Here is a 56,213-nt window from a genome sequence, read left to right as displayed (position 1 = left end):
TTCAGACCGTGCGTTTTCAGGCGTTCGCCATAGCGCAGCACGTCCACAACCTGGCTGGCACCGGCTTTTTGCGTACAGCCGAGGGATTTCTCCTCGAGCGTGGTAATGCCGCCCGCTTTGTTGCCCGGTGATGGGTTTTCGTAAATCGGCTGATTGTGCGCGATGAAATACTGTTTGAAGTCGTTCACCATGGTGACAGTTTTTTCAAACGTCGCTTCGTCGCGGCAGTGGCTCATCAGAATGCGTTCCGCGCCGAACATTTCCGGCACTTCGGTCAGCACGGTGGTACCACCGTTGGTGATCATGTAATCCGAGAAGCGGCCCAGCATCGGGTTGGCGGTGATGCCCGACAGACCGTCGGAACCGCCGCACTCCAGACCGAACTTCAGCTCGCTCAGTTTGCCCGGCTCGCGCGTGTCGTGACGCATCACCTCATACAGCTGATGCAGCTGTTCGAGACCCGCCTCCACTTCGTCGTCCTGATGCTGGCACACCATAAAGTGCACGCGCTCAGGGTCGAAATCCCCCAGCGTTTCACGGAAAGCGTCGACCTGGTTGTTTTCACATCCAAGGCCAATCACCAGCACCGCACCCGCATTCGGGTGGCGCACCATGTTTTGCAGCATGGTGCGGGTGTTAATGTGGTCGTCGCCCAGCTGCGAGCAGCCGTAAGTGTGGCTGAACAGGAACACGCCGTCGGTGCCTTCAGCATTGTTGGTCTCTTTCAGAAAACGGTTCTGAATTTGACGCGCAATCCCATTTACGCAGCCGACGGTTGGCAGGATCCACAGTTCGTTGCGGATCCCGACTTCTCCGCTGGCGCGGCGGTAGATCTGAACATCGCGATCCTCCCCCTGCCCTTCTTCAGCCTGAAAATCAGGTTGATAGCTGTACTCGTCCAGATCGCTGAGATTGGTGCGGGTATTGTGGGAATGAATATGTTCACCCGGCGCAATATCCGCCAGCGCATGACCGATCGGCAGACCATACTTCACCACATTCTCGCCTTTCGCGATGGGGAACACGGCAAATTTATGCCCGCGAACAATCGCCTGACGCAGGGTGATGGTCTGGTTTTCCACGGTGACTTCCGCGCCTTCGGTCAGATCCGCCAGCGCTACGGCAACGTTATCCAGCGAATGGATCTTGATGTATTGCATATCAACCTCAAACGGCCTTAGTTCAGTTCAATGGCGAAGTAGTCGCGCGCATTGTTAAAGCAGATGTTTTTCACCATTTCGCCCAGCAGCTGGATATCGGCTGGCGCTTCACCCGCAGCCACCCAGCGGCCAATCATCTGGCACAGAATGCGGCGGAAATATTCATGGCGGGTATAAGAGAGGAAACTACGGCTGTCGGTCAGCATCCCCACGAAACGGCTCAACAGGCCCAGCTGCGCCAGCTGCGTCATCTGACGCTCCATGCCATCTTTCTGATCGTTGAACCACCAGCCGGAACCAAACTGCATCTTGCCTGGCATCCCTTCGCCCTGGAAGTTACCGATCATGGTGCCCAGCACTTCATTGTCGCGTGGGTTCAGGCAGTAAAGAATGGTTTTTGGCAGCAGGTTTTGTTCGTTCTGTTTGCTCAGCAGTTTTGACAGCTCTTCCGCCATCGGGCGGTCGTTGATGGAGTCAAAGCCCACGTCTGCACCCAGCAGTTTGAACTGGCGCTGGTTGTTGTTGCGCAGTGCACCGATGTGGTACTGCTGCACCCAGCCGCGACGCGCGTATTCCGCGCCGAGGAAGACCAGCACGGCCGTTTTGAACTGAGCCACTTCGTGTTCGTTCAGAGACTCACCCGCCAGACGACGCGCCAGGATACTGTCCAGCTCGGATTCATTCGCTTCCGCAAACAGCACTACGTCGAGCGCATGGTCAGAAACTTTACAGCCGTGAGCCGCAAAGTGGTCCAGACGTTTGGTGAGCGCCGTTTGCAAATCGGTGAAACGACGGATATCGGTGTCAGAGACTTCGGCAAGCTTCGCCATGTAGTCACCAAAGGTCGCCTGTTCAATGTTGAACGCTTTATCCGGGCGCCAGCTTGGCAGCACTTTGACATCAAAAGAGGTGTCTTTAGCGACAACCGCGTGGTGTTCCAGCGTATCAATCGGATCGTCAGTGGTGCCGACCATTTTCACGTTCATCTGCTTCATGATGCCGCGCGCGGAGAATTTATCCTGCGCCAGCAGCTCATTGCACTGGTTCCAAATTTCGTCTGCTGTAGAAGGCGAAAGCAGTTTGCCGGTGATACCGAACGGACGACGCAATTCCAGATGGGTCCAGTGGTAGAGAGGGTTGCCGATAGTGTGCGGCACGGTCGCAGCCCAGGCATCAAACTTCTCGCGGTCAGACGCGTCGCCGGTACACAGGCGCTCGGCCACGCCGTTGGTGCGCATCGCGCGCCATTTGTAGTGGTCACCCTTCAGCCAGATGTCATACAGGTTTTTGAAACGGTAATTTTCGGCAACCTGCTGCGGCGGTAAATGGCAGTGGTAGTCGAAAATCGGCTGATCTTTTGCGTAGTCGTGGTACAGACGGCGGGCAAATTCGGTATCTAACAGGAAATCTTCGGTCATAAACGGCGTCATTATCGTCTTCCTCTATAACGAGAGCGTCAGAAAGCTATTGCTTATGTTCAGATGCTGCAAAGTTATCACACCAATTTCCAGAGACCGATGTTTTTTTCGTGAGTTAGATCAATAAACGTCGACAAATAAATTACCCCTAAAGGAGCAAACCCCGTCGTAACCCGCGCCAATCCTGGCTTTGCGTAGGGTGAATAATGACCCTACAAAGATTCACACTTTTGTGATGTCACTCACCTTTTAAAGTTGTATGACAAGTTATCTTTTTGCCGTCGCAACATATAAGCCGACGGAATGCATTACCGGTGTGAAATCATCGGAATTAGCGGTACGGATACCGACTTATGCACGATTACAACTGGCAAGGTTCGGGCCGTTCCGGGAGTCACTCCCGGCTACGCCCTCCCGTTACAAGACAGCTCCCGGCAACGGTCGAGATGTACCGTGCCCCGGCGCGGCAATACTATAACGATGAGGTTTTACATGCGTAAAATTAAAGGGTTACGTTGGTACATGATTGCACTGGTGACGCTCGGCACCGTGCTGGGTTACCTGACGCGTAACACCATAGCGGCGGCTGCGCCAACGCTAATGGAAGAGCTGCACATCTCCACTCAGCAGTATTCCTACATTATCGCGGCCTACTCCGCGGCTTATACCATCATGCAGCCAGTTGCGGGCTACCTTCTTGATATCCTCGGTACCAAAGTGGGCTACGCCTTCTTCGCCGTAACCTGGGCTATCTTCTGCGGCGCGACAGCGCTGGCGGGCAGCTGGGGTGGACTGGCACTGGCACGTGGTGCGGTCGGTGCGGCAGAAGCGGCAATGATCCCTGCGGGTCTGAAAGCCAGCTCTGAGTGGTTCCCGGCAAAAGAGCGTTCTATCGCTGTAGGCTACTTCAACGTCGGTTCTTCTATCGGTGCGATGATTGCTCCACCGCTGGTCGTGTGGGCGATTGTGATGCACAGCTGGCAGTTAGCGTTCATTATCTCCGGTGTGCTGAGCTTTGCCTGGGCGATGGCGTGGCTGATCTTCTACAAACACCCGCGCGATCAGAAGAAACTGTCTGACGAAGAACGCGACTACATCATTGGTGGTCAGGAATCCCATCACCAGACCAACAACGGTAAAAAAATGTCCGTCTGGCAGATTCTGGGTACCCGTCAGTTCTGGGGTATTGCACTGCCGCGCTTCCTGGCAGAACCGGCCTGGGGCACATTTAACGCCTGGATCCCGCTGTTCATGTTTAAAGTCTACGGCTTTAACCTGAAAGAAATCGCGATGTTCGCCTGGATGCCAATGCTGTTTGCTGACCTCGGCTGTATCGTCGGCGGCTACCTGCCACCGCTGTTCCAGCGTTGGTTTGGCGTGAACCTGATCGTGTCCCGTAAAATGGTGGTGACCATGGGCGCACTGCTGATGATTGGCCCAGGGATGATCGGCTTGTTCACCAGCCCATACGTGGCAATCGGCCTGCTGTGTATCGGTGGTTTTGCGCACCAGTCTCTGTCTGGCGCACTGATTACCCTCTCTTCTGACGTCTTTGGACGCAACGAAGTGGCGACCGCCAACGGCCTGACCGGGATGGCCGCCTGGACTGCGAGCACCCTGTTTGCTCTGGTGGTCGGTGCACTGGCTGACACCATCGGCTTCAGCCCGCTGTTCGCCGTGCTGGCTATCTTCGACCTGATGGGTGCAGTGGTGATCTGGACGGTGCTGAAGAACCAGTCTGCCGAGGAACTACTCAATAGCTCGGTGGGTGGGCCCGCCGAACAAAGTTAGGGTTTGATCTGAGATCAACTAAAGCCGCCTCCGGGCGGCTTTTTCATGGGGAAATCTGGAGACTGGCTCGCAAAAGTGGTATAACAAATCATCCGCCGTACCCTGCCTGGAGCGCATATGGAAATCACCGAATCACGTCGTTTGTATCAGCAACTTGCTGCCGAGCTGAAAGATCGCATCGAGCAAGGTGTCTATCTCGTCGGTGATAAACTGCCAGCCGAACGCTTTATTGCTGATGAAAAGAGCGTCAGCCGCACCGTGGTGCGTGAAGCGATCATCATGCTCGAGGTAGAAGGTTACGTTGAGGTGCGCAAAGGCTCCGGCATTCATGTGATTTCCAATCTGCCAAAACACTCCCCGGTGCCGGATGAAAGTCTGGAGTTCGCCAGCTACGGTCCGTTTGAACTGCTCCAGGCCCGTCAGTTGATCGAAAGCAACATTGCGGAATTTGCCGCGACCCAGGTGACCAAGCAGGACATCATGAAACTGATGGAAATCCAGGATCAGGCGCGCAAAGAAAAATGTTTCCGCGACTCAGAATGGGACCTGCAGTTCCACGTTCAGGTGGCGCTGGCGACGCAAAATACCGCCCTCGCTGCAATCGTCGAAAAAATGTGGACTCAGCGCGTTCACAACCCGTACTGGAAGAAATTACACGATCACATTGATTCCCGTACTGTCGACAACTGGTGCGACGATCACGATCAGATTCTTAAAGCGCTGATTCGTAAAGACCCGCATGCGGCGAAACTGGCGATGTGGCAGCATCTGGAAAACACCAAGCTGATGCTGTTCAACGAAACCAGCGACGACTTTGAATTTAATGCCGACCGCTATCTTTTTGCCGATAATCCGGTGGTTCATCTCGATACCGCAACCAGTCAGGCAAAATAGTTCCCCTTATCGCTGGCAGGCGCACCGCTGCGCCTTCCGGCTCGCTGTGAGTCAGTAAACATATATAGTGTCAGCCTGTGTAAATACCCTCGCGTCACTTCCTCTCCATAGGCCAAAATCATTTCCCCGGCCGATCGCAAAATCTGTGACGTATTACGTTGGGCTTTGTTACAATTGGATGCAAATTGCATTTTTTAGTTAGTGCTTGCTTACCTAGCCATTAAACAGGGATCAGTTCTGGCCACCACAATGTGTCCGCGAGCGACCATAATGAAATCATAAACGATGTCGCTGAGCTGTTTACCCCGAATAACAGGCGAGACGTTAACCGATTTCCAGGAACACTGAATGGAACTTTTGACCCAATTACTGAACGCCTTATGGGCTCAGGATTTCGAAACCCTGGCCAATCCGTCCATGATAGGCATGCTCTATTTCGTCTTGTTTATGATTCTGTTCCTTGAGAACGGACTGCTTCCTGCCGCCTTTCTGCCGGGTGACAGCCTTCTGGTGCTGGTCGGCGTGTTATGCGCCAAAGGGGCCATGGCATTTCCCCAAACGGTGTTACTGCTCACTATCGCTGCCAGCCTTGGCTGCTGGCTGAGCTACATTCAGGGACGCTGGCTTGGTAATACGCGGATCGTTCAGAACTGGCTATCCCATCTGCCGGCCCACTATCACCAGCGTGCGCACCATCTGTTCCATAAGCATGGCCTTTCCGCGCTGCTGATTGCGCGTTTCATCGCTTTCGTCCGTACCCTGTTGCCGACCATCGCGGGGCTTTCTGGCCTGAGCAGCACCCGTTTCCAGTTCTTCAACTGGATGAGCGGCCTGCTGTGGGTGCTTATTCTGACGACCCTCGGCTACCTGCTGGGCAAAACGCCGGTGTTCCTGAAATATGAAGATCAGCTGATGTCCTGCCTGATGCTGCTGCCGGTGGTGCTACTGGTCTTTGGTCTGCTCGGTTCGGTATACGTGCTGCTGAAGAAAAAATACGGGGCCAGGGATTAATATGGTCATCTCGCCGCATTCCCTGCGCCGGTTGTCCTACGCCCTGATCGCGCTGATGATCCTCAGCGCGATGGTGCTCATCTGGACGGCGGTTCAGCATCAGGAATCGACGCTGGCCATTCGCCCGATGAACCAGGGTGCCAGCGTGCCGGACGGTTTTTCAGTCTGGCACCACCTGGATGCCAACGGGATTCGTTTTAAAAGCATTACGCCGCAAGACGACGTTTTGCTGATTAAGTTTGACTCCAGCGCTCAAAGCGCCGCCGCGAAAGAGGTGCTCGACCGCTCCCTGCCGCGGGGTTATATCGTTGCCCTGCAGGACGATGAGAGTCAGACTGCATTGTGGTTAACGCGCCTGCGAGACACCTCGCACCGGTTTGGATAATTACCAGGATTCTGAATCTTTTCACTCACTTTGGTGATAACCCCGTTTACTTACTATGCTTAAGTACGCGGAGCACCCCTCAGATGTTCTCCGCATGACACTGGAAACGCGGCATACTCTTCGGACTGCCGTAACACAATGGAAGGTTTCTACAATGAAATACCGCATCACTCTGGCTTTGGCCCTTTTGTCTTTGAGCACCGCGTCCTTTGCGAACACTCTCTGTCAGGAGAAAGAAAAGGACATCCAGCGCGAAATCAGTTATGCCGAAAAGCATAACAACCAGCACCGTATCGACGGTCTGAAAAAAGCGCTGAGCGAAGTGAAAGCCAACTGCTCGGATAGCAAGCTGCGTGCCGATCACCAAAAGAAAATCGCTGAACAGAAGGACGAGATTGCTGAACGCCGTCAAGACCTGAAAGAAGCGAAAGAGAAAGGGGATGCGGAGAAGATTGCTAAGCGTGAAGATAAGCTGAAAGAGGCCGAGGAAGAACTGAAAGCCCTGGAAGCTCGCGATTATTGAGTTAACGGAAATCTCAACAGGAGAAAATCATGTCTAAAGATACTACTTCAGAACATCTGCGCGCTGAGTTGAAATCCCTGGCGGATACCCTGGAAGAGGTACTGAACTCTTCAACGGACAAATCCAAAGAAGAGCTGAGCAAGCTGCGCTCTAAAGCGGAAAGCGCGCTGAAAGAGAGCCGTCATCGCCTGGGTGAAACCGGTGATGCGCTGGCTAAACAGACCCGTGAAGCCGCTGCGAAGGCTGACGAGTATGTGCGCGATAACCCATGGACCGGCGTAGGCATCGGCGCCGCAGTGGGCGTGGTTCTGGGCGTTCTGCTGACGCGTCGTTAATCATGGACGATCCACGTCACGCACAAGGGCCGGCTAAAAACGTCCTCGGCATCGGCCAGCGTATTTTGACGACGCTGGTGGGGATTGCCGAAACGCGAGTTCGACTGGCAGTGGTGGAGCTGGAAGAGGAGAAAGCGAATCTCTTCCAGATGCTGCTGATGCTGGGGCTCACCATGCTCTTCGCCGCATTTGGGCTGATGAGCCTGATGGTGTTAATCATCTGGGCGATTGATCCGCAGTATCGCCTCAACGCGATGATCGCCACAACGGTTGTGCTGTTGGTGGCCGCACTGATTGGCGGGATCTGGACGATGCATAAAGCGCGCAGTTCTACGCTGCTGCGTCATACCCGTCAGGAGCTGGCCAACGATCGCGCACTGCTGGAGGATGACAAGCCGTGAGTAGCACAACAGAGCGTCGCAAGCGCAAAGCGTATCTGCTAAGCCAGATCCAGCAGCAACGGCTGGATCTAACTGCCTGTCGTCGCGACTGGCTGGAAGTGACCCGTTCGTACGATCATGGCTGGAACACGTTGCTGAGCTTGCGCTCCTGGGTGCTGGTAGGCAGTAGCGTGATGGCCGTCTGGTCCGTTCGTCACCCCAGCATGCTGGTCCGCTGGGCCAGACGTGGCTTTGGCGCCTGGAGTGCATGGCGTCTGGTCAAATCAACGCTACGTCAGCAGCAGTTACGTTCCTGACACCACTGCTCTTTATGCCGGGTGGCGATTCCGTCTTACCCGGCTTATATTTCCCCCCTTCCCTTCATTCGCAACTCTCACTCAATATCTTTGAAGAAGATTGACAGTTTTCCTTGCTAACAATTGTCATTCGTCACGTTTATTATCCTCTCCATCGACAGCAAACACGCGGTATCTACCCGGATTTGCACACAAAAAATCGTCAGCCGCGTAAGTGGTTTTCTGGAGAGTAAAATGAAAAAATTAGAAGATGTTGGTTTACTGGTTGCACGCATTCTGATGCCAATTCTGTTTATCACCGCGGGCTGGGGCAAAATCACCGGTTATGCGGGTACGCAACAGTACATGGAAGCCATGGGCGTCCCAGGGTTCCTGCTGCCACTGACCATTCTGCTTGAGTTTGGCGGCGGTCTGGCGGTTCTGTTCGGTTTCCTGACGCGTACCACGGCGCTGTTCACCGCAGGCTTCACCCTGCTGACCGCGTTCATCTTCCACAGCAACTTTGCGGAAGGCATGAACTCCCTGATGTTCATGAAAAACCTGACCATCGCAGGCGGTTTCCTGCTGCTGGCTATCACCGGTCCTGGCGCATTCAGCATCGACCGTGTTCTGAATAAGAAGTGGTAAGCACGCTATACTGAATAAAAAAGCGAGGAGATATCTCCTCGCTTTTGCTATTTGAAGACGGAATAACGACGGAGGAATCAATGGGACAATTAGTCGACGGCGTCTGGCAGGATATCTGGTATGACACCAAATCCACTGGAGGACGCTTCAAGCGCTCTGTTTCGGCCTTCCGTAACTGGCTCACCGCCGATGGCGCCCCCGGCCCTAGCGGTGAAGGCGGCTTTGCGGCGGAGAAAGATCGCTATCATCTGTATGTTTCCCTCGCCTGTCCGTGGGCGCACAGAACGCTTATCGTGCGCAAACTCAAAGGACTGGACGCGTTAATTCCGGTTTCCGTGGTGAATCCACTGATGCTGGAAAACGGCTGGACCTTCGACAGTAATTTCCCGGCGGCCACCGGCGACGACCTTTACCACCACGATTTCCTCTACCAGCTCTATCTACGCGCAGACCCGCACTACACCGGACGCGTCACCGTCCCTGTTCTGTGGGATAAGAAAAACCAGACTATCGTCAGCAATGAATCCGCCGAGATCATTCGCATGTTCAATACGGCGTTTGATGCGCACGGTGCGCGAGCGGGTGATTATTATCCGCCAGAACTGCACGATAAGATCGATGAACTGAACAGCTGGATCTACGATAACGTCAATAACGGCGTCTATAAGGCCGGTTTCGCGACCAGCCAGGAGGCCTACGACGAAGCGGTCAGCAAGGTGTTTGAATCCCTGGCGCGTCTGGAACAAATTCTCGGTCAGCACCGCTATCTGACGGGCGACCGCCTGACAGAAGCCGACATTCGCCTGTGGACCACGCTGGTGCGTTTTGATCCGGTGTACGTCACCCACTTTAAATGCGACAAACACCGCATCAGCGACTACCTGAATCTGTATGGTTTCCTGCGAGACATTTACCAGATGGAGGGCATCGCGGAAACCGTCGATTTTAACCACATCCGCACCCACTACTATCGCAGCCACAAAACGATTAACCCGACGGGGATTATCTCCATCGGGCCGTGGCAGGATCTGGACGAACCGCACGGTCGCGATACACGTTTTCGCTAAATTTTAAGGGCATCCATGGATGCCCTTTTTTATTTCACTATCTGCGACTATCCTTACCTCGATCGCTTAAAAAACAAGAGATTGTCTGATTATCGAGGCATACAAATGGACTGGTATCTAAAAGTACTGAGAAATTACGTTGGGTTTAGTGGTCGCGCTCGTCGCAAAGAGTACTGGATGTTCGTTCTGGTGAACTTCATTCTCACCCTGGTGCTGGGTATCGTTGATAAAATTCTGGGGTGGGACCGTGCAGGTGGCGAAGGCATTCTCACCACAATCTACGCACTCCTGGTCTTTTTGCCGTCGCTGGCGGTACTGTTCCGCAGGCTCCACGACACGGATCGTTCGGCGTGGTGGCTGCTGCTGATTTTGATCCCGATCGTGGGCTGGCTGATCATTCTGGCCTTTAACTGCCAGGCCGGTACGCCGGGCGAAAACCGCTTTGGGCCAGATCCAAAATTACAGCCGTGAGCATTGCCCGGTGACGCATCGCGATCCGGGCCTGCACATTACACTACTTATTATGCGCGAACAGTTTTGGGATTTCGCGTAAGCACCAGGACTTGGCCTCGCCCATGCTGTCACGGCGCCATGCCATGATGATATCCACCTCGTTGGTGTATTCCGGGCTGACCACGCGCAGGCGCCCTTCGGCGATATCTTTTTCCACAAACGGATAAGGCATTGTCGCCACCCCGAGGCCCGCTAACAGCGCCTGGCGCTTGTCTTCCAGAGAGGTCACCGTCAGACGCGGCTGTTTATCCAACAGCTGCACCGTGAGCACAGGGCGCTCACGTGCGGTATCCGCCACCGCCACGCCGCGATATTTCACGCGCGTCACTTCGGAAAGTGGCTCCGGCTCCTGATGAATCGGGTGATCCGGTGCAGCCACATACACGTTCATCACGCTGTAGAGCTTGCGGGAGTTGATTTCAGACGAGGAGCGAAAGTGCATATCGGGGGCGATCACAATGTCCGCCCTGCCCGTCTCCAGCCGCTCCCACGCGCCCGCCAGCACTTCGGTAATGACAGAGAGCTGCGTATTGGCTTTGGCGGCCAGGCGCTCGACCAGCGGGAACAGGGCCGATGTCGGCACCAGCGCCTCGGTGACCAGCGTCAGGTGCGTTTCCCAGCCGCGTGCCAGCGCTTCGGCGTCGGTGGTCAGTTTGTCGGCCGCTTCCAGCAGAACGCGTCCGCGCTCCAGCAGCATACGCCCGACATTCGTGAATTTTGTTCGGTGACCGGAACGGTCGAAAAGCACCACATCCAGCTCTTCTTCCAGCTTTTGCATGGTGTAACTCAGGGCCGACGGAACCCGCCCCAGCTCGTCTGCCGCAGCGGCAAAGCTGCCACGCCGGTCTATCGCGTCCATGACGCGTAGCGCCTCAAGCGTCAATGCTCTCTCTTTTGCCATCTCGTTCTCATTCAGGAAATTTGAACATACCGGGCAGAATATCTGGCTAACAATGAAGCGTCCATACCTTTACCATTGTTTTAGTGTAAAGAGAGGTCAGTTTTATGATTACGACAAGAACAGCAAAACAGTGCGGACAAGCCGATTTTGGTTGGCTGCAGGCCCGCTACACCTTTTCCTTTGGACACTACTTTGACCCAAAACTGCTCGGTTACGCCTCACTGCGCGTGCTGAATCAGGAAGTTCTCGCACCGGGCGCTTCCTTCCAGCCACGCACGTACCCGAAAGTGGATATCCTGAATCTGATACTGGAAGGTGAAGCAGAATATCGCGATAGCGAGGGCAACCATGTCCAGGCGAAGGCGGGCGAAGCGTTGCTGATATCAACGCAGCCAGGCATTAGCTATAGCGAACATAATCTCAGCAAAGACAAGACGCTGACGCGGATGCAGCTGTGGCTGGACGCCTGCCCGGAGCGGGAAAATCCACTGGTGCAAAAGCTCAACCTGAGCGGCGACAAGCAGCAGCTGATTGCGTCCCCGGATGGCAGCCAGGGCAGTCTGCAACTGCGCCAGCAGGTGTGGCTGCACCATATCGAGCTGAAAAAAGGTGAACAGGCGAGCTTCCAGCTCCACGGGCCGCGTGCCTACCTGCAATCCATCCACGGCACGGTGCATGCCCTGACGCATACGGAAGAGAAAGAAGCACTTACCTGCGGCGATGGCGCGTTTATCCGCGATGAAACGAACATCACGCTGGTCGCCGACACTACCCTGCGCGCGCTGTTGATTGATTTGCCGGTGTGATATTGGTTATTATTTTTGCGTTGTCTCTTGATAAGCCTTTTAGCTCAAGAGACTTCGCAAGATGATAACGCCCCACTAATCTCCCTCTTATTACCTCGACATTTCCCTGCGGGAAATTTCACGCGTCATAATATTTACTTTTGATTCCATGACTTTGACGACATTATTGAGTGAATTAAAAAGGCTACACTCCTCATCCGTATAATTAATTGTCGCAATACATTTTGTTAAATAATGATAAGGACATCATTGATTGAGCAACATAATCTATTTAACGCTGACGGGTGAGCGTCAGGGGGAAATATCCGCAGGCTGTGGAACAGAAAAGTCTATTGGTAATCGCTTTCAGTATCGCCATGAAAACGAAATTCTGGTTTATCAGCTCTCCTCCAGCAGCGTCAGCACCCCTGGCGGCGTGCATCATCAGGGCCTGCGCTTCACCAAACCCACCGACAAAAGCTCACCACTCCTGACTACTGCCATTAATGAGAATGAAAAGCTGCGGCTCAGTTTTGTAAACCGCCCAGATGATAACTGGCAGCGCACAACCTACAACATGGACGGCAATAAACGATGAGATATGGAAAACTATTCTCCCTTGCGCTGATGCTGACGACAACAGGCTGCCATTCTGGTGCCCCTCAACGCCAGAAGACACTGGCGAAATGCCGTTTGGCATGTTGGGCTTCGCTTTTTTTACACCAAAAGCGTTGCCTGCTGATGTCACTTACGTTGGTTTCATTGATGACAAAAAGGTTATCTATTCATTCAAAACACTTGATAGCGTGGAGGATGATTATTCCAGCGTAGGGCAGTGGGATAAGCGTTATATGCGTTTTGCGCAGTTTAATAAAGCCCGCCATCCGCCCGTGACGATGTTGTTTTGCTGGGATTCAGTCATCGATAAAAAAACGTATGAAACGCGGATTACATTCCCTGAGTCTATGAGAAAAAAAATGTACATCTCAACGGGAATAGACATGTTTGGAGAAAAAGCGTGGTACAGCACGATTCTTTTTGGTCTTGCCCCAGAAGGTAAAGTTAGAGTCTGGCTGCAAAATACCGCCGGCGGCGATAACTTGCCCATAGAACCAACAAAGATCTCTACCCTGTCGGGTGTTAAACTAGACGGCTGTAAAGGGGTCACTCAGCACCCCAATGGTTATCTCTATTTTGGAGAAACGCCTGAATTCATTAAAGACAAAACCTATCCCTACGGTGAATGGTAAATTAGCGCCCTCTTTTAATCAGTCCAAAAGAATAAATCATCAGCAAACATCTCATAAACGCCCGCGATTAACGCGGGCATCGAATTATTCGCTCAGCGCGTTCGCCATATCCGTTTTGATCTGCTTACGCTGTTCCGGTGTAAGCACCTGGCTGACGTCGAAGTAGTATTTCACGCGGTAATAACGCGCCTGCTCTTCCACCTTGCTGAAGGCCGCGAGCTGGTTTTTCACCACGCTTTCATCCCATTTTCCGGCCTGGAACATATCCACCAGCGCGCCATCTTTTACGCCGGTCATCGGGATTTTGCTGACGTTGTCTTCCAGTTTCTGATGCAGATCTTCAATTTTCTTCACCTGATCGTTGCTGAGCTTCAGATGCTGAACAAGGGGATCTTGTGACGGGGACGGTGCGGCTTCAACGTTTGCCGCCTGCGCTGCAAAACTACCACCCGCCAGTGAAAGCGCGAGCAGAGCGATACGGGTCATTTTCATCATCTTACTGTCCTTAAATTGGGAGAGGGAAAAGCAGGTGCATTGTTTTTCAAGACCGGATGAAGATGTGTGATCAATTATATAAACAAATTTGTATGTGCAGCGGGCAAAAAAAAGCCCCCTTCAGCGAAGGGGCGTGTTCACGGGTGTTGGCTTAAATGGCCTGGGTAAAGGTTCGTGAAATAACGTCCTGCTGCTGCTCGCGCGTCAGAGCATTAAAGCGCACCGCATAGCCTGAAACGCGGATCGTCAGGTTCGGATAATTCTCCGGATGTTCAATGGCATCCATCAGCATTTCCCGGTTCATAACGTTGACGTTCAGATGCTGCCCGCCTTCGATGGCCGCCTCGTGGTGGAAATACCCGTCCAGCAGGCCGACAAGGTTGGTTTTACGTACCCCTTCGTCTTTGCCCAGCGCCTGCGGCACAATCGAGAAGGTGTAAGAGATCCCGTCCTTGGCGTAGGTGAACGGCAATTTCGCAACAGACGTTAACGACGCTACCGCCCCTTTGCGATCGCGTCCGTGCATCGGGTTCGCGCCCGGCGCAAACGGTGTGCCGCCGCGACGTCCGTCCGGGGTGTTACCCGTTTTCTGGCCATACACCACGTTTGAGGTAATGGTCAGAATCGACTGAGTCGGCACGGCGTTACGATAGGTTGGCAGCGCCTGAATTTTCTTCATAAAGCGCTCAACCAAATCGCAGGCGATGCTGTCCACACGATCGTCGTTATTACCGTACTGCGGATACTCCCCTTCAATCACGAAGTCGACGGCCAGGCCCGTATGGTCGCGCACCGGTTTCACCGTGGCGTACTTGATCGCCGCCAGGGAATCCGCTGCCACCGACAGGCCCGCAATCCCGCAGGCCATCGTACGATGCACGTCGCGGTCGTGCAGGGCCATCAGCGAAGCTTCATAGCTGTATTTGTCGTGCATAAAGTGAATAAGGTTCAGGGCGCTGATGTACTGCACCGCCAGCCAGTCCATAAAGTGGTCAAGGCTCGCCATCACGGTGTCGTAATCCAGCACGTCATCCAGCAGCGGCTCGGTTTTAGGTCCGACCTGGATTTTCAGCTTCTCATCCACCCCGCCGTTGATTGCGTACAGCAGCGTTTTGGCGAGGTTGGCGCGCGCACCGAAGAACTGCATCTGCTTGCCAATCACCATCGGGCTGACGCAACAGGCAATGGCGTAGTCATCGCTGTCGAAATCGGCGCGCATCAGATCGTCGTTCTCGTACTGCAACGAGGAGGTGGCGATCGACATCTGCGCGGCATATTTTTTGAAGGCAATCGGCAGCTGTTCTGACCACAGAATTGTCAGGTTTGGCTCCGGAGCAGGCCCCATGGTGTTCAGCGTGTGCAGATAGCGGAACGAGGATTTACTGACCAGCGTACGCCCATCCAGCCCCATCCCGCCGATCACCTCCGTGGCCCAGATCGGATCGCCCGAGAAGAGGGTGTCGAATTCCGGGGTACGCAGGAAGCGCACCATGCGGATCTTCATGATGAAATGGTCGATCAGCTCCTGAGCCTGTTGCTCATTCAGGCGCCCGGCCTTCATGTCACGTTCGATATAGATATCAAGGAAGGTCGCAGTGCGGCCCAAGGACATCGCCCCGCCGTTCTGCGATTTCACCGCCGCCAGATAGGCAAAGTAGAGCCACTGCACCGCTTCCTGAGCGTTCATGGCTGGACGTGAGATATCACACCCGTATTTCGCCGCCATCTCCTGGATTTGCAGCAGCGCGCGGCGGTGCTCAGACAACTCCTCGCGCAGGCGAATGGTCGCCTCCAGCTCTTCACCGCGCTCCATTTTCGGCTGCAGATCGGCAAACTGCAGTTCACGTTCGCGCACCAGATAGCTGATGCCGTACAGCGCCACGCGGCGATAGTCGCCAATAATGCGTCCGCGCCCGTATCCATCCGGCAGACCGGTAAGCACGCCGGATTTACGGCAACGCATCATCTCCGGCGAGTAGACGTCAAACACGCCCTGGTTATGGGTTTTACGCAGATGGGTGAACAGATACTCGAACTGCGGGTCCATCTCGCGTCCGTAGGCATCAAACGAGCTGCGGATCATGTTGATCCCGCCATACGGATGCAGGGCGCGTTTCAGCGGACGATCCGTTTGCAGGCCGACGATCGTTTCCAGCTCTTTCTCAATATAGCCCGGCCCGTGAGCGGTAATGGTGGTCGCGACGTTGGTGTCGAAATCAACGGGGGCGTGAGTAGCGTTCTCCTGACGAATCCCCTCCATTACCTTCTGCCACAGCGCCGTGGTGGCTGGCGTGGCAGGCGCTAAAAAGTGCTCATCGCCCTCGTACGGGGTGTAGTTTTGCTGGATGAAATCCCGCACATTAATGCTTTCCTGCCAGTCATTTCCGCAAAAGCCGGCCCACGCGTCGCTGTAGGGAGCGACACGAATATCGATATTTACCTTCATGAGTTTCTCTCTGTGTCAGGCGATTTCCGCAGCCAGACGGACCTTTCCAAGACGGAGGGCATCCAGTGCGATCATTTTTTCTTCGTTGGTTGGGATCACGGCGCACGGCACGCGGGAGGTGTCAGCGGAGATGATGCGTTCACCCTCGCTACCAGGCAGGGCATTTTTCTGCTCATCCAGCTCGATACCGAAAACCTTCAGGCGATCGGCCACCAGCTGGCGTATCAGTCTGGAGTTTTCACCAATTCCTCCCGTAAAGACCACGCCGTCCAGACGGTGCAGGGAGGCGGCGTGACCGGCGATATGGCGAGCGATGCGATGAACAAAAGTCTCAATCGCGAGGCGGGCGCGCTCGTGACCCTCGTGCCAGGCTTTTTCCAGCGTGCGTAAATCAGACGAGAGGCCGGAAAGCCCCAGCAATCCTGACTCTTTATTCACCACGCGCTCAAGATCCTCCAGCGTTTGCCCGGTTTGCTGTGCAATCCATGCCATCGCGCCAAAATCGACGTCGCCGCAGCGCGTCCCCATCACCAGCCCTTCCAGCGGCGTCATGCCCATGGAAGTGTCTACGCTGTGCCCGTTGCGGACCGCGCAAATGGACGCCCCGTTGCCCAGGTGTGCAATCACTAGCCCGCTATCGGCTTCGGCAATATTCAGCAGCGAATACGCCTGTTGCGAAACATAGCGATGCGATGTGCCGTGGAACCCGTAGCGGCGCACGCCCAGCTCTTCGAAGAAGCGGTATGGCAGGCCGTAAAGATAGGCCTGGGGCGCGAGCGTCTGGTGGAAGCTGGTATCAAATACCGCGACCTGCTGCACGCCGGGGAACAGCTGTTGAGCCGCTTCCACGCCGCTGAGATTGGCGTAGTTGTGCAGCGGGGCCAGAGGCGAAACCTGACGAATCTGATCGATGACCTTATCGGTGATCAGGGTGGACTCGCTGAACAGGCTGCCACCGTGAGCGATACGGTGGCCAATTAAGGCCACGCTGCTCATCAAATCGCGCTTTTCCAGCTCCAGGGCGATGGCAGCCAGCGCTCCTTCGTAGTCCTTGCGAGCCAGGGTGACTGGCTCGCTCCCGTTCACGGATATAAAGGCACTTTCAGTGTTCACGCCATCTGCAATGCCGGTCATCAGCGCGTCACAGCTCGCTGCGTCCAGCACCGAAAACTTCACAGATGACGATCCACAGTTAATGACCAATACAACCGGAAATTCATTCATGTCTTCACTCCGCTCATCCTGAGCTTTGAATCAGAAAAGTTTGTATACGATATTCAGAATGGTCAGCAGGCCAATCGCCGTCACAAAGATGTTCTCGGTTCTGCCTTTGTATTTCGCCAGCGCTGGCGTTTTGCGGATGGCATACATCGGCAGCAGGCACAGCAGAGAGGCGATAATCGGCGCACCCATCGCTTCAATCAGGTCCAGAATGTTCGGGTTGGCATACGCCACAACCCAGGTGGAGCCCATGATGAAGATCATGCTGATGGTGTTCAGTTTGCCGACGGAAACTTTCTTCTTATCGCCTTTGTAACCAAACTTCAGGACCAGTCCGTTCAGCCCTTCCAGCGTGCCCAGGTAGTGGCCGAAGAAGGATTTGAAAATGGCAACCAGAGCGATGATCGACGCGCCGTACTCCAGCACGGTGGCGAAGGTCGATTTGGTCCCGGAGAGCGAAGCAAAGTGGTTGGCCAGGTAAGAAAGCACCGGAATGTTCTGCGCTTTGGCTTCCGCCATGTTCTGCGGAGAGAGCGTGAACAGGCAGCTAAAGGCGAAGAACATCACCACCGCCACCATCAGCATGCTGGCGCGACCGATGATTTTGGAACATTTCTGCTCGGTGAACTCTTTACCGAATTCGCCTTCGTACTCTTCACGTTTCGACACTACGAATGAGGAGACAATTGGCGAGAAGTTGAAGGAGAAGACCATGATGGAAATCCCCAGCCAGACGGTGACCAGAATGCCATCGTGCCCGGTGAAGGAGATGTCGCTCAGGTTAACCTGGTCAATAACCGCCGAGTTCCAGTAAGGGATCAGGGACAGGGAGATCAGCACCAGGCTGGCGATGAACGGGAAGACCAGGAAGCTCATCACTTTCACCATCAGGTCTTTACCAAACCAGATAACGAATGCCATCAGCAGCAGCAGGAACAGGGCCACAAAGCCACGGTTCAGTGCGGGAAGCTGGAGCTGGTTTTCCCAGAAGGTCATAAAGGTGTTTGTAATGGTGACGCCGTAAATCCACAGCAGCGGGCAAATCGCAAAGAAGTAGAGGAAGGTGATCACCACCCCGCCAGTCTTACCAAAATGCTCTTCCACCGTCTCGGTAATGTTGCCGGACGGATTGCTGCCGGACAGGCACAGACGCGCCAGCGCGCGGTGGCAATAGAAGGCAATTGGGTAGGCCAGCAGCAGCATCAGCAGAATCGGTATCAGCCCGCCAAAGCCCGCGCGAATCGGGAAGAACAGCACGCCCGCGCCGATTGCCGTACCGAACAGCCCCAGTGTCCAGGTGGTATCTGATTTTCGCCAGGAAGACGTTTTTGTCTGACTGGCAATGATAGTTTCAGAGTTGCTCATAATTTATCCTTATTTATGCATCAACGAGGCCGGTAATTTGGGAAACGCGGGAAAGGTCGATATTGCCGCCGGAAATAATACTAACCGTTTTGCGCCCCTGAATATAACGATCCAGTTTTCCGCTTAATAATGCAGCCGTTGCCAGCGCGCCAGCGCCTTCTGTCACCACTTTATTTCGTTGGATCAGTGCGACCATGCTGTTACGAATATCGTCTTCGCTCACCAACACGATGTCGTCGACTAATTCACGAACAATTTCGAAGGTTAAATTACCTGGACGAGAAACATCGCAGCCGTCGGCTAATGTGCCGGTGGTACGGTGATTCATAATTTCCCCGGCGTAGTAAGACGCCGCCATACCGTGCACATTTTCAGACTGCACGCCGATAATATTAATGGTCGGGTTGATGGATTTAATGGCCGTGGCGATCCCGGCGATTAATCCGCCGCCGCCGATAGGGACAATCACGTTATCGACATCATATAAGTCTTCGAGAATTTCAAGACCAATGGTGCCTTGTCCGGCAATCACTTTTACGTCGTCATACGGCGGAATAAAGATGCGCCCTTCCTGCTCGACGATTTCGCTGACTTTGGCGATGGTGTCGTTAAAGTTCTCACCGTGCAGTACCACTTCAGCGGAGTAATCACGCGTGGCGGCCACTTTAGATTTTGGCGCGCCCATCGGCATGACAACTTTGCCGTCAATACCGAGCATGGCGCAGGAGAGCGACACACCCTGAGCATGGTTACCGGCGGAACACGCCACCACGCCTTTGCGGCGTTCAGCTTCGGTTAAGGAACTTAATTTGTTAAAAGCACCGCGAATTTTAAACGAACCGGTGCGCTGCATATTTTCAAACTTCAGGAAAATTTCGCCTTTGCAGCGCTCGCTCAGATAATTAGAACGCGGCATGCCGGTTTTATAAATTTTACCAGCCAGTCGTTTGCGGGCATCTTGTATTTCTTCAATCGTTACCGGAAGATCGTAAGTAATGTGCATATAATCCTCTTTATAATAATTCATATTCTGTAAGCAAAGTCTGGGTGTCAGCGAGGGAATTCCCTCACCGGGTGTTTTAAAATGGTACGTCTCAATTCATTGTTCAGTTATGGTGAGCTGTTTTCGCCTTTCACTGTTTTGCGCGGAATATTGCTTCGCCAACTCCACTAATACCGAAGCGGATTTTTTAATACGATAATTTTTTGACCAGACGGCGGCATAACGTGCAATGGGTAATTCATCTTCCACGGGCAGTACGACAAACTGGTCGGAACCGAATGGCGTAATCATGTCTCTCGGGATCACGGTGAGATAATCGGCGTTGAGAACCAGGTTATAGATGGTGACGACGGAATCGGTCTGGACGATGTTTTCGATGCTGATGTGGTTGTTCTGAAGAGTGGTTAATAATTCTTTGTAGTAGCCCATATCGGTTTGCGGCATCACCCACTGCTCGTTGGTGAGCGATGCCAGTGTCGTCGTTCCGGTGCACGTTCGCGTTTTACTGGCCACCAGCACAAATTCCGACTCAAACAGCGGCTCAACGTGCAGATCCTGCAACAGCATTTCATCGCTCAGGGTGCCGATGGCAAAATCCAGTCGCCCATCGCGGATGGCAGGCAGGAACGAGGAGAGCTGTGCTTCAAACATCGAGACTCGCGCTTTCGGGAACACTTCTTTGAATTTTTTGATCATGCTGGAGAGGAACGTAAAACCGATCAGCGATGGATAGCCGAACGAGACGTCGATGACGGTGCTGAAGCTCAGGTTGTTCATCTCACTGACCATATTCTTCATTTCGCGGGTGATGGACTCGGAGTACGCGAGCAACGTTTGCCCTGCGCTGGTCAGCTTCACGCCGGTGTTCTTGCGCACAATCAGTTCGACACCAAAGTAGGATTCGATATCGTTAATGATTTTGCTGACGGCCGGTTGAGTCAGGCCAAGTTGACGGGCGGCAGAACCAATAGATCCACTTTTAATGACTTCCTGAAATACAACTAAATGTTGTGTTTTCGGTAGAATAATAGTGCTCATCATATTCTGCTCTTATTTCCTTATCCGTGGCAGGATTCTACCCATTATTGATGACGAGGGTATGTGCTGTTACTCACAGATTACTTTTTCATACCAGTTACACCCTCACCAAAACACCAATTAACGCATATAAATCATAATGTTATCATTTACCTTATCAATAAAACGTCTGATATTGATCAATAAATCTCAGGGAGATAAATTAATTTTATGGCGATAACCACGATCTATTTATGGCAATAAACCAGAGGGAATAAAGGTGATATTTCAGGCAATTAAAGGCGAATAAATAGACGTTATTTGCTTTAAACATTTTTGTATATTATCAAATAAGTTAATAAATATTTGCCCGCAGGGGAAAAAGCGTCGAGGGCATCACACATTCACAGGGCAAATGTATTGAAAGGAAAGATTTCATTAATTTATACGCCATAAAGAAGACACATTTCAGCAACAGCAGTAACATCAAGTCAACACTGCGAAATGGCGATTTTTTAGCGCGTAATTTTGTGAATGCGATCTCTAATCTCGGTAAAAAAACATCATTCCACTCAAAAGCAGTGAAATGTGCTTATTGTCGCAAAAATGGGAAATCGTTCGGTTTCACGAAGGCGGTGGTGAGGAGCAAAAAGCAAAAACCCCGCCGAAGCGGGGTTTTCTTAATAGTTGAAGCTGACCGATAAGCCGGGTTCTGTCGTGGACAGTCATTCATCTAGGCCAGCAATCGCTCACTGGCTCAAGCAGCCTACCCGGGTTCAGTACGGGCCGTACCTTGTGAACCCCTATTTGGCCTTGCTCCGGGTGGAGTTTACCGTGCCACGGACTGTTGCCAGCCGCGCGGTGCGCTCTTACCGCACCCTTTCACCCTTACCTGATCCCGCTTGCGCGGGCCATCGGCGGTTTGCTCTCTGTTGCACTGGTCGTGGGTTTCCCCCCCAGGCGTTACCTGGCACCCTGCCCTATGGAGCCCGGACTTTCCTCCCCTCCGCCCGTCTCCCCCGAAAGGGGACGACGACGAAGCGGCGACTGTCTGGTCAGCTTCGGCGCGAAGTATAGAGGGTTTAGGCGCCGCTGTCACCCTTGCGTACGCATCCCCACCTGCAAAGTCGCTGCGATGTTGCGTGACGAGCGATAAATGTTGTCAAACGCCCCACGGAAGGCCTCTTCCAGCGAGCCAATGCTGTTCAGCACGCTGAACACCGCATCGATACCGTACTGATGTACCACACCGACGTCGCTGGTCAAACAGCCTGCAATGCCGATTACTGGTTTATGGTATTTTTTGGCGACGTTCGCCACGCCAACCGGCACTTTGCCGTGAATGCTCTGGCTGTCGAGCCGCCCTTCGCCGGTGAGCACCAGGGTGCAGTCGTGGATATGTTCTTCGAGGTTCAGCGCCTGGGTGACAATCTCAATCCCACTGCGCAACTCCGCGCCGAGAAACGCCATCAGCGCCGCGCCCATCCCCCCTGCCGCGCCGGAGCCAGGGACGTTTTTAACGTCAATCGACAGGGATTTCTTAATCACGTCAGCAAAATGGCTGAGATTGCGATCGAGTTCGACGATTTTCGCCTCATCGGCCCCTTTTTGCGGACCAAATATGCGTGATGCGCCATTCTCACCGATCAGCGGATTGGTGACGTCACAGGCCACGCGAATCGTGCAGCCCTTTAAGCGCGGATCCAGACCGGAAATATCGATACTGTTCAGCGCCATCAGGCTGCCGCCGCCGTAGCCGATCTCCGTGCCGTTGGCATCACACAGCTTCGCGCCCAGAGCCTGCACCATACCGGCACCTCCGTCGTTGGTCGCGCTGCCGCCAATGCCGATAATAATGTTGCGCGCGCCTTTATCCAGCGCATTCAGAATCAGTTCGCCCGTGCCGCGAGAAGTGGTAATCAGCGGGTTGCGCTGCGCCAGTGGCACCAGCGCCAGGCCGCTGGCTGCGGCCATTTCGATAATCGCCGTTGCGCCATCGCCGGACATACCCCAGCAGGCGTTCACTTTTTCGCCCAGTGGACCCGTGACAATGGCGTGTTGCTCAGTGCCCTGGGTGGCGGCAATCATCGCTTCGACCGTGCCTTCTCCGCCATCAGCGACCGGCACAGACACATACTGAGCATCAGGAAAAATTTCCCGAAAACCTTTTTCTATCGCCTGAGCTACCTCGGAGGCAGAAAGGCTTTCTTTATAAGAGTCAGGGGCGATTACGATTTTCATAGTTGTAGCCTGTTACTGCACAACGCCGGATGGCGTTTCACTTATCCGGCCTACAGGGTAGGCCCGGATCGCTGTGCGCTATCCGGGCAGAACGTCATTAGCGAGTGACTTCCACTTTCGCCAGTTTTTCGTAGTAGCAGGCAATGGCGCTATGGTCCGCCGTTCCCAGACCATCGGCGCGCAGGGCCTGCATCATCTCCATTACCGCTGCGGTCAGCGGCAGCTGTGCGCCGACGCCATGGGAGGTGTCCAGCGCGTTAGCCAGATCTTTAATGTGCAGATCAATGCGGAAGCCCGGCTTGAAGTTGCGATCCATCACCATCGGCGCTTTAGCATCCAGCACGGTGCTGCCCGCCAGACCGCCGCGAATGGCCTGATACACCAGATCCGGGTTCACGCCCGCTTTGGTCGCCAGCGTCAGCGCTTCAGACATCGCGGCAATATTCAGCGCAACGATCACCTGGTTCGCCAGCTTGGTGACGTTACCTGCACCGATTTCACCCGTATGTACAACGGAACCGGCCATCGCTTTCATCAGATCGTAATATTTGTCGAAAATCGCTTTATCGCCGCCCACCATCACCGACAGGGTGCCGTCGATGGCTTTTGGCTCGCCGCCGCTTACTGGCGCGTCCAGCATATCCACGCCTTTCGCTTTCAGCGCTTCGCTGATTTCGCGGCTTGCCAGCGGGGCGATAGAGCTCATGTCGATCAGTACCAGGCCCGGCTTCGCGCCTTCAATCAGGCCGTTTTCACCCAGCGCCACTTCTTGCACATGGGGTGAGTTCGGCAGCATGGTGATGACCACATCACACTGCTCGGCAATTGCTTTTGCCGTAAGGGCCGTTTCGGCACCGGCGGCAATCAGCTCCGCAATGACTTCTGGATTACGGTCAGAAACCACCAACGAGTAACCTGCTTTGATGAGGTTTTTACTCATTGGTTTACCCATGATACCCAGGCCAATAAAACCAACTTTCATTGTCATAACGTTCTCTCTCTCACGTGTCGATGGTGGTTATTTTTTAAAGGAATCAGCTAATTTCTGCGTTGCAGAGCGGAAGACGCCGAGGTCGCTGCCGACGGCCACAAAGGTGGCGCCCCACTCCAGATAACGGCGGGCATCGGCCTCGACCGGCGCCAGAATGCCGCACGGTTTGTTGTGTGCTTTCGCTCGAGCGAAAATGTGCTGAATGGCGCGCTGCACGTCCGGGTGGTTGGCGTTGCCGAGGTGGCCCAACGCCGCAGCCAGATCGCTTGGGCCGACAAAGATGCCGTCCACGCCATCGGTGGCAGCGATGGCATCCACATTGTCCACGCCATGCTGGCTCTCAATCTGAACCAGGATGGTGATGTTCTGGTTGGACTGCGCAAAGTAGTCCGGCACGGTGCCAAACATGTTGGCGCGATGGGAAACGGACACACCGCGAATGCCTTCCGGCGGATAGCGGGTCGACGCCACGGCCTGTACCGCCTCTTCCACATTTTCCACAAACGGGATCAGGAAGTTATAGAAGCCGATATCCAGCAGGCGCTTAATAATCACCGGTTCGTTGGTCGGTACACGCACCACCGGCGCGCTGTGGCTGCCCTTCAGCGCCATCAGCTGAGGAATAAAGGTGCTGATATCGTTCGGCGCATGTTCACCGTCGAGCACCAGCCAGTCAAAACCTGCCAGACCTAAAACCTCGGTGCTGATTGGGCTTGCCAGCGCAGACCAGCAGCCAATCTGAATCTCTTTCGCCGCCAGGGCCGCTTTAAACTTGTTCGGGAAAATATCGTTACTCATCGCTTTTACCTTCAATGATTCGTGATGTTGAGGCGCTTATTTCTGCAATTCCATACGTTTGATGTCACCCACTACGAACAGGTAGCAGAACATCGCCATCAGCGCAGAGCAGCCAACGAAGACCAGCGCCGCATTGAATGAATGCAGTTCACTCACCAGATAACCAATCACCAGCGGGGTGACAATCGACGCCACGTTACCGAAGACGTTGAACACGCCACCACACAGGCCCACAATCTCTTTTGGCGCAGTATCGGAAATCACCGGCCAGCCCAGCGCACCAAAGCCTTTTCCGAAGAATGCCAGCGCCATCAGCGCGACGACCAGCACCGTGTTATTGGTGTAGTTGCACAGGATAATGGAGGACGCCAGCAGCATACCGAGCACAATCGGCAGCTTACGCGCCAGGGTGATCGACTTGCCGGTTTTAATCAGATGATCCGAGAACACACCGCCCAGCACGCCACCTGCAAAACCACACAGCGCCGGGATGGAGGCCACGATGCCGACTTTCAGAATCGACATTCCTTTTTCCTGCACCAGATAAATCGGGAACCAGGTGAGGAAGAACCAGGTAATGGTGTTGATAAAGTATTGACCAAAAAATACGCCCAGCATCATGCGGTTGGTCAATAACTGTTTGATGTAATGCAGCTTTGGACCACTCGCCGCTTTATCGCCCGGCTTTTTATGATCCATATCGACCACCGCGCCACCGTCAGAGATAAACTTCAGCTCCTCGGCAGACATACGCGGGTGATCGGTTGGGTTATGAATGAACTTCACCCACATCGCCGTCAGGATGAAACCAATGACACCCATCACGGTGAAGACATGTTCCCAGCCCCACGCGAAGGTCAGCCAGCCGAGCAGCGGAGAGAAAAGAGCCAGCGAGAAATACTGCGCGGAGTTAAAAATCGCCGAGGCGGTGCCGCGCTCTTTGGTCGGGAACCAGGCCGCCACAATACGGGCGTTAGCCGGGAACGACGGTGCTTCGGAGAAACCGAGCATAAAGCGCATACAGAACATGGAGATACCGGCCCACGCCAGCGGGAAGAGATCGACAAAGCCCTGCAGGAAGGTAAACAGCGACCAGAAAAACAGGCTATAGGTGTAGACTTTTTTCGAGCCAAATTTGTCCAGCAGCCAGCCGCCGGGGATTTGCATCAGCAGATACGCCCAGCCAAACGCGGAGAAGATGTACCCCATGGATACGGCGCTGAGCTGCAGCTCTTTTGCCACTTCTGTCCCGGCAATCGACAGCGTGGCGCGGTCAGCGTAGTTCACTGCCGTCACAATAAATATAATCAGTAATATTAAATGGCGGGTATGAATACCCTTTTTCGTTTCTACAGCTGTTTCCAGTGACATGTTTATTTCCTCAGGCACATCGATCTTGGTATTTTTATTATTTTGGAAAAGTCTTTACTGATTATTTATCGATAGCAGGCAATATCCGTTAATTAACCAGATGCAATGAAATCGTGATTAAGTATAAACATCCGTCCGCCCCTGCACATTGTCGCATCGCTCAATTATCACCGTATTCGAGAACGTTATTTTGAGCATATGCACAAACGCATGGGCGCTGATGCACAGATTTACGCATTGCCTGCCAGCTGGCGCGGATACAGGTTTCGCGGAGTGATCTCGGTCACATTTTTATCTTTCGACTCCTGACATTCTTTATTCAAGAAGGCAGCGTCTTTATTTCTGACAATAAGAAAATAAACACTCTCTTAACTGCATTTAATATCTAAAGTTTTACTGGAGAATAATGAGCAATGGCCGACATCGAAATTCGACAAAAGTCGCCGACGGCGTTCTATATAAAGGTACACGACACGGATAACGTGGCGATTATTGTTAACGACAATGGCCTGAGAGCAGGAACACGCTTCCCCGATGGCCTTGAACTCATCGAACATATTCCCCAGGGCCATAAAGTCGCGCTGGTCGATATCCCTGCCCACGGCGAAATCGTCCGTTACGGGGAGATCATCGGCTACGCCGTGCGGGCGATTCCGCAGGGCAGCTGGATTGAGGAGTCACTCGTTGAGCTGCCGAAAGCCCCCCCGCTGAATACTCTGCCGCTGGCAACGCGCGTACCGGAACCGCTGCCGCCGCTGGAAGGGTACACCTTCGAAGGTTATCGCAACAAAGATGGCAGCGTTGGTACCAAAAACCTGCTCGGCATTACCACCAGCGTGCATTGCGTGGCGGGCGTGGTGGATTACGTGGTGAAAATCATCGAACGCGATCTGCTGCCGAAATACCCGAACGTCGACGGTGTGGTGGGTCTGAACCACCTGTACGGCTGCGGCGTGGCGATTAATGCCCCGGCCGCCGTGGTACCCATTCGCACCATCCATAATATCTCCCTCAACCCCAATTTTGGCGGCGAGGTAATGGTGATTGGCCTGGGCTGCGAAAAACTTCAGCCAGAGCGCCTGCTGCAAGGCACCGATGATGTCCAGGCGATTGCCGTGGATGACGCCAGCATTGTGCGTCTGCAGGATGAGCACCACGTCGGCTTTAAATCCATGGTCGACGATATTCTCCAGGTCGCTGTGCGTCACCTGGAAAAACTGAATAAACGCCAGCGCGAAACCTGCCCGGCGTCCGAACTGGTGGTGGGCACCCAGTGCGGCGGCAGCGATGCTTTCTCCGGTGTGACCGCCAACCCGGCGGTCGGCTATGCTTCCGACCTGTTTGTGCGCTGCGGCGCTACGGTCATGTTCTCGGAAGTGACCGAAGTGCGCGATGCGATCCACCTTCTCACCCCGCGCGCCATCAACGAAGAGGTGGGCAAGCGCCTGCTGGAAGAGATGGCCTGGTACGACAACTATCTCGATATGGGACAGACCGACCGCAGCGCAAACCCGTCGCCGGGTAACAAAAAAGGCGGGCTGGCGAACGTCGTCGAAAAAGCCCTTGGCTCGATTGCGAAATCCGGCCAGAGCGCCATCTCCGAAGTGCTTTCTCCGGGTCAGCGCCCGACCAAACGCGGCCTGATTTATGCCGCTACGCCTGCCAGCGATTTTGTCTGCGGCACGCAGCAGGTAGCATCGGGGATTACGGTGCAAGTGTTCACTACCGGGCGCGGCACGCCGTATGGACTGATGGCGGTTCCGGTGATCAAAATGGCGACCCGCACCGAGCTTGCAAACCGCTGGTATGACTTAATGGACATCAACGCCGGGACCATTGCGACGGGTGAGGAGACGATTGAGGACGTAGGCTGGAAGCTATTCCACTTTATTCTGGATGTCGCGAGTGGCCGTAAAAAAACCTTCTCCGACCAATGGGGATTACACAACCAGCTGGCGGTGTTTAACCCGGCTCCGGTGACCTGATGCCTGTGCCCGGTAGCGTTACGCTTACCGGGCACAAGGTTTCCATAGGCCGGGAAAGGCGCAACTGCCGCCCGGCCTGATTTGCGCTCACTCTTTAACCCGCACCACTTCAATCCCCGAACGCTGAAGCTCCTGTAAGCTCTCAGCCGGAATACCTTCGTCGGTGATGATCATATCGATACGCGGGGTATCGATGATTTTATGCAGGCTTGAGCGATTGAACTTGCTGGAATCGGTCACCACGATTATCCGCTCCGCCACTTCGCACATCTTACGGTTCAGCCGGGCTTCATCTTCATTGTGTGTACTGACGCCACGGTCCGTATCGATAGCATCCACCCCCAGGAACAGCAGATCGAAATGGTAGTTTTGCAGCGACTGCTCAGCCTGATCGCCGTAGAAAGACTGCGACTGACGACGAAGATGTCCGCCGGTCATCAGCAGCTCGACGCCTTCCGCTTCCAGCAGCGCATTCGCCACGTTCATGCCGTTGGTCATGGCGATCACGTCCGTATGTTGGCGTAACATGCGCGCAATTTCATAGGTCGTGGTGCCGGAGTCGAGAATGATGCGGTGACCTGGTTTGATCAGATTGGCTGCCGCCTGGGCGATGCTGCGTTTGACCGCCGTATTGAGTGAGCTTTTATCTTCGACGGAAGGCTCCAGCCCCGGCGTGTTGCCATCGCAGATCAGCGCGCCGCCGTAGGCACGAACGGCGATACCCTGTTTTTCCAGGAAAGCGAGATCGTTGCGGATCGTCACCGTTGATACGCCATACAGCAGCGAAAGATCGTTCACCTGCACGCTACCCTGCTGCCGCAACCTCTGGATAATTTGTTCACGCCTTTCGCTGGTGCCGGTCACACGTTTCTCCGTGGAGGATTCGGTGCTGCTCATGCGAGCTCCTTTAAGAAAATCTTTCGTTTCATTTCGTTTTATCTATTAACGCCTTTCTTTTAGGGGAATGCAAGCCCCATCCCGCTTCCGACAACCTATTCTCCCCGAGCTGAAACCTTTCATTATGTTTCTTTTGTGAAACAGATCGGAAAACTATTATCTTTCGTTTTATTTTTATAAGACCATAACGCAGTATAAAGTGAAATAAAACGAAAGATTAGCACTCAAACCATCCAACGTGGAGAGGAAAGTGAAACATCTTATTGAAATGGTGGAATTGCACAAAGCAGGCGCAGACAACGGAATTTACGCCGTCTGTTCCGCACATCCACTGGTACTTGAAGCCGCGATTCGCTTCGCTCGCGATCATCACACCGCCCTGCTGGTTGAGGCCACTTCCAACCAGGTGGATCAGTTCGGCGGCTACACGGGTATGACACCCGCCGATTTTCACGCTTTTGTCAGCCAGCTTGCCAGCGGGCTGAATTTCCCCCTGTCGCAGCTGATTTTAGGCGGCGATCATCTCGGCCCTAATCGCTGGCAAAACCTCACCGCCAGTGAAGCGATGGCCAACGCCGACGATCTGATCAAAAGCTACGTGGCCGCCGGGTTCACAAAGATCCACCTCGATTGCAGCATGTCATGCGAGGACGATCCGGTGCCGCTCACGGACGCCATCGTCGCCGAGCGCGCCGCACGGCTGGCGAAGATCGCCGAGCAGACCTGCCGCGAGCGCTTTGGTGAATCAGACCTGGTGTACGTGATTGGCACGGAAGTGCCGGTTCCCGGCGGTGCTCACGAGACGCTAACCGAACTGGAAGTGACCACACCACAGGCCGCTCGTGCCACGCTGGAAGCCCATCGACACGCCTTTGAAAAACAGGGGCTGAGCGCAGTCTGGCCACGCATTATCGGGCTGGTGGTGCAGCCTGGCGTTGAGTTCGACCATACCCATGTGATCGACTATCGCCCGGAAAACGCCGTTGCGCTCAGTGAAATGGCAACATCCTGGGATTCACTGGTCTTTGAAGCGCACTCCACCGACTACCAGACGCCACAGGCGCTGCGTCAGCTGGTAAAGGATCACTTCGCGATTTTGAAAGTCGGCCCGGCTCTCACCTTCGCCCTGCGCGAAGCGCTGTTCTCACTCGCCGCTATTGAAGAAGAGCTGCTGCCGGCCAAAGCCAGCTCGGGCCTGCGTCAGGTGCTTGAAAGCGTGATGCTCGACCGCCCGGAATACTGGCAAAGCCACTACCACGGCGACGGCAACGCTCGTCGGCTGGCGCGCGGCTACAGCTATTCGGATCGCGTTCGCTACTACTGGCCGGACAGTCAGATCGACGACGCCTTCGAACGGCTGGTGCGCAATCTGGCGGATGAGCCGATTCCCCTTCCGCTCGTGAGCCAGTACCTGCCGCTGCAATATCGAAAAGTTCGCGAGGAGGCTCTCAAGGTGACGCCACGGGAACTCATTATCGACCACATTCAGGACATACTGCGCCAGTATCACGCAGCCTGTCAGGGCGCGTCGTCCCACAACGCATAACAACGAAGAGGATAATGCCATGCCAAACATTGTCTTATGCCGCATCGATGAACGTTTAATCCACGGCCAGGTCGGCGTTCAGTGGGTAGGGTTCGCAGGCGCGAATCTGGTGCTGGTTGCTAATGATGACGTCGCTGAGGATTCGGTCCAGCAAAACCTGATGGAAATGGTGCTGGCGGAGGGGATCGCGGTGCGTTTCTGGTCCCTGCAAAAAGTGATCGACAACATTCATCGCGCCGCCGACCGGCAGAAAATCCTGCTGGTCTGCAAGTCACCGGCCGATTTCCTGACCCTCGTTGAGGGCGGTGTTCCCGTGAAACGTATCAATGTAGGAAACATGCACTACGCCAATGGCAAACAACAAATTGCCAAAACGGTCTCTGTCGACGCCGGTGATATTGCGGCATTTAGCGGCCTTAAAGCCGCCGGGGTGGAATGCTTCGTGCAAGGCGTCCCGACAGAACCCGCTTTGGATCTCTTTAAACTACTCTGAGGGATTCACAATGGAAATCAGTCTGTTGCAGGCATTTGCGTTGGGCATTCTCGCCTTTATCGCGGGCCTGGATATGTTCAACGGCTTAACGCATATGCACCGCCCGGTGGTGCTTGGGCCGCTGGTGGGCCTGATTCTGGGCGATCTGCATACGGGTATTCTGACCGGCGGGACGCTGGAATTAGTGTGGATGGGGCTGGCACCGCTGGCGGGCGCGCAGCCGCCGAACGTCATTATCGGTACTATTGTCGGGACGACGTTCGCCATCACCACGGGCGTAAAACCGGAAGTCGCGGTGGGTGTGGCGGTGCCGTTCGCTGTTGCGGTTCAGATGGGGATTACTTTCCTGTTCTCGGTCATGTCCGGCGTGATGGCGCGCTGCGACCGGATGGCGGCGAACGCCGACACCAACGGGATCGAGCGGGTGAACTATCTCGCACTCCTGGCACTGGGGATCTTCTATTTTCTTTGCGCATTCCTGCCGATTTACTTCGGGGCAGAGCACGCGAAAACGGCCATTGATGTTCTGCCTGCCCGTCTGATTGACGGTCTCGGCGTGGCAGGTGGCATCATGCCTGCGATTGGTTTTGCCGTGCTGCTGAAAATCATGATGAAAAACGTCTACATCCCCTATTTCATCCTCGGTTTTGTCGCCGCCGCCTGGCTCAAACTGCCGGTGCTGGCCATTGCTGCGGCAGCGCTGGCGATGGCGCTGATCGATTTTCTGCGTAAATCACCTGAACCGGCCGCGCCGGTCGCCCAGAAAGAGGAATTCGAAGATGGCATCTAATCAAACCACCCTGCCGACCGTCTCCGAAACCGACGAGACGCTTCTGTCCGGCGTGAACGAAAATATCTATGAAGATCAGACTATCGGCGCGGAGTTGACAAAAAAGGATATCAACCGTGTGGCCTGGCGTTCGATGCTGCTGCAGGCATCGTTCAACTACGAGCGTATGCAGGCCTCAGGCTGGCTGTACGGCCTGCTTCCGGCGCTGAAAAAAATCCACAGCAACAAACGCGATCTGGCGCGCGCCATGAAGGGCCACATGGGGTTCTTCAACACCCATCCGTTCCTGGTAACCTTTGTGATCGGCATTATTCTCGCGATGGAGCGCTCGAAGCAGGATGTGAACAGCATTCAGAGCACCAAGATTGCGGTGGGCGCGCCGCTCGGCGGGATTGGTGATGCCATGTTCTGGCTGACGCTGCTGCCGATTTGCGGCGGTATCGGCGCCAGTCTTGCGCTGCAAGGCTCAATTCTTGGCGCAGTCGTGTTTATTGTGATGTTCAACGTGGTACACCTGGGTCTGCGTTTTGGTCTGGCACACTATGCTTATCGTATGGGCGTTGCCGCCATTCCACTGATTAAGGCCAACACCAAAAAGGTCGGCCACGCGGCTTCCATCGTCGGGATGACCGTAATTGGTGCGCTGGTTGCCACCTATGTGCGCCTGAATACCACGCTTGAGATCACCGCAGGGGACGCGGTGGTGAAACTGCAAACCGACGTGATCGACAAGCTGATGCCTGCGTTTCTGCCGCTGGTCTACACCCTGACCATGTTCTGGCTGGTCCGCCGTGGCTGGAGCCCGTTACGCCTCATCGGCATTACGGTGGTGCTTGGCGTGGTAGGTAAATTCTGTCACTTCCTGTGAATACAAAGAGGTCTTAGATGTTAAGCATTATTTTGACGGGCCACGGTGGGTTTGCCAGCGGGCTGGAAAAAGCGATGAAGCAGATCCTCGGTGAGCAGGAGCAGTTTGTCGCCATCGACTTTCCCGAAACGTCCACCACTGCCCTGCTGACCTCGCAGCTGGAACGGGCGATCGCCGATTTGGGTGATACAGAAGATATTGTCTTTCTGACCGATCTGCTGGGCGGTACGCCTTTCCGCGTGGCCTCTACCATGGCGATGGAAAAGCCGGGCTGGGAAGTGATCACTGGCACTAATTTGCAGCTGCTGCTGGAGATGGTGATGGAGCGCGACGGCCTGAGCAGCGAAGCCTTTCGCTTACAGGCGCTGGAGTGCGGGCATCGCGGCCTGACGAGTCTGGTGGATGAGCTGGGGCGCTGTCGGGATGAAAATCCCGTTGAGGAAGGGATCTAACGCCAACTTTTTCATTTCATTCAGGGCAGGCTCTCCCCCTTAGCCCTTTCATTGTGTATCGCCTTGGCCTTCGGTGTAGATCCAGAAGGCCTTTCTTTTCCTTTCGTCGCCATAACGACCAGATCATTTAATTTTAAAATATTTCTTATTTATCAATATGATGATTGAAATTGTGTGTCTCTTTGATCACACTTTTCGTTTTATTTCTTTTTGTTTGTTGATCTTTCGTTTTCCTTTCGATAGATTTTAATCAATCGAACAAGTGAAACGAAACGAAAGGCAAAAGTGACTGCACTGGCGTCTGACGCGGGTTTCACCTTACTAAGGACTGCGTTATGTCAGAAAGCCAAACCGCCACCGGCACCTGGACGGAAAAAGAGATCCGTCAGCAACCCGACTGCTGGAGCCGTTCCCTTAAAAATATCGCCAATATCCGACAGACTCTCGATCGCTTCCTCTCTCCGTTGCTGCAAAAAGACGATCTGCGGATCGTTCTGACGGGGGCGGGAACATCCGCATTTATCGGCGACATTATCGCCCCGTGGCTTTCACGCCACACCGGGAAAAATTTTACGGCGATTCCCACCACCGATCTGGTGACGAATCCCATGGATTATCTGAATCCTGCGCATACTTTACTGCTGGTCTCGTTCGCCCGTTCCGGCAACAGCCCGGAAAGCGTGGCCGCCGTCGAGCTGGCAAATCAGTTCGTCCCTGCGTGCTATCACCTGACGATCACCTGCAACGAAGCCGGTAGCCTGTACCAAACCGCCGTCGCCAGCGACAACGCCTTTGCCCTGCTGATGCCTGCTGAAACGCACGATCGCGGATTCGCCATGACCAGCAGCATCACCACCATGATGGCGAGCTGCCTCGCGGTGTTTGCACCGGATACGATCAACAGTTACACCTTCCAGGACGTGGCGGATCGCTGCCAGTCGATCCTCACTTCGCTCACAGATTTCAGTCACGGCGTGTTCGGTGATAAGCCCTGGAAGCGCATCGTCTATCTCGGCAGCGGCGGATTACAGGCGGCGGCTCGGGAATCGGCGCTCAAAGTGCTGGAGCTTACCGCCGGGAAAGTGGTCGCGTTTTACGACTCCCCGACCGGGTTCCGTCACGGCCCGAAATCGCTGGTCGATAACGAAACGCTGGTGGTGGTGTTTATCTCCAGCCATCCGTATACGCGCCAGTACGATCTTGATCTGCTGGAAGAACTGCGCCGCGACGGCCAGGCAATGCATGTGGTCGCCATCGCCGCCGATCGCGATCCGGTGATCGACGCTGGCCCTCATATTTTGCTGCCCGCCTCGCGTGACTTTATCGACGTGGAACTGGCCTTTTGTTTCCTGATCTACGCCCAGGTCTTTGCCCTGACCCAGTCGATTAGCGTCGGCAATACCCCGGACACCCCATCCGCCAGCGGTACCGTCAACCGCGTAGTGCAAGGCGTTGTGATTCACCCGTGGTCAGCCCCAAGGAGCGCATCATGAGCATTATCTCCACCAAATATCTTCTTCAGGATGCCCAGGCAAAAGGGTATGCCGTGCCTGCGTTTAACATCCATAACGCCGAGACGATCCAGGCGATCCTCGAAGTGTGCAGCGAAATGCGATCGCCGGTGATCCTCGCCGGAACGCCCGGCACTTATAAACATATCGCCTTCGAAGAGATCTACGCCCTGTGCAGCGCCTACTCCATCAGCTACGACATGCCGCTGGCACTGCATCTCGATCACCACGAATCACTGGATGATATTCGTCGCAAGGTCAATGCGGGCGTGCGCAGCGCGATGATTGACGGCAGTCATTACCCGTTTGAGCAGAACGTGAAGCTAGTGAAATCGGTGGTGGATTTCTGCCATCTGAATGATTGCAGCGTCGAGGCGGAACTGGGACGGCTGGGCGGTATGGAAGACGACATGAGCGTGGACGCAGAGAGCGCATTTCTGACGGACCCGCAGGAAGCGAAACGCTTTGTCGAACTGACCGGCGTCGACAGCCTCGCAGTAGCGATCGGCACGGCGCATGGGCTGTACACCAAAACGCCGAAAATTGATTTCAAACGCCTCGGTGAAATTCGCGACGTGGTGGATATTCCGCTGGTGCTGCACGGTGCGAGCGATGTGCCGGATGAATATGTGCGTCGCACTATTGAGCTTGGGGTATGCAAAGTGAATGTGGCGACGGAACTGAAAATCGCGTTTTCCGCGGCGGTCAAAGAGTGGTTTCGCGAAAATCCGCAGGGTAACGATCCGCGTTACTACATGCGAGTGGGTATGGACGCCATGAAAGAGGTGGTAAAAAACAAAATAAACGTCTGCGGATCGGCCAACAGGCTGGTGCTCGATTCCGTCACCGTTTGATAAAGACAACAACACTCACAACTCAACATCGGCAGGAAGGAAGACTATGAGCAGTCCCAATATCTTATTGACCCGTATCGATAATCGTCTGGTGCATGGTCAGGTTGGTGTGACATGGACGTCGACCATCGGAGCCAATTTGTTGATCGTCGTTGACGATGAGGTCGCTAAAGACGAGATCCAGCAAAAACTGATGGGCATCACCGCCGATACCTATGGATTTGGTATCCGCTTTTTCTCCATCGAGAAGACTATCGCCATCATTGAAAAAGCCGCGCCGCACCAGAAAATTTTCCTGATTTGCCGCACGCCGGACATCGTCAGGAAACTGATTGAGGGCGGCGTGCCGCTGAAAGATGTCAACGTCGGCAATATGCACTTCTCAGAGGGGAAACGGCAGATCAGCAGCAAAGTGTATGTCGACGAACAGGATCTCGACGATCTGCGCTTCATCAAGCGCAGCGGCGTGAATCTTTTTATCCAGGATGTTCCCGGTGATGCGAAAGAGGGCATCCCCGATTAGTGGCAGTGTCTCGACATTCAAATAGCTGAAGTCATCATTACGAGGCAAAAAAATGCACGAAATAACATTGATTCAGGGGATATCCCTGGCGGCTTTAGTATTTTTTCTAGGGATAGATTTCTGGCTGGAAGCACTGTTTCTGTTTCGTCCCATCATCGTTTGTACCCTCACCGGGGCGATTCTGGGCGATATCCACATCGGTTTAATTACCGGCGGTTTGACGGAGCTGGCGTTCGCCGGTTTAACCCCTGCTGGCGGTGTGCAGCCGCCGAACCCGATTATGGCCGGGGTGATGACCACCGTCATTGCCTGGTCCACCGGGGTCGATGCCAAAACCGCTATTGGTCTTGGGCTGCCGTTTAGCCTGCTGATGCAGTATGTGATTCTGTTTTTCTATTCAGCGTTCTCGCTGTTTATGTCGAAAGCCGATAAGTACGCGAAAGAGACCAACACCGCCGCTTTCGCCCGTCTGAACTGGACAACGACGCTGATTGTCGCCTGCACTTACGCCGTCATTACCTTCCTCTGCACTTATCTGGCGCAGGGAGCCATGCAGGCGTTGGTCAAAGCGATGCCTGCCTGGCTTACCCACGGCTTTGAAGTCGCGGGCGGCATTCTGCCTGCGGTCGGCTTCGGCCTGCTGCTGCGCGTGATGTTCAAGGCGCAGTACATTCCGTATCTCATCGCCGGGTTCTTGTTCGTCTGTTATATCCAGGTGAGCAACCTACTTCCGGTGGCCGTGCTGGGGGCCGGATTTGCGGTGTATGAGTTCTTTAACGCTAAAGCCAAAAACGCCGCAAAGCCCGCTGTCACTGCTGCGAAAAAAGATGAAGAGGATTACAGTAATGGGATCTGAAATCAGTAAAAAAGACATTACCCGCCTTGGCTTTCGCTCCTCTCTGCTGCAGGCGAGCTTTAACTACGAACGCATGCAGGCGGGCGGTTTTACCTGGGCGATGTTGCCGATCCTGAAGAAGATCTATAAAGGCGACAAAGAAGGGTTAAGCGCGGCGATGAAGGATCATCTGGAATTTATCAACACTCACCCGAATCTGGTGGGGTTCCTGATGGGCCTGTTGATCTCCATGGAGGAGAAAGGCGAAAACCGCAGCACCATTAAAGGGCTGAAAGTGGCGCTGTTTGGCCCTATCGCCGGAATTGGCGACGCGATTTTCTGGTTTACGCTGCTGCCGATTATGGCCGGGATTTGTTCGTCGTTTGCCAGCCAGGGCAACCTGCTGGGACCGATACTGTTCTTCGCCGTTTACCTTGCGATCTTCTTCCTGCGTGTAGGCTGGACGCATGTTGGGTATACGGTGGGGATCAAAGCGATCGATAAGGTGCGAGAAAATTCACAGATGATCGCCCGGTCGGCAACCATTCTTGGGATCACGGTGATCGGCGGGCTGATAGCCTCGTACGTGCACATCAACGTTGTCACCAGCTTTGCCATCGATGCCACTCACAGCGTGGCGCTGCAGAAGGACTTCTTTGACAAGGTGTTCCCGAACATTTTGCCGATGGGCTATACCCTGCTGATGTACTACCTGCTGCGGGTCAAGAAAGCGCATCCGGTAATGCTGATTGCCGTCACTTTTGTGCTGGCGATTGCAGGGTCGGGATTGGGGATTTTGTAACTATGAGCGTGCCGGGCATAGCTATGCTTGCCCGGCAAGGGACACTGAATTCACCTGCCAGTGACCGCCTTTCTTTGGCCCGATACGCTGTAGCAGGGATTTTTCCTGTAACTGTTTGAGATAACGTTCAATTGTTCGCGACGTGACACCGATTTGTTCCGCCAGCATAGCCGCTGACATCTTCGGATGATCCTGCAGGAGCTTAAGAATGCGGCGTTCACCGTCAGTAAGATGTGCCGCATTTTCTTCCGACACTTTATCCGACATTTCTTCCGACACGGATGGGGACTGCGATATGCCCTCCCGAAGCGCGTCAGCAATATTCCTGAGCATAAATTCGATGAAAGCTGTGCAATCGCTCGCTTTATCACACTGACCCAGAATCTGGTAGTAATCGGCCTGTTGATAATGGATCAGGGTTTCAACGGGTAACCACGCCAGTTCATTGCGCCATTGACTCAGAATCAAGGTTTGCCACAAACGGCCCATGCGGCCATTTCCGTCGGCAAACGGATGAATAAATTCAAACTCATAGTGAAAGATCGAGCTGGCAATCAGGGGATGTAGCTCCGTCTTTTTAAGCCAGTCCAGCAGTTCATCAACGAGGCGAGGCACCTGCGAAGCGGGAGGAGCCATATGCACCAGCGCGTTACCACGATAAACACCCACATCACCAGACCTCACTCTCCCGGGGCTATCAACGAGTCCGGTCATTAACAGGCGGTGAGCGTTCAGGAGATCGCTAAGCTGCCACGCTTTCCAGTCAGGCATTTTCTCATAGGCGAGAATTGCGTTTCGCACCTCCTGAATATCCTTTTCAGGCGCAAGCACTCTCTTGCCTTCCATGATCGCCGTCACCTGGCCGGTCGTCAGCGAGTTATGCTCAATCGCCAGCGATGCCTGAATGGTACGAATCCGATTTTCTTTGCGAAGCAGTGGTGACGCGCGTCCAGACTGAGCCGCCCAATGTCCCAGCAGTTCACCAATTTCAACAACCTGATTGAGGATGGTTGGTGTAATGGTGAAAGGAGGCTGGTAGCGGCTCATAGATTATTCCCCCTGCTGCTCCAGGGCATGCTTATACAGCGCATTCTTTTTCACGCCGTGGATTTCGGCGGCGAGGGCGGCGGCTTTTTTCAGCGGCAGTTCGGCTTGCAGAAGCGCCAGAGTGCGCAGCGCTTCGGCAGGTAGCGCCTCTTCTTGCGCTTTATGGCCTTCGACAATCAGCACCATCTCCCCTTTGCGGCGGTTCTCATCCTCTTTCACCCACGCCAGCAGTTCACCGACCGGTGCGCCGTGAATGTTTTCCCAGGTTTTGGTCAGCTCGCGGGCAAGCACCACGTAGCGAGACTCACCCCAGACGGCAACCATATCTTCTAAACTGTCCAGCAGACGGTGGGTTGATTCATAGAAAATCAGCGTGCGCGGTTCGGCTTCGAGATCCTTCAGGACGTCGCGACGGCCTTTGGATTTTGCCGGTAAGAAGCCTTCGTAACAGAAGCGGTCGGATGGCAGGCCCGCCGCGCTTAAAGCGGCAATTGCGGCGCACGGACCCGGCAGCGGCACCACGCGGATCCCCGCTTCGCGGCAGGTACGCACCAGGTGATAGCCCGGATCGTTGATCAGGGGCGTCCCTGCATCGGACACCAGCGCGATAGTCATCCCTTCTTTCAGTTTTGCTACCAGCGATTCGGCTTTTTGTTGCTCATTGTGATCGTGCAAGGCAAACATTTTGGCGCTGATCGCGAAATGTTGCAGCAGCAGGCCAGTATGGCGGGTATCTTCAGCGGCAATTAAATCAACAGCTTGTAAAACGGTGAGCGCACGTTGGGTAATATCAGACAAATTCCCGATAGGAGTAGGTACAATATAAAGCTGGCCTTGAGAATTATCTGCCGTTTCGTGTTGTTTCATTGTTTAGTCCGTATTGCCGATTTAATATTGAGCATTGCCTAAAAAATATCACTGGATACAGTATGGTACCCTTAACGTTTCTTCGAACAAAAGCTTCGCGCAGCCTGCCCATTGTGCTGGCAGCGCTGATTTTCGCAGGCTGTGGCACTCAGGCGCCCGATCAGACTGCTGCCCATATGCAGGGTACTGCGCAGGCTGACTCTGGCTATTATCTGCAACAAATGTCGCAAAGCTCAGATGATACCAAGACCAACTGGCAATTACTTGCCATTCGTTCACTGCTGAAAGAAGGCAAAACGCAGCAGGCGGTCGATCTGTATAACCAGCTGCCGCAGGAACTGAACGATACCCAGCGCCGCGAACAGACTCTGCTGTCGGCCGAAGTGAAAACCGCGCAGAAAGATTACGCGGCGGCGAAAAAGATCCTCGCTGATATCGACGTGAAAGCGCTGGATAACAACCAACAGGCACGCTACTGGCAGGCGACCATCGCCGCCGAACAGGGCCGCCCTTCTCTGGCCCTGCTCCGCGCGTTGATTGCGCAGGAGCCGCTGCTGAGCGGCGATGCCAAACAGAAAAATATCGATGCCACCTGGCAGGCGCTTTCCGCGATGACGCCGGAACAGGCGAAAACGCTGGTGATCAACGCCGACGAAAACGTCCTGCAGGGCTGGCTGGATTTGCAGCAGATGTGGTTCAACAACCGCAGCGATCCGAAAATGCTCAAAGCCGGAATCACCGACTGGCAGACTCGCTATCCGCAAAATCCAGGCGCGAAAATGCTGCCAACGCAGCTGGTGAACGTGCAGAACTTCAAACCGGCTTCCGTTAATAAAATCGCCCTGTTACTGCCCCTGAATGGGCAGGCGGCGGTGTTTGGTCGCACCATTCAGCAGGGCTTTGAAGCGGCGAAAAACGGCACCACCGCCGTTGCGGGGAACGCCGTCCCGGCACAGGCTGCGCAGGCCGCCAACGTCAATGACGTGATTAGCCCGTCAGCGGCGGAAACCAGTGATTTAACGACCTCGCAAGCGCCTGCTCAGGGCACGATGCAGAATCCGGTTACGGCACCAACCACGCCTCCGGCGGCTGCGCCAGCGCCCGAAGCGCAGGAACAGACTCCGGCGCAAGCGCCAGCAGCCCCGGCAACCGATGCCGCTGTTACTGCCCCGCAAACCACCACACCGGAACAGCAGCCTGCCGCTCAGCCACAGGCCGTTGCGGCCACCACCGCAAATCCAGGCGCCGAACTGAAGATTTACGACACCAGCTCACAGCCGATCGATCAGGTTCTGGCGCAGGTTCAGCAGGACGGTGCCAGCATTGTGGTCGGCCCGCTGCTGAAGAATAACGTTGAAGAGCTGATGAAGAGCAACACCACGCTGAACGTGCTGGCCCTCAATCAACCTGAGCAAGTGCAAAACCGCGCGAACATTTGCTATTTCGCACTTTCGCCGGAAGATGAGGCGCGTGACGCTGCACGTCATATCCACGAGCAGGGGAAACAGGCTCCGCTGCTGCTGACACCGCGTAGCGCTCTCGGCGATCGCGTGGCGAATGCGTTTGCTCAGGAGTGGCAACAGTTGGGCGGCAGCGTGGTACTGCAGCAGAAATTCGGTTCGACGTCTGAACTGCGTGCAGGCGTCAACGGCGGTTCCGGTATCGCCCTGACCGGCAGCCCGATTTCGGCCAGCCTGCCTCAGCAGCAGAGCGTCACCATCGGCGGCCTGACCATCCCGGCTCCGCCGACTGATGCGCAAATCAGCGGTGGCGGTAAAGTGGACGCGGCGTACATTGTCGCCACGCCAGAAGAGATTGCCTTTATCAAGCCGATGATTGCGATGCGTAACGGTAGCCAGAGCGGTGTAACCTTGTATGCCAGCTCACGCAGCGCGCAAGGTACGGCCGGCCCGGATTTCCGTCTGGAGATGGACGGCCTGCAGTACAGCGAAATTCCAATGCTGGCGGGCAGCAATCCGGCCCTGATGCAGCAGGCGCTGAGCAGCGTGCGTAACGATTACTCCCTCGCACGTCTTTACGCGATGGGCGTGGATGCGTGGGCGCTGGCGAACCACTTTACCCAGATGCGTCAGGTGCCAGGCTTTGAGCTTAACGGCAACACCGGCGATCTCACCGCGACCCAGGATTGCGTGATTAACAGGAAGTTATCATGGCTCAAATACCAGCAGGGGCAGATCGTCCCGGCGAGTTAAGCCGTAAACAGACGGGCGACGCGTGGGAATTAACAGCGCGTCGCTGGCTGGAAGGCAAAGGACTGCGCTTTATCGCCGCCAACGTTCGTGGACGGGGCGGCGAAATTGATCTGATCATGAAAGAGGGTCAGGTCACCGTGTTTATTGAAGTCCGTTTCCGACAGTCGTCCCGCTTTGGTGGCGCTGCCGCCAGCGTGACGCTCGCCAAACAACGTAAATTATTACAAACTGCCCACTTGTGGCTCGCCCGCCATAATGGGAGTTTTGATACTGTGGATTGCCGGTTCGATGTGGTAGCCTTCACCGGAAACGACGTAGAATGGCTTAAAAACGCCTTTGGCGAAGACGTCTAAAACAAAGTTTTAAAGGGATAACGTGCTCGAAAGAATTAAGGTTTGTTTCACAGAAAGCATTCAAACTCAGATTGCAGCGGCGGAAGCCCTCCCGGATGCTATTTCTCGTGCCGCGATGACGCTGGTGCAGTCCCTGCTTAATGGCAACAAAATCCTCTGTTGTGGCAATGGCACATCGGCCGCCAACGCACAGCATTTTGCTGCCAGCATGATCAATCGTTTTGAAACAGAACGCCCAAGTTTACCCGCCATTGCACTTAATACCGATAATGTGGTCTTAACGGCGATTGCCAACGATCGTCTGCATGACGAAATATACGCAAAACAGGTACGCGCCTTAGGGCATGCCGGGGATGTTCTGCTGGCGATTTCCACGCGCGGTAATAGCCGCGATATCGTCAAAGCCGTTGAGGCGGCCGTGACGCGCGATATGACTATCGTCGCGCTGACGGGCTATGACGGTGGCGAACTGGCGGGTCTTTTAGGACCGCAGGATGTGGAAATCCGCATTCCTTCGCATCGCAGCGCGCGCATTCAGGAAATGCACATGCTGACGGTGAACTGCTTATGCGATCTGATCGATAATACGCTTTTCCCTCACCAGGATGATTAAGGAGTACTAATGAAGGCATTAACGCCCCTCGCAGTCCTTATTTCTGCGCTGCTGCTTCAGGGATGCATCGCGGCGGCCGTTGTGGGTACTGCGGCTGTTGGCACCAAAGCCGCAACCGACCCGCGCTCAGTGGGAACTCAGGTGGACGACGGTACGCTGGAACTGCGCGTGAACAGCGCCCTGTCGAAAGACGAACAAATTAAGAAAGAAGCGCGTATCAACGTTACCGCCTATCAGGGCAAAGTGCTGCTGGCAGGCCAGGCGCCGAATCTGGATCTCGCGTCCCGTGCGAAACAGATTGCCATGGGCGTAGAAGGCACCACCGAGGTGTTTAACGAAGTGCGTCAGGGCCAGCCGATTGGTCTGGGCACTGCGTCGTCGGATACCTGGATCACCACCAAAGTGCGCTCCCAGCTGTTGGGTAGCGATCAGGTGAAATCGTCCAACGTGAAAGTGACCACCGAGAATGGCGAAGTGTTCCTGCTCGGTTTGGTCACGGATCGTGAAGGCAAAGCGGCAGCTGATATTGCCAGCCGCGTGAGCGGTGTGAAGAAAGTCACGACCGCCTTTACCTTCATCAAATAATAAAAAACCCGGCGATTGCCGGGTTTTTTATGTCTTAAAGCAGCGCAATGCTGCCCGTGATAACCCCACCTATCGCCACCAGCAATCCCGTCAGCCACAGGGCTTTTGCCGGGAATGATTTGCGCAGCATAATCAGTGACGGCAGGCTGACCGCCGGAAGCGTCATCAAAAGGGCCAGCGCAGGTGCAGCGCCCATCCCCGCGAGCATCATGGTCTGCACAATCGGGATTTCTGCCGCCGTCGGGATGACAAACAGGCATCCGGCAACCGCCATCGCAATCACCCACAGCAGCGTGTTATCGATCGCCCCGTCCGCATGAGGGAACAACCAGACACGCGCCGCGCCAAGGACCAGCACCGCCAGAATATAGACCGGGATAGTGCTCCAGAAGAGCTGCCACAAAGCGTTGCCCCAGCGGGAGAGAAATGCCCCTTGTGGTTCAGGTATGGCATCGTCGATGGAGACAGGCTGTACGAGCCGATCTTTCACCAGATACTGCACCAGTGAAGCAACGACCAGCACCATGATCACCCCGGCCACCAGACGGATCAGCGCGAAATGCCAGCCCAGCACAAAGCCCATAAAGACCAGCGTCGCCGGGTTGAGCACCGGATTTCCCATCCAGAAAGCCAGCGCCCCGCCCATTGACACATTCTGGCGCCGCATCCCCGCCGTCACGGGCGCCGCGCAGCAGGAACACATCATTCCAGGCAGAGAGAAAATCGTGCCAAGCAGCGTTCCCTGAAAGCGTGGCTGTCCAAGCGTACGCATCAGCCAGTGGCGCGGAATCAGCACCTGAATCAGGGAACCGAGCAGCACGCCCAGCACTGCCGCTTTCCAGACCGCCAGGAAGTAGACCATCGCATAATCCCAGGCCGCCTGCAGCGGGCTAGTTTCTGCCTGCGCGAGTATGGATTTACCGATGCTGTGGGTTTCCGCGGCGGTGAACGCTTTGCCGTAATAGGGCTGCCATTTCACATACCAAAGACCAATAATAACGACGAGAAAAAAGAGTGCGGGCTTCCACCACTGAAATGGCGTTGCCGCCTGAGATGAAGACTGACCAGTCATAGCATTCCCCGGGGAGTGTAATTAATTTTGCCCGGGGAGTTTACGCCTCACCTTTGGCGATTTCACGCAGTTTAGCCGAGGGGATAATATTGACGCCCTCTTTTGAGGGAGAACGCGCTTCGTGCAGCATAGCGCTCGCCACATCACGCGCCTGAATAGATTTCCAGTTACCCGGAAAAAGCTGGAACAGGGGCGCAAAAATGGACTCATTAAAACGCTGCTTTTCGCGATCGCCCAGCAACATCGACGGTCGCACAATCGTGAGCCGCTCCCAGTTCTGTGCAATTAGCGCGTCTTCCATTTTGCCTTTCACTTTGTTGTAAAAGAACGGCGAGCTGGCATTGGCTCCCATTGAGCTGACCACCAGAAGATGCTTTGCGCCCAGCCGTTTAGCCGTGAGCGCCGTGTCCACCACCAGCGTGTAGTCGGCGTGGATAAAAGCCTCTTTGCTCCCGGCTTCGCGGCGGGTCGTGCCCAGGCAGCAGAAGGCGATATCAATCGGATCCTGCACCTGGCCAAGTGCATCGGTTAGCTGCGGATCGTGGGGGTTAAAGACGCCGGAAATATCCGCCAGCGGGCGTCGCGTCGGCGCGGCAATGTAGTTGATCCAGGGCTGCTGGATCAGCATTCGCAACAAGTGTCCGCCCACCAGCCCGGTGGTACCTGTGATTAATACCTGGCTCATTTTGTCTCCTTTGCAGATTAGTCCGTTTGCGATTTCAGTCTGCTTAGCCACACTTAAAAGTCTGTTACGGGTAAGTATTTACCACAAACGGCAAAAAATCTGTCTGAAGCCAAAACAACGGAGGAAGCATGAGCAAGAAAATAGCCGTCTTGATCACCGATGAGTTTGAAGATTCAGAGTTCACCTCTCCCGCAGAGGCGTTCCGCAAAGCGGGACATGAGGTCATCACTATCGACAAGCAGGCCGGAAAAACGGTGAAAGGCCATAAAGGCGAGGCCAGCGTTACTATCGACAAAGCCATTGATGAGGTGCGTCCGGCGGATTTCGACGCCCTGCTGCTGCCTGGCGGTCACTCCCCGGATACGCTGCGCGGCGACGAGCGCTTTGTGACGTTCACGCGTGATTTTGTCTCCAGCGGCAAGCCTGTCTTCGCGATTTGCCATGGGCCACAGCTGCTGATCAGCGCCGAAGTGGTGCGCGGGCGCAAGCTGACGGCGGTTAAACCGATCGTTATCGATCTTAAAAACGCGGGCGCTGATTTTTACGATCAGGAAGTGGTCGTCGATAACAATCAGCTGGTGACCAGCCGTACGCCGGACGATCTGCCCGCCTTTAATCGCGAAGCGTTACGCCTGCTCGGCTCGTAGCCAGTGAAGCTTTTTGCCAAAGCCCAGCGTGTTGTCTGTGAACTTCAGCTCATCGAGGCGAATTTCCCAGACGGGCGCTGACAGAGCAAGCGCCACCGGGAAGCGACGTGTATAGCGCTTGCGCATCGCGTCGCTCTCTTCCCCTTCCAGACGGCGGATCTCGCCTTTGAACTGCACGCCACGAATCAGCGCGACATTTTTCGGCTGGCCATTAACGGTGCCGGCGACAGGTGCTTGTGGCCCGGACATCTGCGCATGACGGGTTTTATCTTCGCTTAAGAGGTAAAACGCGACGCGTTCGGGATCGTAAAGGTAAAACGCATTCGCGCACCACAGTTCGCCCTCCTGATGGACACACCAGGTGACGACGTGCTGCTTTGCCAGCCAACGGCTGATAGCGGCCAGAGTTTCCATTTTCGCGCTCTCTCATGCTATGGTGCGTTCACCTTAACATACTGAATCTGCAAACTGTGTGCTGGTTTCTCTATCTTGTCCGAACGGCCAATAATGCACTTTACACCGGGATTACCACCGATGTAGCGCGGCGTTTCCTTGAACATCAAACGGGAAAAGGCGCCAAAGCGCTGCGGGGGAAAGGTGAGCTGACGCTGGCTTTTTCGGCGCATGTCGGTGAGCGCTCGCTGGCACTGAAGATGGAGTACCGCATTAAGCAGCTGACGAAGCGCCAGAAAGAGCGCCTCGTCGCCGGGGATGGTTCGTTTGAGGCGCTACGACAGAGCCTGCAAAACGCGTCGATTAAAGACGATTGAAGTGGTCGTGATACTCCACCAGACCGCTGACGCCGTTCAGCGCGTCATCTGCCAGACGATGCACCTGGAAGGCGGTCTCAGTACCCGGCCAGCGGCAGTGCAGATCGTAAGGCGCGGCAGGCTCAAAACCTAAACGGCCATAGAACGCCGGGTCGCCCAGCGTGACCACCGCCGCGTATCCGAACTCATTCAGAGAATCCAGCCCTTCATAGACCAGCTGGCGCGCCAGCCCCTGACCGCGATAGTTTTCGTCGACAGCCAGCGGTGCCATTCCGACCCACTGAAGATCTTCGCCCTGAACGGCGACCGGGCTAAATGCCACGTAACCCACAACCTGTCCTTCGTCATCCGTCGCAACCAGGCCGAGCGTCACCAGCCCGTCTTCACGCAGATCGTGGACCAGTCGGGCCTCGGCGTCTTCCGGGAATGACCGACGTAATAATGAATCAATGCCAGGGGCATCAATCCCAATTTCAACTCGAATCAGCATGGCTCACCTACTGAAGTGTGTTTACTTTCGGGCGGGTTTTTCAGCCCCGCCTCAACGAAATCGGCCATTTGCATCAGCACCGTGCGCAGCGCCTTCGGCATCTGATCCAGCTCAATGGCATCCATTAAATTTTTGACGTACAGGCCAAGCTCGGTATCCCCTTCAATCACCAGACGACGCTGGAAGAAGAGGGTATCCGGGTCCTGCTTACGCGCGGCGATCATCAGCAGATCGCTGGCATTCGCGCTGAAACTGACATCCGCCGGGGCGGAATCACTGACCATCAGCTTGCCGTTATCAACGGAGGTAAACCAGCACAGTCCGATGTCACGCACCTCGATACGTAGCCAGCGCCCGTCGAGAAACTCCAGCTCCCCCTCTTCCAGCGCCTGGCGGAACTGCCAGCTCAGCACCTGCTGAATCACCTGGCGTTTAAGAGCGAACGGCGTGAGTTTGACCGGCACGCTCAGCAGAGATGGACCAAATTGTACGAGGCGTGAACGCAGTTTTTCCAGCACGAGCTTTACTCCCTGATGTCGATAATCCTGTTATTTTGCCATATCCGGCAGCCATCGTAGCGGCGTAAATCAACAAACCGTATTGCGGCATGATTGATTATTGGTGTCATCAATACGCCATTAACTGCCTTAAATCAAAAATTGTCGCGTGGAGGTTAATTAAACTCCCCGTTCGTTAACAATTTTGTGCCCTCTGGGGCAGCGAACGTCAGGATAAATTATGGAGCTGCTCTGTCCAGCCGGAAACCTTCCGGCACTTAAAGCGGCCATCGAAAACGGCGCCGATGCGGTCTATATCGGGCTGAAAGATGACACCAACGCCCGCCACTTTGCTGGTCTGAACTTCACGGAGAAGAAGCTCCAGGAAGCGGTCAATTTCGTTCACCAGCACCGCCGCAAATTACATATCGCCATCAACACCTTTGCGCATCCCGATGGTTATGTGCGCTGGCAGCGCGCGGTGGATATGGCGGCACAGCTCGGGGCAGACGCGTTGATCCTCGCCGACCTCGCTATGCTGGAGTATGCCGCAGAACGCTATCCGCATATTGAGCGCCATGTCTCTGTTCAGGCCTCGGCCACCAACGAAGAGGCCGTGCGCTTTTATCATCGTCACTTTGACGTCGCCCGCGTGGTGTTGCCGCGCGTGCTGTCTATTCATCAGGTTAAGCAACTGGCGCGGGTCTCGCCAGTTCCACTGGAAGTTTTTGCGTTCGGCAGCCTGTGCATCATGGCTGAAGGCCGCTGCTATCTCTCATCCTATCTGACCGGCGAATCACCGAATACCGTCGGGGCCTGCTCCCCAGCCCGCTTTGTGCGCTGGCAGCAGACGCCACAGGGGCTTGAGTCGCGTCTGAATGACGTGCTGATCGACCGCTATCAGGACGGGGAAAACGCCGGATATCCGACGCTGTGCAAAGGCCGTTATCTGGTCGACGGCGAGCGTTATCACGCCCTGGAAGAACCCACCAGCCTGAACACGCTGGAACTGCTGCCGGAACTGCTGGCGGCGAACATTGCCTCGGTGAAAATCGAGGGTCGTCAGCGCAGCCCGGCGTACGTCAGCCAGGTGGCGAAAGTGTGGCGACAGGCGATCGATCGCTGCATGGCCGATCCGCAGAATTACGCCCCACAACCGGCCTGGATGGACACCCTGGGCGCGATGTCGGAAGGCACGCAAACCACGCTTGGCGCGTATCACCGTAAATGGCAGTGAGATAATCCATGAAATATTCATTAGGACCCGTGCTCTACTACTGGTCAAAAGAGACGCTGGAAGATTTTTACCAGCAGGCGGCGGGCAGTAGCGCCGATACGATTTATCTCGGGGAGTCCGTCTGCAGCAAACGTCGTGCAACCAAAGTGGGCGACTGGCTGGATATGGCGAAAAGCCTCGCCGGCAGCGGCAAGCAGGTGGTGCTGTCGACGCTTGCGCTGGTGCAGGCCTCATCGGAGCTGGGCGAGATTAAACGCTACGTCGAGAACGGTGATTTCCTGCTGGAAGCAAGCGATCTTGGCGTGGTGAACATGTGCGCTGAACGCAAGCTACCGTTTGTCGCCGGACATGCGCTCAACTGCTATAACGCCGTGACCCTGCGCCTGCTGCTGAAACAGGGGATGACGCGCTGGTGTATGCCGGTGGAACTCTCCCGGGACTGGCTGGTCAACCTGCTGAATCAGTGCGAAGAGCTGGGCATCCGCAATCAGTTTGAAGTGGAAGTGTTGAGCTACGGGCATCTGCCGCTGGCGTATTCCGCGCGCTGCTTCACAGCCCGCTCCGAAGACCGCCCGAAAGACGAATGCGAAACCTGCTGCATCAAGTATCCCAACGGACGCAATATGCTGTCGCAGGAGAACCAGCAGGTCTTTGTCCTCAACGGCATTCAAACCATGAGCGGCTATGTTTACAATCTCGGCAACGAGCTGACGTCGATGCAAGGCGTGGTGGATATGGTGCGCCTGTCCCCGCTGGACACTAACGTGTTTGCGATGCTGGATGCGTTTCGTGCCAACGAAAATGGCACCGCTCCCCTGCCGCTGAAGGCAAACAGCGACTGCAACGGTTACTGGAAACGTGTGGCCGGGCTGGAGCTGCAGGCCTAAATGTAGACATCTTTTAAGCTGCATGAAAGCGGCCAGTCTGGAAATCCGCGTAAGCATACTCAAGTCAGTGTCGGGATAAACAGATCAAGCCAACGCACAGGCAGTTTAAAGGATGAAGTGTAAAAGCTCACTTTGTTAACAACGGTTATTAATTTTTAATGCACTATTAAAAGATTCACCGTCGACAAAGTGAGCTGTTATGACTGATAAATCCATTCCTTTTTCGGTGCTCGATCTGGCGCCGATCCCAGAAGGCTCCTCGGCACGAGAAGCTTTTTCTCACTCTCTGGATCTCGCCCGTCTCGCTGAACAGCGTGGCTATCATCGCTACTGGCTGGCGGAACATCACAACATGGTGGGCATCGCCAGCGCGGCGACCTCGGTGCTGATTGGCTATCTGGCGGCAAACACCACGACTCTGCATCTCGGCTCGGGCGGCGTAATGTTGCCGAACCACTCCCCGCTGGTGATTGCCGAACAGTTTGGCACCCTGAATACGCTCTATCCCGGGCGAATTGATTTAGGGCTTGGCCGTGCGCCAGGCAGCGATCAGCCGACTATGCGTGCGCTGCGTCGTCATATGGGCGGTGATATTGATAACTTCCCGCGCGATGTGGCAGAGCTGGTGGACTGGTTTGATGCGCGCGATCCTCATCCGCAGGTGCGCCCGGTACCCGGTTACGGCGAGAAGATCCCCGTGTGGCTGCTCGGTTCAAGTCTGTATAGCGCACAGCTGGCGGCGCAGCTCGGCCTGCCGTTTGCGTTTGCCTCCCACTTTGCCCCGGATATGCTGCATCAGGCGCTGCATCTCTATCGCACTCAGTTCAAACCGTCCGAACGGCTGGAAAAACCGCACGCGATGGTGTGTATCAACATTATCGCCGCCGACAGCAACCGCGATGCGGAATTCCTCTTTACCTCCATGCAGCAGGCGTTTGCGAAGCTGCGCCGCGGCGAGAGCGGACAGCTGCCGCCGCCGGTGGAGAATATGCATCAGCTGTGGTCAGCGTCGGAACAATACGGTGTGCAACAGGCGCTCAGTATGTCGCTGGTGGGCGATAAAGCGAAAGTGCGTCACGGGCTGGAGGCGGTGCTACGAGAAACGCAGGCTGACGAGATTATGGTTAACGGGCAGATTTTCGATCACCAGGCGCGTTTGCACTCGTTTGATCTGGCCATGCAGGTGAAAGAAGAGTTGTTAGGATAGCGTTTGTGCCCGGTGGCAATACGCCTGCCGGGCCTGCAGATTTTTATGCCGGATAAGGCGCAGCGGCCATCCGGCAATCGTCTTACTGATACACCGGCAACACATCAAAGCTCGACAGCACATGTACCAGTGCGTTTCCGACACCAAAGATCAGAATCAGCGCAATCATCGGCTTGCCGCCCCAGACGCGGAATTTTGGGCTGCCGAAGCGTTTACGTGATTTGCGGGCCAGCAGCGCCGGAACGATCGCCGCCCAGATGGTGGCCGCTAAACCAGCATAGCCGATAGCGTACAGGAACCCGTTCGGCCACAGCAGGCCACCGACAATCGGCGGCAGGAAGGTCAGCAGCGCGGTTTTGAGACGACCCAACGCGGAATCGTCAAAGCCAAACAAATCCGCCAGATAGTCAAACAGCCCCAGCGTCACCCCGAGGAACGAACTCGCCACGGCAAAGTTCGAGAACACTACCAGCAGCAGATCCAGACTGCGGCTGTTCAGCACGCCACTCAGCGCCTGCACCAGCACATCGATGTTGCCGCCCTTCTGCGCAATGCCGATAAATTCCGGACGCGGGATGTTACCCATCGTCCCCAAAAGCCAAATCACATACAGCCCCAGCGCCAGCAGCGTGCCGTAAACCAGGCAGCGAATAATGGTGCGAGGATCTTTGCCGTAATACTTCATCAGGCTCGGGACGTTACCGTGGTAGCCAAATGACGCCAGGCAGAATGGCAACGTCATCAGCAGGTACGGCGAGTACGATGCGTGGCTTTCGGCGACGTTAAACAGCGTCGCGGGCGTGACATGGCCCAGCAGGCTGCCGAAGGTCAGGAAGAAAGTGATAACTTTTGCACCGAGGACGATGGCGGTCATGCGGCTCACCGCTTTGGTGCTCATCCAGACGATAAACGCCACGGCCAGCGCGAAGATCAGACCCGCCACACGCGCCGGGACATTCAGCGACATTTCAGAAAACGTGTGGTGCAGTATCGAACCGCTCGCCGAAATGTAGGCGTAGGTCAGAATATACAACACGAAAGCTATTGAGATGCCGTTTACCAGGTTCCAGCCTTTCCCGAGCAGGTCTTTAGTGATGGTGTCGAAGCTCGACCCGATGCGGTAGTTCAGGTTCGCCTCAAGGATCATCAGCCCGGAATGCAGCATGCAGAACCAGGTAAACACCAGCGCTGCCAGCGACCAGAAGAACCACGCACCGGACATGACCACTGGCAGGGAAAACATCCCTGCGCCGATTATCGTCCCGCCGATAATCACCACGCCGCCGAGCAGCGAAGGTGAAGTTTGTGTGGTGGTTAGTGTCGCCATACAGCCGTTTCTCCAGTTAAACATTTTGCTACTGCATTTTAATGTGTCGCACTGTACCAGTACGATAGTACAAATGGAATAAAAAAAGCCCCGATAAAAAATATCGGGGCTGTAATGATTACTTTACGCGATCAGGCGTGGCAATTACGCGTCACGACGACGTGCAGTACCTTCATCGCGACGTGGGCCGCGGTTTTCGCGACGCTCACCGCTGAAGCGACCTGCACCGGCTGGTGCTGCGCCATCACGACGAGGACCACGACCGCCTTCACGACGCTCACCGCCACCGAAACGACGCTCGCCCGCTGGACGATCACCTTCGCGGCGAGGACCACGATCAGGACGCGGCTGGGCATCGCCCATCAGCTGCATGTTCATCGGTTTGTTCAGGATGCGGGTGCGAGTAAAGTGCTGCAGAACTTCGCCCGGCATGCCTTTTGGCAGTTCGATCGTAGAGTGCGTACCGAACAGCTTGATGTTACCGATATAACGGCTGCTGATGTCGCCTTCGTTCGCGATAGCGCCAACGATATGACGAACTTCAACACCATCATCACGGCCAACTTCAATGCGGTACAGTTCCATATCGCCTGCGTCACGACGCTCACGACGTGGACGGTCTTCACCGCTACGCTCTGGACGGTCGCCACGTGGGCCACGGTCATTACGATCGTTACCGCGACGCTCGAAACGCTCATCGCGCTCACGGAATTCACGCTTAGGACGCATCGGTGCATCAGGTGGCACGATCAGAGCGCGTTCGCCCTGTGCCATTTTCAGCAGCGCTGCAGCCAGAGTTTCGATGTCCAGCTCTTCGCCTTCCACAGTCGGCTGGATTTGCGCCAGCAGAGCACGGTACTGATCCAGATCGCTGCTTTCCAGCTGCTGCTGTACTTTCGCGGCGAATTTTTCCAGGCGGCGTTTGCCCAGCAGGTCTGCGTTTGGCAGTTCTGCTTCTGGAATGGTCAGCTTCATGGTGCGTTCGATGTTACGCAGCAGACGACGCTCACGGTTCTCAACGAACAGCAGAGCACGGCCAGCACGACCCGCACGACCGGTACGACCGATACGGTGAACGTAAGACTCGGAATCCATAGGGATGTCGTAGTTCACAACCAGGCTGATACGTTCAACGTCCAGACCACGTGCTGCCACGTCGGTTGCAATCAGGATATCCAGACGACCGTCTTTCAGACGCTCCAGAGTCTGCTCACGCAGGGACTGGTTCATGTCGCCGTTCAGCGCTGCGCTGTTATAGCCGCTACGTTCCAGGGCTTCAGCCACTTCCAGGGTCGCGTTTTTGGTACGAACGAAGATAATCGCCGCATCAAAATCTTCTGCTTCCAGGAAACGCACCAGCGCTTCGTTTTTACGCATACCGTATACAGACCAGTAGCTCTGGCTGATGTCCGGGCGAGTGGTTACGCTGGACTGGATACGCACTTCCTGCGGATCTTTCATGAAGCGACGAGTAATACGACGGATCGCTTCTGGCATCGTTGCAGAGAACAGAGCGGTCTGATGACCTTCTGGGATCTGCGCCATAATGGTTTCTACGTCTTCGATGAAGCCCATGCGCAGCATTTCGTCAGCTTCATCCAGTACCAGACCGCTCAGTTTAGAGAGATCCAGAGTACCGCGTTTCAGGTGATCCAGCAGACGGCCAGGTGTACCGACAACAATCTGTGGACCCTGACGCAGGGCGCGTAGCTGCACGTCATAACGCTGGCCGCCGTAAAGGGCTACCACGTTCACGCCGCGCATGTGTTTAGAGAATTCAGTCATCGCTTCCGCTACCTGAACAGCCAGTTCACGGGTCGGAGCGAGTACGAGGATCTGCGGTGCACGCAGTTCCGGATCAATGTTGTGCAGCAGTGGCAGCGAGAACGCTGCGGTTTTACCGCTACCAGTCTGGGCCATGCCCAGCACGTCACGACCAGAGAGCAGATGCGGGATGCATTCAGCCTGGATCGGAGATGGTTTTTCGTAACCCAGATCGTTAAGGGCTTCAAGGATAGTGGCCTTCAGGCCCAGATCTGCAAAAGTGGTTTCGAATTCAGCCATGTAGTACAAGTGCCTCGATATTAATGGCGGCCAGTCTACATAACTCGTCGTGAAAATGATTAGCAATTTTCATTGAAAAGTGTGAACCGGCTCAAAGTAGGTGTATTGACGAACAACAACGCCCTCACCAGTTAAGGTGATGGCAATCAAAAAAATGATTACGGGCTGATGTGGTGACGTCAGCTATTGCTGGTCCGATTCTGCCAGGTCGTCTTGCTCCTGGCCCAAGAGCGATAATTCCAACAATGCATAACGGTGCTCAACGAAGTTGTGGACGTTGTTAGCAACCGCTAATTTGAACAGTGCCGTAGCGCTGTCCATATCCCCCAGACTTAGGTAGTACTTACCTAAATAGAAGTTGGTTTCACTGAGATGCTCAGCGAGCGAGGTGTTATCCGTTGCGTCCGCCTTGAGCCTATCCATCAGCGTTGCTTCGCTAATGTTGCCCAGGTAGAACTCGACAATGTTCCATCCCCATTGTTCCTTGTCCGATTTCTCGAAGCGTTGTTTTAACGCCACTTTCGCCTGCTTCTCATTGAGCTTCTGCTCAACGATGTAAAGCCACAGGACGCGGAAAGGATCATTAGGATCGTCTTGATAAAACGCCAGCAGATCATCTTGCGCTAACTTGTCACGACCGCCGTAATACAATGCGATACCGCGATTCAAGTGCGCGTAGTTGTAAGTTGGATCAAGCTCAAGTACAGAATCAAACGCTTCATAGGCAGCATCAAAATTGCCTGCCTGCGTTAAATATATACCTAAGTAATTGAATACTTCAGGCATATCAGGTCGGATTGCCAGCGCTTGTGAAAAATCATTTCGCGCTAGTGCCCTCAGACCGAGACTATCATACAACACTCCGCGCTCATATAAAAGCTGTGCGCGTTCATCATCGGTTAAAGCCCGACTGGCAAGAATTTGTTCCATGCGTGCCAGAATCACTTCCTGCTGCAAAGTCGGTTGCAATGGCACTGCGAGGACTTCGCTCTTACGCCAGGCAGAGTTGCTGCATCCTGCCAGCGTTAAAGCTGTCGCAACGAAACACCAGCGCAAAAAAGGCTTCATTTCCCACTCCCGAAGACAACTATTGGATGAACGTCCTGTCCCCCGGCTGCTAACAAGGCGTCCTGCCTGATAATACGCCCCCCGCCGAAGCGGAGGGCAAATGCAACCTTACTCGCCTTGTTCTGCGGCCGGGGCTTCCGGCGCGGCAGCAGGCTGAGACTGCTCGGTCGCTTCTTTAATGCTCAGACGGATACGGCCCTGGCGGTCAACTTCCAGAACTTTAACCGGGACTTCCTGGTTCATCTGCAGGTAGTCGGTCACTTTCTCAACGCGCTTGTCAGCGATCTGAGAGATGTGTACCAGACCTTCTTTACCGCCACCGATGGCAACGAACGCGCCAAAGTCAACGATACGGGTCACTTTACCATTGTAGATGCGACCCACTTCGATTTCTGCAGTGATCTCTTCGATACGACGAATCGCGAATTTCGCTTTTTCGCCGTCGGTCGCTGCGATCTTCACAGTACCGTCATCTTCGATTTCGATAGTGGTGCCGGTCTCTTCAGTCAGAGCACGGATAACAGAACCACCTTTACCGATCACATCTTTGATCTTGTCTGGGCTGATCTTAATGGTGTGGATACGCGGTGCGAACTGAGAAATGTCGCCGCGTGGCGCGTTGATCGCCTGCTCCATCACGCCCAGGATGTGCAGACGCGCACCTTTAGCCTGGTTCAGTGCAACCTGCATGATCTCTTTGGTGATACCTTCAATTTTGATATC

General features: G+C 54.8%; 59 protein-coding genes, 1 other RNA gene and 1 pseudogene (2 of these 61 cut by a window edge). 34 read left to right on the top strand and 27 right to left on the bottom strand.

Going from position 1 to position 56,213, the window contains the following annotated elements; genetic code table 11:
• Positions 1 to 1,160 carry the 5' portion of a UxaA family hydrolase gene (locus DAI21_RS07715; protein ID WP_100778815.1) on the bottom strand. The gene continues 328 nt to the left of window position 1, outside the view, so 1,160 of the gene's 1,488 nt are visible here — the first part of the coding sequence; it begins with the start codon at positions 1,158 to 1,160; its stop codon lies off the left edge, out of view.
• A gap of 17 nt (positions 1,161 to 1,177) precedes the next feature.
• Positions 1,178 to 2,590, bottom strand: coding sequence for a glucuronate isomerase (gene uxaC, locus DAI21_RS07710; protein WP_102104844.1), 1,413 nt, complete (start codon positions 2,588 to 2,590; stop codon positions 1,178 to 1,180).
• Positions 2,591 to 3,070: 480 nt separating this feature from the next.
• On the opposite strand from uxaC, the gene DAI21_RS07705 reads away from it, so the two are divergent.
• The 11 genes from DAI21_RS07705 (at position 3,071) to DAI21_RS07655 (ending at position 10,379) form a co-directional block, all read left to right on the top strand.
• The gene (locus DAI21_RS07705) at positions 3,071 to 4,369 is read left to right on the top strand and encodes an MFS transporter (RefSeq protein WP_100778813.1); all 1,299 of its coding nucleotides are present in this window, start codon (positions 3,071 to 3,073) and stop codon (positions 4,367 to 4,369) included.
• A 117-nt stretch (positions 4,370 to 4,486) separates the two neighbouring features.
• Entirely contained in the window at positions 4,487 to 5,263 is a 777-nt protein-coding gene (exuR, locus tag DAI21_RS07700) for a transcriptional regulator ExuR (protein WP_100778812.1), read from the top strand.
• A gap of 348 nt (positions 5,264 to 5,611) precedes the next feature.
• A complete protein-coding gene (yqjA, locus tag DAI21_RS07695; protein WP_100778811.1) occupies positions 5,612 to 6,274 on the top strand; it encodes a DedA family general envelope maintenance protein YqjA in 663 nt (220 codons plus the stop codon).
• Position 6,275: 1 nt separating this feature from the next.
• Complete coding sequence (gene mzrA, locus DAI21_RS07690) at positions 6,276 to 6,659, top strand: EnvZ/OmpR regulon moderator MzrA (protein ID WP_100778810.1); 384 nt, start codon at positions 6,276 to 6,278, stop codon at positions 6,657 to 6,659.
• A 154-nt stretch (positions 6,660 to 6,813) separates the two neighbouring features.
• The gene (locus DAI21_RS07685; protein WP_100778809.1) at positions 6,814 to 7,182 is read left to right on the top strand and encodes a DUF1090 domain-containing protein; all 369 of its coding nucleotides are present in this window, start codon (positions 6,814 to 6,816) and stop codon (positions 7,180 to 7,182) included.
• A gap of 29 nt (positions 7,183 to 7,211) precedes the next feature.
• Positions 7,212 to 7,517 carry a YqjD family protein gene (locus DAI21_RS07680; RefSeq protein WP_100778808.1) on the top strand — a complete coding sequence of 102 codons (306 nt, stop codon included), beginning with the start codon at positions 7,212 to 7,214 and terminating at the stop codon, positions 7,515 to 7,517.
• Positions 7,518 to 7,519: 2 nt separating this feature from the next.
• Entirely contained in the window at positions 7,520 to 7,918 is a 399-nt protein-coding gene (locus tag DAI21_RS07675) for a phage holin family protein (protein WP_100778807.1), read from the top strand.
• The gene (locus DAI21_RS07670) at positions 7,915 to 8,214 is read left to right on the top strand and encodes a YqjK-like family protein (protein ID WP_100778806.1); all 300 of its coding nucleotides are present in this window, start codon (positions 7,915 to 7,917) and stop codon (positions 8,212 to 8,214) included. Before DAI21_RS07675 ends, DAI21_RS07670 begins: the two co-directional genes overlap by 4 nt.
• A 234-nt stretch (positions 8,215 to 8,448) precedes the next feature.
• A complete protein-coding gene (locus tag DAI21_RS07665; protein WP_184957379.1) occupies positions 8,449 to 8,841 on the top strand; it encodes a DoxX family protein in 393 nt (130 codons plus the stop codon).
• A gap of 80 nt (positions 8,842 to 8,921) precedes the next feature.
• The gene (locus DAI21_RS07660; RefSeq protein WP_107702788.1) at positions 8,922 to 9,908 is read left to right on the top strand and encodes a glutathione S-transferase family protein; all 987 of its coding nucleotides are present in this window, start codon (positions 8,922 to 8,924) and stop codon (positions 9,906 to 9,908) included.
• Positions 9,909 to 10,013: 105 nt separating this feature from the next.
• Positions 10,014 to 10,379 (top strand): DUF805 domain-containing protein, encoded by a 366-nt coding sequence (locus tag DAI21_RS07655; protein WP_100778804.1) that lies wholly within the window; start codon positions 10,014 to 10,016, stop codon positions 10,377 to 10,379.
• Between the two features lie 43 nt (positions 10,380 to 10,422).
• On the opposite strand, the gene DAI21_RS07650 is transcribed toward DAI21_RS07655, so the two are convergent.
• Positions 10,423 to 11,322: a LysR family transcriptional regulator gene (locus DAI21_RS07650; RefSeq protein WP_100778803.1), complete on the bottom strand. Its 900-nt coding sequence runs from the start codon at positions 11,320 to 11,322 to the stop codon at positions 10,423 to 10,425.
• Between the two features lie 104 nt (positions 11,323 to 11,426).
• Between DAI21_RS07650 and DAI21_RS07640 the strand changes: the two genes are divergently transcribed.
• From DAI21_RS07640 to DAI21_RS07630, 3 genes and pseudogenes are all read left to right on the top strand, one after another.
• Positions 11,427 to 12,128: a pirin family protein gene (locus tag DAI21_RS07640; RefSeq protein WP_107702787.1), complete on the top strand. Its 702-nt coding sequence runs from the start codon at positions 11,427 to 11,429 to the stop codon at positions 12,126 to 12,128.
• Between the two features lie 253 nt (positions 12,129 to 12,381).
• Positions 12,382 to 12,705 carry a type VI secretion system tube protein TssD gene (gene tssD, locus DAI21_RS07635; RefSeq protein WP_107702786.1) on the top strand — a complete coding sequence of 108 codons (324 nt, stop codon included), beginning with the start codon at positions 12,382 to 12,384 and terminating at the stop codon, positions 12,703 to 12,705.
• A pseudogene (locus DAI21_RS07630) lies at positions 12,702 to 13,357 on the top strand (DUF2931 family protein). Before tssD ends, DAI21_RS07630 begins: the two are co-directional and overlap by 4 nt.
• An 84-nt stretch (positions 13,358 to 13,441) precedes the next feature.
• On the opposite strand, the gene DAI21_RS07625 reads toward DAI21_RS07630, so the two are convergent.
• From DAI21_RS07625 to DAI21_RS07575, 11 genes are all read right to left on the bottom strand, one after another.
• Positions 13,442 to 13,852 (bottom strand): Spy/CpxP family protein refolding chaperone, encoded by a 411-nt coding sequence (locus DAI21_RS07625; protein ID WP_100778800.1) that lies wholly within the window; start codon positions 13,850 to 13,852, stop codon positions 13,442 to 13,444.
• A gap of 151 nt (positions 13,853 to 14,003) precedes the next feature.
• Positions 14,004 to 16,298: a formate C-acetyltransferase gene (gene pflB, locus DAI21_RS07620; RefSeq protein ID WP_107702784.1), complete on the bottom strand. Its 2,295-nt coding sequence runs from the start codon at positions 16,296 to 16,298 to the stop codon at positions 14,004 to 14,006.
• Between the two features lie 15 nt (positions 16,299 to 16,313).
• Positions 16,314 to 17,522, bottom strand: a complete 1,209-nt coding sequence (tdcD, locus tag DAI21_RS07615) for a propionate kinase (protein ID WP_107702783.1) — start codon at positions 17,520 to 17,522, stop codon at positions 16,314 to 16,316.
• A gap of 30 nt (positions 17,523 to 17,552) precedes the next feature.
• Positions 17,553 to 18,884 carry a threonine/serine transporter TdcC gene (tdcC, locus tag DAI21_RS07610; RefSeq protein WP_100778797.1) on the bottom strand — a complete coding sequence of 444 codons (1,332 nt, stop codon included), beginning with the start codon at positions 18,882 to 18,884 and terminating at the stop codon, positions 17,553 to 17,555.
• A 13-nt stretch (positions 18,885 to 18,897) separates the two neighbouring features.
• A complete protein-coding gene (tdcB, locus tag DAI21_RS07605) occupies positions 18,898 to 19,887 on the bottom strand; it encodes a bifunctional threonine ammonia-lyase/L-serine ammonia-lyase TdcB (protein WP_107704226.1) in 990 nt (329 codons plus the stop codon).
• 96 nt (positions 19,888 to 19,983) lie between these two features.
• Positions 19,984 to 20,925, bottom strand: coding sequence for a transcriptional regulator TdcA (gene tdcA, locus DAI21_RS07600; protein ID WP_100780813.1), 942 nt, complete (start codon positions 20,923 to 20,925; stop codon positions 19,984 to 19,986).
• A gap of 664 nt (positions 20,926 to 21,589) precedes the next feature.
• Positions 21,590 to 21,967, bottom strand: an RNA gene (gene rnpB / locus DAI21_RS07595) — RNase P RNA component class A.
• A gap of 32 nt (positions 21,968 to 21,999) precedes the next feature.
• Complete coding sequence (garK, locus tag DAI21_RS07590; RefSeq protein ID WP_100778796.1) at positions 22,000 to 23,145, bottom strand: glycerate 2-kinase; 1,146 nt, start codon at positions 23,143 to 23,145, stop codon at positions 22,000 to 22,002.
• 97 nt (positions 23,146 to 23,242) lie between these two features.
• Positions 23,243 to 24,133, bottom strand: a complete 891-nt coding sequence (gene garR, locus DAI21_RS07585) for a 2-hydroxy-3-oxopropionate reductase (RefSeq protein WP_100778795.1) — start codon at positions 24,131 to 24,133, stop codon at positions 23,243 to 23,245.
• A 30-nt stretch (positions 24,134 to 24,163) separates the two neighbouring features.
• A complete protein-coding gene (gene garL / locus DAI21_RS07580; protein WP_107702782.1) occupies positions 24,164 to 24,934 on the bottom strand; it encodes a 2-dehydro-3-deoxyglucarate aldolase in 771 nt (256 codons plus the stop codon).
• A gap of 36 nt (positions 24,935 to 24,970) precedes the next feature.
• Positions 24,971 to 26,305 (bottom strand): MFS transporter, encoded by a 1,335-nt coding sequence (locus tag DAI21_RS07575; RefSeq protein ID WP_100778793.1) that lies wholly within the window; start codon positions 26,303 to 26,305, stop codon positions 24,971 to 24,973.
• A 413-nt stretch (positions 26,306 to 26,718) separates the two neighbouring features.
• Between DAI21_RS07575 and garD the strand changes: the two genes are divergently transcribed.
• A complete protein-coding gene (garD, locus tag DAI21_RS07570) occupies positions 26,719 to 28,290 on the top strand; it encodes a galactarate dehydratase (RefSeq protein ID WP_102105464.1) in 1,572 nt (523 codons plus the stop codon).
• Positions 28,291 to 28,377: 87 nt separating this feature from the next.
• On the opposite strand, the gene DAI21_RS07565 is transcribed toward garD, so the two are convergent.
• On the bottom strand, positions 28,378 to 29,187 hold the full coding sequence (locus tag DAI21_RS07565; protein WP_100778785.1) for a DeoR family transcriptional regulator: 810 nt from the start codon (positions 29,185 to 29,187) through the stop codon (positions 28,378 to 28,380).
• Between the two features lie 250 nt (positions 29,188 to 29,437).
• Here DAI21_RS07565 and kbaZ point away from each other — a divergent pair, with 250 nt between their 5' ends.
• The 10 genes from kbaZ (at position 29,438) to agaD (ending at position 37,861) form a co-directional block, all read left to right on the top strand.
• Positions 29,438 to 30,733, top strand: coding sequence for a tagatose-bisphosphate aldolase subunit KbaZ (kbaZ, locus tag DAI21_RS07555; RefSeq protein ID WP_107702781.1), 1,296 nt, complete (start codon positions 29,438 to 29,440; stop codon positions 30,731 to 30,733).
• Between the two features lie 19 nt (positions 30,734 to 30,752).
• Positions 30,753 to 31,226 (top strand): PTS N-acetylgalactosamine transporter subunit IIB, encoded by a 474-nt coding sequence (agaV, locus tag DAI21_RS07550; protein WP_107702780.1) that lies wholly within the window; start codon positions 30,753 to 30,755, stop codon positions 31,224 to 31,226.
• A 10-nt stretch (positions 31,227 to 31,236) separates the two neighbouring features.
• Positions 31,237 to 32,016, top strand: coding sequence for a PTS N-acetylgalactosamine transporter subunit IIC (agaW, locus tag DAI21_RS07545; RefSeq protein ID WP_100778782.1), 780 nt, complete (start codon positions 31,237 to 31,239; stop codon positions 32,014 to 32,016).
• Positions 32,006 to 32,884 carry a PTS N-acetylgalactosamine transporter subunit IID gene (agaE, locus tag DAI21_RS07540; protein ID WP_100778781.1) on the top strand — a complete coding sequence of 293 codons (879 nt, stop codon included), beginning with the start codon at positions 32,006 to 32,008 and terminating at the stop codon, positions 32,882 to 32,884. Before agaW ends, agaE begins: the two co-directional genes overlap by 11 nt.
• 17 nt (positions 32,885 to 32,901) lie before the next feature.
• Positions 32,902 to 33,336, top strand: coding sequence for a PTS galactosamine/N-acetylgalactosamine transporter subunit IIA (gene agaF, locus DAI21_RS07535; RefSeq protein WP_107702779.1), 435 nt, complete (start codon positions 32,902 to 32,904; stop codon positions 33,334 to 33,336).
• Positions 33,337 to 33,671: 335 nt separating this feature from the next.
• Positions 33,672 to 34,829 (top strand): SIS domain-containing protein, encoded by a 1,158-nt coding sequence (locus DAI21_RS07530; RefSeq protein WP_107702778.1) that lies wholly within the window; start codon positions 33,672 to 33,674, stop codon positions 34,827 to 34,829.
• Positions 34,826 to 35,701: a tagatose-bisphosphate aldolase subunit KbaY gene (kbaY, locus tag DAI21_RS07525; RefSeq protein ID WP_107702777.1), complete on the top strand. Its 876-nt coding sequence runs from the start codon at positions 34,826 to 34,828 to the stop codon at positions 35,699 to 35,701. The genes DAI21_RS07530 and kbaY overlap by 4 nt, the downstream gene beginning before the upstream one ends.
• Before the next feature lie 46 nt (positions 35,702 to 35,747).
• Positions 35,748 to 36,224: a PTS galactosamine transporter subunit IIB gene (gene agaB, locus DAI21_RS07520; RefSeq protein WP_107702776.1), complete on the top strand. Its 477-nt coding sequence runs from the start codon at positions 35,748 to 35,750 to the stop codon at positions 36,222 to 36,224.
• A gap of 52 nt (positions 36,225 to 36,276) precedes the next feature.
• Positions 36,277 to 37,080 carry a PTS galactosamine transporter subunit IIC gene (gene agaC / locus DAI21_RS07515; protein ID WP_107702775.1) on the top strand — a complete coding sequence of 268 codons (804 nt, stop codon included), beginning with the start codon at positions 36,277 to 36,279 and terminating at the stop codon, positions 37,078 to 37,080.
• The gene (agaD, locus tag DAI21_RS07510) at positions 37,070 to 37,861 is read left to right on the top strand and encodes a PTS galactosamine transporter subunit IID (RefSeq protein WP_100778775.1); all 792 of its coding nucleotides are present in this window, start codon (positions 37,070 to 37,072) and stop codon (positions 37,859 to 37,861) included. The genes agaC and agaD overlap by 11 nt, the downstream gene beginning before the upstream one ends.
• 21 nt (positions 37,862 to 37,882) lie before the next feature.
• Here the strand turns inward: agaD and DAI21_RS07505 are convergent, their stop codons facing one another.
• Positions 37,883 to 38,908 carry a Fic family protein gene (locus tag DAI21_RS07505; RefSeq protein WP_107702774.1) on the bottom strand — a complete coding sequence of 342 codons (1,026 nt, stop codon included), beginning with the start codon at positions 38,906 to 38,908 and terminating at the stop codon, positions 37,883 to 37,885.
• A 3-nt stretch (positions 38,909 to 38,911) separates the two neighbouring features.
• A complete protein-coding gene (rsmI, locus tag DAI21_RS07500) occupies positions 38,912 to 39,775 on the bottom strand; it encodes a 16S rRNA (cytidine(1402)-2'-O)-methyltransferase (protein WP_107702773.1) in 864 nt (287 codons plus the stop codon).
• A 62-nt stretch (positions 39,776 to 39,837) separates the two neighbouring features.
• On the opposite strand from rsmI, the gene DAI21_RS07495 reads away from it, so the two are divergent.
• The 4 genes from DAI21_RS07495 to dolP are packed head-to-tail and all read left to right on the top strand — an operon-like array spanning position 39,838 to position 43,539.
• Positions 39,838 to 41,988, top strand: coding sequence for a penicillin-binding protein activator (locus tag DAI21_RS07495; protein ID WP_107702772.1), 2,151 nt, complete (start codon positions 39,838 to 39,840; stop codon positions 41,986 to 41,988).
• Positions 41,946 to 42,341 carry a YraN family protein gene (locus tag DAI21_RS07490; protein ID WP_100778771.1) on the top strand — a complete coding sequence of 132 codons (396 nt, stop codon included), beginning with the start codon at positions 41,946 to 41,948 and terminating at the stop codon, positions 42,339 to 42,341. The genes DAI21_RS07495 and DAI21_RS07490 overlap by 43 nt, the downstream gene beginning before the upstream one ends.
• A gap of 22 nt (positions 42,342 to 42,363) precedes the next feature.
• On the top strand, positions 42,364 to 42,954 hold the full coding sequence (diaA, locus tag DAI21_RS07485) for a DnaA initiator-associating protein DiaA (RefSeq protein WP_003861754.1): 591 nt from the start codon (positions 42,364 to 42,366) through the stop codon (positions 42,952 to 42,954).
• A gap of 9 nt (positions 42,955 to 42,963) precedes the next feature.
• A complete protein-coding gene (dolP, locus tag DAI21_RS07480; protein ID WP_100778770.1) occupies positions 42,964 to 43,539 on the top strand; it encodes a division/outer membrane stress-associated lipid-binding lipoprotein in 576 nt (191 codons plus the stop codon).
• 34 nt (positions 43,540 to 43,573) lie between these two features.
• Here the strand turns inward: dolP and DAI21_RS07475 are convergent, their stop codons facing one another.
• Positions 43,574 to 44,611: a permease gene (locus DAI21_RS07475; protein ID WP_107702771.1), complete on the bottom strand. Its 1,038-nt coding sequence runs from the start codon at positions 44,609 to 44,611 to the stop codon at positions 43,574 to 43,576.
• 40 nt (positions 44,612 to 44,651) lie between these two features.
• The gene (locus DAI21_RS07470) at positions 44,652 to 45,296 is read right to left on the bottom strand and encodes an NAD(P)H-binding protein (RefSeq protein ID WP_159075407.1); all 645 of its coding nucleotides are present in this window, start codon (positions 45,294 to 45,296) and stop codon (positions 44,652 to 44,654) included.
• 128 nt (positions 45,297 to 45,424) lie between these two features.
• Between DAI21_RS07470 and DAI21_RS07465 the strand changes: the two genes are divergently transcribed.
• Positions 45,425 to 45,943, top strand: coding sequence for a type 1 glutamine amidotransferase domain-containing protein (locus tag DAI21_RS07465; RefSeq protein WP_100778768.1), 519 nt, complete (start codon positions 45,425 to 45,427; stop codon positions 45,941 to 45,943).
• Here DAI21_RS07465 and DAI21_RS07460 read toward each other — a convergent pair.
• On the bottom strand, positions 45,923 to 46,357 hold the full coding sequence (locus tag DAI21_RS07460) for a YhbP family protein (protein WP_102105476.1): 435 nt from the start codon (positions 46,355 to 46,357) through the stop codon (positions 45,923 to 45,925). The two genes, DAI21_RS07465 and DAI21_RS07460, sit on opposite strands and share 21 nt — an antisense overlap.
• Positions 46,358 to 46,371: 14 nt before the next feature.
• Here DAI21_RS07460 and DAI21_RS07455 point away from each other — a divergent pair, with 14 nt between their 5' ends.
• Positions 46,372 to 46,713, top strand: coding sequence for a GIY-YIG nuclease family protein (locus DAI21_RS07455; protein WP_102105477.1), 342 nt, complete (start codon positions 46,372 to 46,374; stop codon positions 46,711 to 46,713).
• Here DAI21_RS07455 and DAI21_RS07450 read toward each other — a convergent pair.
• Positions 46,700 to 47,203 (bottom strand): GNAT family N-acetyltransferase, encoded by a 504-nt coding sequence (locus tag DAI21_RS07450; RefSeq protein WP_102105478.1) that lies wholly within the window; start codon positions 47,201 to 47,203, stop codon positions 46,700 to 46,702. The genes DAI21_RS07455 and DAI21_RS07450 overlap by 14 nt on opposite strands.
• Positions 47,197 to 47,721, bottom strand: a complete 525-nt coding sequence (locus DAI21_RS07445; protein ID WP_107702770.1) for an SCP2 domain-containing protein — start codon at positions 47,719 to 47,721, stop codon at positions 47,197 to 47,199. Before DAI21_RS07445 ends, DAI21_RS07450 begins: the two co-directional genes overlap by 7 nt.
• Positions 47,722 to 47,941: 220 nt before the next feature.
• Between DAI21_RS07445 and DAI21_RS07440 the strand changes: the two genes are divergently transcribed.
• The 3 genes from DAI21_RS07440 to DAI21_RS07430 all read left to right on the top strand — a co-directional run bounded on the left by DAI21_RS07440 (position 47,942) and on the right by DAI21_RS07430 (position 51,031).
• Positions 47,942 to 48,937 (top strand): peptidase U32 family protein, encoded by a 996-nt coding sequence (locus DAI21_RS07440; protein WP_100778763.1) that lies wholly within the window; start codon positions 47,942 to 47,944, stop codon positions 48,935 to 48,937.
• A gap of 8 nt (positions 48,938 to 48,945) precedes the next feature.
• Positions 48,946 to 49,824 (top strand): U32 family peptidase, encoded by an 879-nt coding sequence (locus tag DAI21_RS07435; RefSeq protein WP_107702769.1) that lies wholly within the window; start codon positions 48,946 to 48,948, stop codon positions 49,822 to 49,824.
• Positions 49,825 to 50,023: 199 nt separating this feature from the next.
• The gene (locus DAI21_RS07430) at positions 50,024 to 51,031 is read left to right on the top strand and encodes a luciferase-like monooxygenase (RefSeq protein WP_100778761.1); all 1,008 of its coding nucleotides are present in this window, start codon (positions 50,024 to 50,026) and stop codon (positions 51,029 to 51,031) included.
• A gap of 82 nt (positions 51,032 to 51,113) precedes the next feature.
• Here DAI21_RS07430 and mtr read toward each other — a convergent pair whose 3' ends face one another.
• The 5 genes from mtr to pnp form a co-directional block, all read right to left on the bottom strand.
• Positions 51,114 to 52,358, bottom strand: a complete 1,245-nt coding sequence (mtr, locus tag DAI21_RS07425) for a tryptophan permease (protein WP_100778760.1) — start codon at positions 52,356 to 52,358, stop codon at positions 51,114 to 51,116.
• A gap of 144 nt (positions 52,359 to 52,502) precedes the next feature.
• The gene (locus DAI21_RS07420) at positions 52,503 to 54,422 is read right to left on the bottom strand and encodes a DEAD/DEAH family ATP-dependent RNA helicase (RefSeq protein ID WP_100778759.1); all 1,920 of its coding nucleotides are present in this window, start codon (positions 54,420 to 54,422) and stop codon (positions 52,503 to 52,505) included.
• On the bottom strand, positions 54,415 to 54,495 hold the full coding sequence (gene yrbN / locus DAI21_RS07415; RefSeq protein WP_097919743.1) for a protein YrbN: 81 nt from the start codon (positions 54,493 to 54,495) through the stop codon (positions 54,415 to 54,417). Before yrbN ends, DAI21_RS07420 begins: the two co-directional genes overlap by 8 nt.
• Positions 54,496 to 54,605: 110 nt before the next feature.
• Positions 54,606 to 55,490, bottom strand: a complete 885-nt coding sequence (gene nlpI, locus DAI21_RS07410) for a lipoprotein NlpI (RefSeq protein ID WP_107702768.1) — start codon at positions 55,488 to 55,490, stop codon at positions 54,606 to 54,608.
• Positions 55,491 to 55,598: 108 nt separating this feature from the next.
• On the bottom strand, positions 55,599 to 56,213 hold the 3' portion of the coding sequence (gene pnp / locus DAI21_RS07405) for a polyribonucleotide nucleotidyltransferase (RefSeq protein WP_095283551.1). 1,521 nt of this gene lie beyond the right edge of the window; only the last 615 of its 2,136 coding nucleotides appear in the window; the start codon falls outside the window, past its right edge; its stop codon occupies positions 55,599 to 55,601.

It is taken from the genome of Lelliottia sp. WB101, from assembly GCF_003051885.1.
GTDB classification, from domain to species: Bacteria; Pseudomonadota; Gammaproteobacteria; order Enterobacterales; family Enterobacteriaceae; genus Enterobacter; species Enterobacter nimipressuralis.
This window is presented reverse-complemented; position numbering and strand designations above follow the sequence as displayed.

Coding starts and splice junctions, on each gene's coding strand:
- uxaC (WP_102104844.1), bottom strand. CDS start 2,590: ATGACGCCGTTTATGACCGAAGATTTCCTGTTAGATACCGAATTTGCC.
- DAI21_RS07705 (WP_100778813.1), top strand. CDS start 3,071: ATGCGTAAAATTAAAGGGTTACGTTGGTACATGATTGCACTGGTGACG.
- exuR (WP_100778812.1), top strand. CDS start 4,487: ATGGAAATCACCGAATCACGTCGTTTGTATCAGCAACTTGCTGCCGAG.
- yqjA (WP_100778811.1), top strand. CDS start 5,612: ATGGAACTTTTGACCCAATTACTGAACGCCTTATGGGCTCAGGATTTC.
- mzrA (WP_100778810.1), top strand. CDS start 6,276: ATGGTCATCTCGCCGCATTCCCTGCGCCGGTTGTCCTACGCCCTGATC.
- DAI21_RS07685 (WP_100778809.1), top strand. CDS start 6,814: ATGAAATACCGCATCACTCTGGCTTTGGCCCTTTTGTCTTTGAGCACC.
- DAI21_RS07680 (WP_100778808.1), top strand. CDS start 7,212: ATGTCTAAAGATACTACTTCAGAACATCTGCGCGCTGAGTTGAAATCC.
- DAI21_RS07675 (WP_100778807.1), top strand. CDS start 7,520: ATGGACGATCCACGTCACGCACAAGGGCCGGCTAAAAACGTCCTCGGC.
- DAI21_RS07665 (WP_184957379.1), top strand. CDS start 8,449: ATGAAAAAATTAGAAGATGTTGGTTTACTGGTTGCACGCATTCTGATG.
- DAI21_RS07660 (WP_107702788.1), top strand. CDS start 8,922: ATGGGACAATTAGTCGACGGCGTCTGGCAGGATATCTGGTATGACACC.
- DAI21_RS07655 (WP_100778804.1), top strand. CDS start 10,014: ATGGACTGGTATCTAAAAGTACTGAGAAATTACGTTGGGTTTAGTGGT.
- DAI21_RS07650 (WP_100778803.1), bottom strand. CDS start 11,322: ATGGCAAAAGAGAGAGCATTGACGCTTGAGGCGCTACGCGTCATGGAC.
- DAI21_RS07640 (WP_107702787.1), top strand. CDS start 11,427: ATGATTACGACAAGAACAGCAAAACAGTGCGGACAAGCCGATTTTGGT.
- DAI21_RS07625 (WP_100778800.1), bottom strand. CDS start 13,852: ATGATGAAAATGACCCGTATCGCTCTGCTCGCGCTTTCACTGGCGGGT.
- pflB (WP_107702784.1), bottom strand. CDS start 16,298: ATGAAGGTAAATATCGATATTCGTGTCGCTCCCTACAGCGACGCGTGG.
- tdcD (WP_107702783.1), bottom strand. CDS start 17,522: ATGAATGAATTTCCGGTTGTATTGGTCATTAACTGTGGATCGTCATCT.
- tdcC (WP_100778797.1), bottom strand. CDS start 18,884: ATGAGCAACTCTGAAACTATCATTGCCAGTCAGACAAAAACGTCTTCC.
- tdcB (WP_107704226.1), bottom strand. CDS start 19,887: ATGCACATTACTTACGATCTTCCGGTAACGATTGAAGAAATACAAGAT.
- tdcA (WP_100780813.1), bottom strand. CDS start 20,925: ATGAGCACTATTATTCTACCGAAAACACAACATTTAGTTGTATTTCAG.
- garK (WP_100778796.1), bottom strand. CDS start 23,145: ATGAAAATCGTAATCGCCCCTGACTCTTATAAAGAAAGCCTTTCTGCC.
- garR (WP_100778795.1), bottom strand. CDS start 24,133: ATGACAATGAAAGTTGGTTTTATTGGCCTGGGTATCATGGGTAAACCA.
- garL (WP_107702782.1), bottom strand. CDS start 24,934: ATGAGTAACGATATTTTCCCGAACAAGTTTAAAGCGGCCCTGGCGGCG.
- DAI21_RS07575 (WP_100778793.1), bottom strand. CDS start 26,305: ATGTCACTGGAAACAGCTGTAGAAACGAAAAAGGGTATTCATACCCGC.
- garD (WP_102105464.1), top strand. CDS start 26,719: ATGGCCGACATCGAAATTCGACAAAAGTCGCCGACGGCGTTCTATATA.
- DAI21_RS07565 (WP_100778785.1), bottom strand. CDS start 29,187: ATGAGCAGCACCGAATCCTCCACGGAGAAACGTGTGACCGGCACCAGC.
- agaV (WP_107702780.1), top strand. CDS start 30,753: ATGCCAAACATTGTCTTATGCCGCATCGATGAACGTTTAATCCACGGC.
- agaW (WP_100778782.1), top strand. CDS start 31,237: ATGGAAATCAGTCTGTTGCAGGCATTTGCGTTGGGCATTCTCGCCTTT.
- agaE (WP_100778781.1), top strand. CDS start 32,006: ATGGCATCTAATCAAACCACCCTGCCGACCGTCTCCGAAACCGACGAG.
- agaF (WP_107702779.1), top strand. CDS start 32,902: ATGTTAAGCATTATTTTGACGGGCCACGGTGGGTTTGCCAGCGGGCTG.
- DAI21_RS07530 (WP_107702778.1), top strand. CDS start 33,672: ATGTCAGAAAGCCAAACCGCCACCGGCACCTGGACGGAAAAAGAGATC.
- kbaY (WP_107702777.1), top strand. CDS start 34,826: ATGAGCATTATCTCCACCAAATATCTTCTTCAGGATGCCCAGGCAAAA.
- agaB (WP_107702776.1), top strand. CDS start 35,748: ATGAGCAGTCCCAATATCTTATTGACCCGTATCGATAATCGTCTGGTG.
- agaC (WP_107702775.1), top strand. CDS start 36,277: ATGCACGAAATAACATTGATTCAGGGGATATCCCTGGCGGCTTTAGTA.
- agaD (WP_100778775.1), top strand. CDS start 37,070: ATGGGATCTGAAATCAGTAAAAAAGACATTACCCGCCTTGGCTTTCGC.
- DAI21_RS07505 (WP_107702774.1), bottom strand. CDS start 38,908: ATGAGCCGCTACCAGCCTCCTTTCACCATTACACCAACCATCCTCAAT.
- rsmI (WP_107702773.1), bottom strand. CDS start 39,775: ATGAAACAACACGAAACGGCAGATAATTCTCAAGGCCAGCTTTATATT.
- DAI21_RS07495 (WP_107702772.1), top strand. CDS start 39,838: ATGGTACCCTTAACGTTTCTTCGAACAAAAGCTTCGCGCAGCCTGCCC.
- DAI21_RS07490 (WP_100778771.1), top strand. CDS start 41,946: ATGGCTCAAATACCAGCAGGGGCAGATCGTCCCGGCGAGTTAAGCCGT.
- dolP (WP_100778770.1), top strand. CDS start 42,964: ATGAAGGCATTAACGCCCCTCGCAGTCCTTATTTCTGCGCTGCTGCTT.
- DAI21_RS07475 (WP_107702771.1), bottom strand. CDS start 44,611: ATGACTGGTCAGTCTTCATCTCAGGCGGCAACGCCATTTCAGTGGTGG.
- DAI21_RS07470 (WP_159075407.1), bottom strand. CDS start 45,296: ATGAGCCAGGTATTAATCACAGGTACCACCGGGCTGGTGGGCGGACAC.
- DAI21_RS07465 (WP_100778768.1), top strand. CDS start 45,425: ATGAGCAAGAAAATAGCCGTCTTGATCACCGATGAGTTTGAAGATTCA.
- DAI21_RS07460 (WP_102105476.1), bottom strand. CDS start 46,357: ATGGAAACTCTGGCCGCTATCAGCCGTTGGCTGGCAAAGCAGCACGTC.
- DAI21_RS07455 (WP_102105477.1), top strand. CDS start 46,372: ATGCTATGGTGCGTTCACCTTAACATACTGAATCTGCAAACTGTGTGC.
- DAI21_RS07450 (WP_102105478.1), bottom strand. CDS start 47,203: ATGCTGATTCGAGTTGAAATTGGGATTGATGCCCCTGGCATTGATTCA.
- DAI21_RS07440 (WP_100778763.1), top strand. CDS start 47,942: ATGGAGCTGCTCTGTCCAGCCGGAAACCTTCCGGCACTTAAAGCGGCC.
- DAI21_RS07435 (WP_107702769.1), top strand. CDS start 48,946: ATGAAATATTCATTAGGACCCGTGCTCTACTACTGGTCAAAAGAGACG.
- DAI21_RS07430 (WP_100778761.1), top strand. CDS start 50,024: ATGACTGATAAATCCATTCCTTTTTCGGTGCTCGATCTGGCGCCGATC.
- mtr (WP_100778760.1), bottom strand. CDS start 52,358: ATGGCGACACTAACCACCACACAAACTTCACCTTCGCTGCTCGGCGGC.
- DAI21_RS07420 (WP_100778759.1), bottom strand. CDS start 54,422: ATGGCTGAATTCGAAACCACTTTTGCAGATCTGGGCCTGAAGGCCACT.
- yrbN (WP_097919743.1), bottom strand. CDS start 54,495: ATGAAAATTGCTAATCATTTTCACGACGAGTTATGTAGACTGGCCGCC.
- nlpI (WP_107702768.1), bottom strand. CDS start 55,490: ATGAAGCCTTTTTTGCGCTGGTGTTTCGTTGCGACAGCTTTAACGCTG.